The 56,233-nt window shown below is 72.9% G+C and carries 53 protein-coding genes (1 of these 53 cut by a window edge); 16 read left to right on the forward strand and 37 right to left on the reverse strand.

Features of this window, described 5'->3' with window-relative positions:
• Positions 1-211 precede the first annotated feature (211 nt).
• The 3 genes from rplT to infC all read right to left on the reverse strand — a co-directional run bounded on the left by rplT (position 212) and on the right by infC (position 1,727).
• A complete protein-coding gene (gene rplT, locus ABTY40_RS23390; protein ID WP_345282361.1) occupies positions 212-598 on the reverse strand; it encodes a 50S ribosomal protein L20 in 387 nt (128 codons plus the stop codon).
• A 107-nt stretch (positions 599-705) separates the two neighbouring features.
• Positions 706-900, reverse strand: a complete 195-nt coding sequence (gene rpmI, locus ABTY40_RS23395) for a 50S ribosomal protein L35 (protein ID WP_041128339.1) — start codon at positions 898-900, stop codon at positions 706-708.
• Between the two features lie 125 nt (positions 901-1,025).
• Complete coding sequence (gene infC, locus ABTY40_RS23400; protein ID WP_309055133.1) at positions 1,026-1,727, reverse strand: translation initiation factor IF-3; 702 nt, start codon at positions 1,725-1,727, stop codon at positions 1,026-1,028.
• 328 nt (positions 1,728-2,055) lie between these two features.
• On the opposite strand from infC, the gene ABTY40_RS23405 reads away from it, so the two are divergent.
• A complete protein-coding gene (locus ABTY40_RS23405) occupies positions 2,056-2,469 on the forward strand; it encodes a DUF1844 domain-containing protein (protein WP_352061312.1) in 414 nt (137 codons plus the stop codon).
• Between the two features lie 89 nt (positions 2,470-2,558).
• On the opposite strand, the gene ABTY40_RS23410 is transcribed toward ABTY40_RS23405, so the two are convergent.
• The 3 genes from ABTY40_RS23410 to ABTY40_RS23420 form a co-directional block, all read right to left on the reverse strand.
• On the reverse strand, positions 2,559-3,293 hold the full coding sequence (locus tag ABTY40_RS23410) for an SseB family protein (protein ID WP_352061313.1): 735 nt from the start codon (positions 3,291-3,293) through the stop codon (positions 2,559-2,561).
• Between the two features lie 61 nt (positions 3,294-3,354).
• A complete protein-coding gene (mycP, locus tag ABTY40_RS23415) occupies positions 3,355-4,545 on the reverse strand; it encodes a type VII secretion-associated serine protease mycosin (protein ID WP_352061314.1) in 1,191 nt (396 codons plus the stop codon).
• Complete coding sequence (locus ABTY40_RS23420; protein ID WP_352061315.1) at positions 4,542-5,447, reverse strand: hypothetical protein; 906 nt, start codon at positions 5,445-5,447, stop codon at positions 4,542-4,544. The genes mycP and ABTY40_RS23420 overlap by 4 nt, the downstream gene beginning before the upstream one ends.
• A 454-nt stretch (positions 5,448-5,901) precedes the next feature.
• On the opposite strand from ABTY40_RS23420, the gene ABTY40_RS23425 reads away from it, so the two are divergent.
• On the forward strand, positions 5,902-7,104 hold the full coding sequence (locus tag ABTY40_RS23425; protein WP_345282373.1) for an amino acid deaminase/aldolase: 1,203 nt from the start codon (positions 5,902-5,904) through the stop codon (positions 7,102-7,104).
• Positions 7,105-7,197: 93 nt separating this feature from the next.
• On the opposite strand, the gene ABTY40_RS23430 is transcribed toward ABTY40_RS23425, so the two are convergent.
• The 3 genes from ABTY40_RS23430 to ABTY40_RS23440 form a co-directional block, all read right to left on the reverse strand.
• Positions 7,198-7,992: a 3-oxoacyl-ACP reductase gene (locus tag ABTY40_RS23430; protein ID WP_352061316.1), complete on the reverse strand. Its 795-nt coding sequence runs from the start codon at positions 7,990-7,992 to the stop codon at positions 7,198-7,200.
• A gap of 4 nt (positions 7,993-7,996) precedes the next feature.
• Positions 7,997-9,352: an aldehyde dehydrogenase family protein gene (locus ABTY40_RS23435; RefSeq protein ID WP_502990650.1), complete on the reverse strand. Its 1,356-nt coding sequence runs from the start codon at positions 9,350-9,352 to the stop codon at positions 7,997-7,999.
• A 147-nt stretch (positions 9,353-9,499) separates the two neighbouring features.
• Positions 9,500-10,864, reverse strand: a complete 1,365-nt coding sequence (locus tag ABTY40_RS23440; RefSeq protein ID WP_352061318.1) for a glutamine synthetase family protein — start codon at positions 10,862-10,864, stop codon at positions 9,500-9,502.
• An 89-nt stretch (positions 10,865-10,953) separates the two neighbouring features.
• Here ABTY40_RS23440 and ABTY40_RS23445 point away from each other — a divergent pair, with 89 nt between their 5' ends.
• The 3 genes from ABTY40_RS23445 (at position 10,954) to ABTY40_RS23455 (ending at position 14,209) form a co-directional block, all read left to right on the forward strand.
• A complete protein-coding gene (locus tag ABTY40_RS23445) occupies positions 10,954-11,682 on the forward strand; it encodes a FadR/GntR family transcriptional regulator (protein WP_352061319.1) in 729 nt (242 codons plus the stop codon).
• Between the two features lie 103 nt (positions 11,683-11,785).
• Complete coding sequence (gene eat / locus ABTY40_RS23450) at positions 11,786-13,330, forward strand: ethanolamine permease (protein WP_502990651.1); 1,545 nt, start codon at positions 11,786-11,788, stop codon at positions 13,328-13,330.
• 60 nt (positions 13,331-13,390) lie between these two features.
• Positions 13,391-14,209 (forward strand): gamma-glutamyl-gamma-aminobutyrate hydrolase family protein, encoded by an 819-nt coding sequence (locus tag ABTY40_RS23455; RefSeq protein WP_502990652.1) that lies wholly within the window; start codon positions 13,391-13,393, stop codon positions 14,207-14,209.
• A gap of 64 nt (positions 14,210-14,273) precedes the next feature.
• Here ABTY40_RS23455 and ABTY40_RS23460 read toward each other — a convergent pair whose 3' ends face one another.
• Positions 14,274-15,716, reverse strand: a complete 1,443-nt coding sequence (locus ABTY40_RS23460) for a purine-cytosine permease family protein (RefSeq protein ID WP_352061321.1) — start codon at positions 15,714-15,716, stop codon at positions 14,274-14,276.
• A gap of 68 nt (positions 15,717-15,784) precedes the next feature.
• On the opposite strand from ABTY40_RS23460, the gene ABTY40_RS23465 reads away from it, so the two are divergent.
• Complete coding sequence (locus ABTY40_RS23465; RefSeq protein WP_352061322.1) at positions 15,785-16,465, forward strand: TetR/AcrR family transcriptional regulator; 681 nt, start codon at positions 15,785-15,787, stop codon at positions 16,463-16,465.
• A gap of 46 nt (positions 16,466-16,511) precedes the next feature.
• Positions 16,512-18,143, forward strand: coding sequence for an amidohydrolase (locus ABTY40_RS23470; protein ID WP_352061323.1), 1,632 nt, complete (start codon positions 16,512-16,514; stop codon positions 18,141-18,143).
• 52 nt (positions 18,144-18,195) lie between these two features.
• Here the strand turns inward: ABTY40_RS23470 and ABTY40_RS23475 are convergent, their stop codons facing one another.
• Entirely contained in the window at positions 18,196-19,134 is a 939-nt protein-coding gene (locus ABTY40_RS23475) for a LysR family transcriptional regulator (protein WP_352061324.1), read from the reverse strand.
• A 71-nt stretch (positions 19,135-19,205) separates the two neighbouring features.
• Between ABTY40_RS23475 and ABTY40_RS23480 the strand changes: the two genes are divergently transcribed.
• Entirely contained in the window at positions 19,206-20,435 is a 1,230-nt protein-coding gene (locus ABTY40_RS23480; RefSeq protein WP_352061325.1) for a TDT family transporter, read from the forward strand.
• Here ABTY40_RS23480 and ABTY40_RS23485 read toward each other — a convergent pair.
• The 4 genes from ABTY40_RS23485 to ABTY40_RS23500 all read right to left on the reverse strand — a co-directional run bounded on the left by ABTY40_RS23485 (position 20,362) and on the right by ABTY40_RS23500 (position 24,750).
• On the reverse strand, positions 20,362-21,078 hold the full coding sequence (locus ABTY40_RS23485) for a helical backbone metal receptor (protein ID WP_352061326.1): 717 nt from the start codon (positions 21,076-21,078) through the stop codon (positions 20,362-20,364). The two genes, ABTY40_RS23480 and ABTY40_RS23485, sit on opposite strands and share 74 nt — an antisense overlap.
• Before the next feature lie 88 nt (positions 21,079-21,166).
• Positions 21,167-21,718: a helix-turn-helix domain-containing protein gene (locus tag ABTY40_RS23490; RefSeq protein WP_352061327.1), complete on the reverse strand. Its 552-nt coding sequence runs from the start codon at positions 21,716-21,718 to the stop codon at positions 21,167-21,169.
• A gap of 169 nt (positions 21,719-21,887) precedes the next feature.
• Positions 21,888-23,696 carry an ABC transporter permease/substrate binding protein gene (locus tag ABTY40_RS23495; protein WP_352061328.1) on the reverse strand — a complete coding sequence of 603 codons (1,809 nt, stop codon included), beginning with the start codon at positions 23,694-23,696 and terminating at the stop codon, positions 21,888-21,890.
• Complete coding sequence (locus tag ABTY40_RS23500; protein WP_352061329.1) at positions 23,689-24,750, reverse strand: quaternary amine ABC transporter ATP-binding protein; 1,062 nt, start codon at positions 24,748-24,750, stop codon at positions 23,689-23,691. The genes ABTY40_RS23495 and ABTY40_RS23500 overlap by 8 nt, the downstream gene beginning before the upstream one ends.
• Positions 24,751-25,142: 392 nt before the next feature.
• On the opposite strand from ABTY40_RS23500, the gene ABTY40_RS23505 reads away from it, so the two are divergent.
• On the forward strand, positions 25,143-26,051 hold the full coding sequence (locus tag ABTY40_RS23505; RefSeq protein ID WP_352061398.1) for a 5'-3' exonuclease: 909 nt from the start codon (positions 25,143-25,145) through the stop codon (positions 26,049-26,051).
• Between the two features lie 75 nt (positions 26,052-26,126).
• Entirely contained in the window at positions 26,127-26,963 is an 837-nt protein-coding gene (locus ABTY40_RS23510; RefSeq protein WP_352061330.1) for a siderophore-interacting protein, read from the forward strand.
• 172 nt (positions 26,964-27,135) lie between these two features.
• Here the strand turns inward: ABTY40_RS23510 and ABTY40_RS23515 are convergent, their stop codons facing one another.
• On the reverse strand, positions 27,136-27,840 hold the full coding sequence (locus tag ABTY40_RS23515) for a MerR family transcriptional regulator (RefSeq protein WP_352061331.1): 705 nt from the start codon (positions 27,838-27,840) through the stop codon (positions 27,136-27,138).
• Between the two features lie 178 nt (positions 27,841-28,018).
• Here ABTY40_RS23515 and ABTY40_RS23520 point away from each other — a divergent pair, with 178 nt between their 5' ends.
• Positions 28,019-28,945, forward strand: coding sequence for a hypothetical protein (locus ABTY40_RS23520; RefSeq protein WP_352061332.1), 927 nt, complete (start codon positions 28,019-28,021; stop codon positions 28,943-28,945).
• Positions 28,942-29,889, forward strand: a complete 948-nt coding sequence (locus ABTY40_RS23525; RefSeq protein ID WP_352061333.1) for an ADP-ribosylglycohydrolase family protein — start codon at positions 28,942-28,944, stop codon at positions 29,887-29,889. The genes ABTY40_RS23520 and ABTY40_RS23525 overlap by 4 nt, the downstream gene beginning before the upstream one ends.
• A 7-nt stretch (positions 29,890-29,896) precedes the next feature.
• On the opposite strand, the gene ABTY40_RS23530 is transcribed toward ABTY40_RS23525, so the two are convergent.
• The 12 genes from ABTY40_RS23530 to ABTY40_RS23585 form a co-directional block, all read right to left on the reverse strand.
• Complete coding sequence (locus tag ABTY40_RS23530; protein WP_352061334.1) at positions 29,897-31,282, reverse strand: cytochrome P450; 1,386 nt, start codon at positions 31,280-31,282, stop codon at positions 29,897-29,899.
• Between the two features lie 239 nt (positions 31,283-31,521).
• Positions 31,522-34,350: a DEAD/DEAH box helicase gene (locus ABTY40_RS23535; RefSeq protein ID WP_309056270.1), complete on the reverse strand. Its 2,829-nt coding sequence runs from the start codon at positions 34,348-34,350 to the stop codon at positions 31,522-31,524.
• Positions 34,351-34,518: 168 nt separating this feature from the next.
• Positions 34,519-35,466 (reverse strand): twin-arginine translocase subunit TatC, encoded by a 948-nt coding sequence (gene tatC / locus ABTY40_RS23540; RefSeq protein WP_502990653.1) that lies wholly within the window; start codon positions 35,464-35,466, stop codon positions 34,519-34,521.
• Positions 35,467-35,526: 60 nt separating this feature from the next.
• Positions 35,527-35,814 (reverse strand): Sec-independent protein translocase subunit TatA, encoded by a 288-nt coding sequence (gene tatA, locus ABTY40_RS23545; RefSeq protein ID WP_352061335.1) that lies wholly within the window; start codon positions 35,812-35,814, stop codon positions 35,527-35,529.
• Positions 35,815-36,000: 186 nt separating this feature from the next.
• Positions 36,001-36,198 carry a hypothetical protein gene (locus ABTY40_RS23550; RefSeq protein WP_352061336.1) on the reverse strand — a complete coding sequence of 66 codons (198 nt, stop codon included), beginning with the start codon at positions 36,196-36,198 and terminating at the stop codon, positions 36,001-36,003.
• A gap of 30 nt (positions 36,199-36,228) precedes the next feature.
• A complete protein-coding gene (locus ABTY40_RS23555) occupies positions 36,229-36,495 on the reverse strand; it encodes a CpXC domain-containing protein (protein WP_345282417.1) in 267 nt (88 codons plus the stop codon).
• Positions 36,496-36,729: 234 nt separating this feature from the next.
• The gene (locus ABTY40_RS23560; protein ID WP_345282419.1) at positions 36,730-37,683 is read right to left on the reverse strand and encodes a helix-turn-helix transcriptional regulator; all 954 of its coding nucleotides are present in this window, start codon (positions 37,681-37,683) and stop codon (positions 36,730-36,732) included.
• A 16-nt stretch (positions 37,684-37,699) separates the two neighbouring features.
• On the reverse strand, positions 37,700-38,656 hold the full coding sequence (locus tag ABTY40_RS23565; RefSeq protein WP_352061337.1) for a helix-turn-helix transcriptional regulator: 957 nt from the start codon (positions 38,654-38,656) through the stop codon (positions 37,700-37,702).
• Between the two features lie 143 nt (positions 38,657-38,799).
• Entirely contained in the window at positions 38,800-39,180 is a 381-nt protein-coding gene (locus ABTY40_RS23570; RefSeq protein ID WP_352061338.1) for an FKBP-type peptidyl-prolyl cis-trans isomerase, read from the reverse strand.
• Between the two features lie 93 nt (positions 39,181-39,273).
• Complete coding sequence (locus ABTY40_RS23575; RefSeq protein WP_352061339.1) at positions 39,274-40,212, reverse strand: FKBP-type peptidyl-prolyl cis-trans isomerase; 939 nt, start codon at positions 40,210-40,212, stop codon at positions 39,274-39,276.
• Positions 40,213-40,384: 172 nt separating this feature from the next.
• A complete protein-coding gene (gene pafA, locus ABTY40_RS23580) occupies positions 40,385-41,746 on the reverse strand; it encodes a Pup--protein ligase (RefSeq protein WP_345282427.1) in 1,362 nt (453 codons plus the stop codon).
• 68 nt (positions 41,747-41,814) lie between these two features.
• Positions 41,815-43,122 carry an MFS transporter gene (locus tag ABTY40_RS23585; protein WP_352061340.1) on the reverse strand — a complete coding sequence of 436 codons (1,308 nt, stop codon included), beginning with the start codon at positions 43,120-43,122 and terminating at the stop codon, positions 41,815-41,817.
• 132 nt (positions 43,123-43,254) lie between these two features.
• On the opposite strand from ABTY40_RS23585, the gene ABTY40_RS23590 reads away from it, so the two are divergent.
• Positions 43,255-44,274: a LacI family DNA-binding transcriptional regulator gene (locus tag ABTY40_RS23590; RefSeq protein ID WP_352061341.1), complete on the forward strand. Its 1,020-nt coding sequence runs from the start codon at positions 43,255-43,257 to the stop codon at positions 44,272-44,274.
• Positions 44,275-44,340: 66 nt separating this feature from the next.
• Here the strand turns inward: ABTY40_RS23590 and prcA are convergent, their stop codons facing one another.
• The 5 genes from prcA to arc form a co-directional block, all read right to left on the reverse strand.
• Positions 44,341-45,093: a proteasome subunit alpha gene (gene prcA, locus ABTY40_RS23595; protein ID WP_345282433.1), complete on the reverse strand. Its 753-nt coding sequence runs from the start codon at positions 45,091-45,093 to the stop codon at positions 44,341-44,343.
• A 52-nt stretch (positions 45,094-45,145) separates the two neighbouring features.
• Entirely contained in the window at positions 45,146-45,985 is an 840-nt protein-coding gene (prcB, locus tag ABTY40_RS23600) for a proteasome subunit beta (protein ID WP_352061342.1), read from the reverse strand.
• A gap of 157 nt (positions 45,986-46,142) precedes the next feature.
• Positions 46,143-46,355: a ubiquitin-like protein Pup gene (locus ABTY40_RS23605; RefSeq protein ID WP_309049600.1), complete on the reverse strand. Its 213-nt coding sequence runs from the start codon at positions 46,353-46,355 to the stop codon at positions 46,143-46,145.
• 182 nt (positions 46,356-46,537) lie between these two features.
• Positions 46,538-48,049, reverse strand: a complete 1,512-nt coding sequence (dop, locus tag ABTY40_RS23610; protein ID WP_309049599.1) for a depupylase/deamidase Dop — start codon at positions 48,047-48,049, stop codon at positions 46,538-46,540.
• A gap of 184 nt (positions 48,050-48,233) precedes the next feature.
• Complete coding sequence (arc, locus tag ABTY40_RS23615; RefSeq protein WP_352061343.1) at positions 48,234-50,000, reverse strand: proteasome ATPase; 1,767 nt, start codon at positions 49,998-50,000, stop codon at positions 48,234-48,236.
• A 241-nt stretch (positions 50,001-50,241) separates the two neighbouring features.
• Between arc and ABTY40_RS23620 the strand changes: the two genes are divergently transcribed.
• Positions 50,242-50,553: a ferredoxin gene (locus ABTY40_RS23620; protein ID WP_345282442.1), complete on the forward strand. Its 312-nt coding sequence runs from the start codon at positions 50,242-50,244 to the stop codon at positions 50,551-50,553.
• Between the two features lie 4 nt (positions 50,554-50,557).
• Here the strand turns inward: ABTY40_RS23620 and ABTY40_RS23625 are convergent, their stop codons facing one another.
• The 3 genes from ABTY40_RS23625 to ABTY40_RS23635 form a co-directional block, all read right to left on the reverse strand.
• The gene (locus ABTY40_RS23625; RefSeq protein WP_352061344.1) at positions 50,558-51,142 is read right to left on the reverse strand and encodes a hypothetical protein; all 585 of its coding nucleotides are present in this window, start codon (positions 51,140-51,142) and stop codon (positions 50,558-50,560) included.
• Between the two features lie 171 nt (positions 51,143-51,313).
• Positions 51,314-52,201, reverse strand: coding sequence for a tRNA (adenine-N1)-methyltransferase (locus ABTY40_RS23630; RefSeq protein WP_019884997.1), 888 nt, complete (start codon positions 52,199-52,201; stop codon positions 51,314-51,316).
• Positions 52,202-52,219: 18 nt separating this feature from the next.
• Entirely contained in the window at positions 52,220-53,494 is a 1,275-nt protein-coding gene (locus tag ABTY40_RS23635) for a site-2 protease family protein (RefSeq protein WP_502990656.1), read from the reverse strand.
• Here ABTY40_RS23635 and ABTY40_RS23640 point away from each other — a divergent pair.
• Both ABTY40_RS23640 and ABTY40_RS23645 read left to right on the forward strand, forming a co-directional pair.
• Positions 53,488-54,594, forward strand: a complete 1,107-nt coding sequence (locus tag ABTY40_RS23640) for a RecB family exonuclease (protein ID WP_502990654.1) — start codon at positions 53,488-53,490, stop codon at positions 54,592-54,594. The two genes, ABTY40_RS23635 and ABTY40_RS23640, sit on opposite strands and share 7 nt — an antisense overlap.
• 45 nt (positions 54,595-54,639) lie before the next feature.
• Positions 54,640-55,314 (forward strand): response regulator, encoded by a 675-nt coding sequence (locus tag ABTY40_RS23645; RefSeq protein ID WP_345282449.1) that lies wholly within the window; start codon positions 54,640-54,642, stop codon positions 55,312-55,314.
• Positions 55,315-55,390: 76 nt separating this feature from the next.
• Here ABTY40_RS23645 and ABTY40_RS23650 read toward each other — a convergent pair whose 3' ends face one another.
• Positions 55,391-56,233 carry the 3' portion of an ABC transporter substrate-binding protein gene (locus ABTY40_RS23650; RefSeq protein WP_352061347.1) on the reverse strand. The gene runs 741 nt beyond the window's last position, so the window shows 843 of its 1,584 coding nt (coding positions 742-1,584); its start codon lies beyond the right edge, outside the window — the gene reads right to left on this strand; its stop codon occupies positions 55,391-55,393.

The raw sequence follows: 56,233 nt of genomic DNA on the forward strand, positions 1-56,233 counted from the left end.
GGGGCGGTGGCTGCCGGCTCGTGCGGGCCGCGGGGCCGTCGGCCGGCCGGGCGTGGCCCGCGAGCGCGGGGAGCCGTCGGCCCGTCGGCTGGGGCTGCGGCCGGGGCGCGGGGGTTCCGCCGGCCACGAGCGGTGGCCGGGGCGCCGACGCACCCGGACCCGCAGGCGCGTGCGCTTGCGGGTCCGGGCAGAGGTACTGCGGCCTGGAAGATCAGGCGGCGGCCTTCGGGGCGTTGACGTCGGCCGGCAGAGCCTTCTGCGCGACCTCGACCAGCGCGGCGAACGCGCCCGCGTCGTTGACGGCCAGCTCGGCGAGGATCTTGCGGTCCACCTCGATGTTGGCGGCCTTCAGACCCTGGATGAGGCGGTTGTACGTCATGCCGTTCAGGCGGGCAGCGGCGTTGATGCGCTGGATCCACAGCTGACGGAAGTCGCCCTTGCGCTTCTTGCGGTCGTTGTAGTTGTAGACCAGCGAGTGGGTGACCTGCTCCTTGGCCTTGCGGTACAGGCGCGAGCGCTGACCACGGTAGCCGGAGGCCTGCTCGAGGATCGCCCGGCGCTTCTTGTGGGCGTTGACTGCCCGCTTGACGCGTGCCACTTCTTAACTCCTTGTAGCGGGGTCGTGGTGGTGCTCACACGACCCGGAAATCGGATGGGTCCCGGTCTCGACCGGATGCCCTCGTCGCCGAGGGCGGGAGATCAGGGTCAGATGCCCAGCATCTTCTTGATCTTGGCGGAGTCACCCGGGGCCATCTCGGCGTTGCCCGTGAGGCGACGCGTCAGCTTGGACGACTTGTGCTCGAGCAGGTGGCGCTTGCCGGCGCGCTCCCGCAGGATCTTGCCGGAGCCGGTGACCTTGAAGCGCTTCTTGGCACCGGAGTGCGTCTTGTTCTTCGGCATAGCGCCGTTATCTCCTCGTCAGTGGCGCTCCCCCGGTGCGGGCACCGGACAACCGGGAGCGTCAATTCTTCGATTGGGTGGACCGGGCGGGACCCGGGGGCTGCCCGCGGGGCAGCCCCTTGGGATCACGCCTCGGTGTTCTCGGCCGAAGGCTCGGCCGAAGCCTCCTCGGCGTCGGCCTCGGGAGCCGCCTCGGGCGACCCGCCCTGGCGCTCCGCCTTGCGCGCGGCCTGGGCCTCGCGCGCCTCGGCCATGGCCTCGGTCTTCTTCTTGTGCGGACCCAGAACCATGATCATGTTCCGGCCGTCCTGCTTCGGGTTCGACTCGATGAAGCCCAGGTCCTGGACGTCCTCCGCCAGGCGCTGCAGCAGTCGGTAACCGAGCTCCGGCCGGGACTGCTCACGACCACGGAACATGATCGTGATCTTGACCTTGTCGCCCTGCTTGAGGAACCGTACGACGTGACCCTTCTTGGTGTCGTAGTCGTGCGGGTCGATCTTCGGCCGGAGCTTCATCTCCTTGATGACCGTGTGCGCCTGGTTCTTGCGCGCCTCACGGGCCTTCATGGCCGACTCGTACTTGAACTTCCCGTAGTCCATGAGCTTGCACACGGGCGGGCGGGCGTTCGCCGCGACCTCGACCAGGTCGAGGTCGTACTCCTGAGCGAGCTCCAGGGCCTTGGCAAGCGGGACGATGCCCACCTGCTCGCCGCTGGGGCCGACAAGACGCACCTCGGGAACGCGAATCCGCTCGTTGATGCGGGGCTCGGCGCTGATGGATCCTCCTCGGTTGCACCACGCGACCGCCTTGGCGGACGGACACGTCACGTGTTCAGTCAGTGAGACCAACCGCGCCGGTACATCAAAAATGCCCCGGACGGGACACAGGCGGGGCTCCATGGAAAACCGGAGCACCACCACGGTCCGCCGCGGGGCGCGCTTCGGGCGGTTCCATCGTCCGTACGGAACGATGGGGACCGCCTGACCGGTGACCCGCCGCCCGTGAGGGCGGTCAGGTGGGAGTACGGAGCCTCCACTTGTGGGCCGGGCACGTAGGTGTCCGGCCGGTCGTTACACAAGGCTACCAGGCGTCCTTCCGGTCCGCGAACAGGGACGGCGGTCGGGGGGCGGGGCGGGGCGGCATATCGTGTGGGGCATGAGCGAGACGCCCCAGAACGAGTCCACGGACTCCGCAGTTTCCCCGGACTCCCCGGCCTCCCCCGCCGCCGGCGACACCCCCGACTTCGACGCCATGACCCGCGACATCGCGGAGGTGCCGGCCGTCGAGGTGATCGTGACCGTCGCGGTCAACCTGATGAGCGCCGCCGCGGTGAAGCTCGGTCTCACCGAGGAGGGCGAGGTCCACAAGGACCTCGACGAGGCGCGCAAGCTGATCCACGCGCTGGCCGGTCTGATGGACGCCGGCGCGACGGAGATCTCCTCCTTCCACGCGGCGCCGCTGCGGGACGGCCTGAAGTCCCTCCAGCTCGCGTTCCGCGAGGCCTCGCTCGTCCCGGACGAGCCGGGCCAGGGCCCGGGCGAGAAGTACACGGGGCCGGTGTACGGCTAGGGCCTGTCTTTCGGATCTTGCCGGGCTCGCGGCCTGATCCGAAAGCAGGACCCGGTCGGAAGCGGGCCGCGCCGAGGCGCGGGGGCCCGTCAGTTCCGTACGTAGAAGGGCTCGCCCGGAGGCGTGGCCGAGGCCGGCAGGAGTGCCAGGTCGAGGCCCCGCACCAGGCGGGCCCTCAGTGTTTCGTCGGCGGCCAGGGCGCGGGCCACGCGCTGGGCGGCCTCGGCCGGGGGCGCCGCCCCGTCGAGGACCAGGGCGAGGGTGCCGTCGGCCTGCCCCGGGCCGAGGTGGGCGCGGAGCACCGCGGGCTCGGCGGCGACGGCCGCGCGGACCGCCTCCCGTACGGCGGGGTCGTCGAGCGGGTCGGTGCTGGTACGGCCCTCGGCGAGGGCGACCAGGGCGGGACCGGTCACCTGGTACGGCACCGGGCCCGCCAGGTCCAGGACGAGGGTGTCGGCCTTCTCGTGGACGAGCGCCGCGAGTGCCTGGTGCAGGGGGACGGCGACCGGGCGGGCGGCCGGGTCCCACAGGGCGAGCGAGGCGATCGAGGTGAAGGCGGGCAGGGCCCTGCGGTCACCGGCGGTCAGCGTCGGCACGGCCATGTCGCTGGTCTTCTCCTGGCGGAGTCCGGTCCCGGGGTCCACCTCGACCTCGCCGAGGACGGCGACGACCGGAACGAGCAGCCGGGCGTCCCTGAGCGCCTCCAGGACCGGGCCGTGGGCGGTCCGGTCCTCCGCCCAGGCCGCCAGGGCCGCGGCGAGCCGCCGGTCGGCGGTGCCGTCGTCGTCGGAGAAACCGGGGTCCGGGATGTTCTTGAGCGCCACGCACCGAGCCTAACCGCCGCCGTCCGGCGTCCCGGCCGCCGGGTCCCGGTGCCACCGCGGGTCAGCGCGGGCGGTGCGCGCGGTGGAGGGCGAAGGCGACGAGCAGGAGCAGCGCGCCGAGTCCGCCGGCGGCCGGGGCGAGCAGACCGAAGGACCGGCTCTCCTCGGCGGGCGGCCGCGGGCCGGGGCCGAAGTACTGCCCCCGGAAGCCGGCCGAGGCGTTCTTCGGGTCGCCGCCCGTGATCCGGGCTCCCTCGCGGATCGCGGCGGCCGGGTCGACCGTCCCGTACCCCTTGGCGTCGCTGCGGCCGCCGCGCGGGCGGCTGCGGGCGGTGTCGATGAGGAGCTGCTTGATCTGGGCGGGGGTGAGGTCCGGGTGGGCGGACCGGACGAGGGCGACGGCGCCGGAGACGAACGCGGCGGCGGCGCTGGTGCCCCAGCCCTCGTAGTAGCGGCGGTCGGGATCGGCGATGACGACGTCGACGCCGGGCGCGCTGACGGTGGCGTACCAGCGGCGGGTGGAGAAGGAGGCGTGGACGCCGTGCCGGTCGACGGCGGTGACGGCGATGACGCCGGGGTAGGCCGCGGGATAGGAGATGTGGTCGCCCTTCTCGCCGCCGTTGCCGGCGGAGGCGACGACGGAGACGCCCTTGGCGAGGGCGTACTGGACGGCGGCGTCCTCGCCCGCGTCGGCGTGGGCGGACTCGGAGTCGTCGCCGAGGGAGAGGTTGATGACGTCGGCGCCGTGGTCGGCGGCCCAGCGGATGCCCTCGGCGAGGGCGGTGCCCTTCGTCCTGCGGGCTTTCTCGCGGGCCTTGTCGCCGCCTTCGAGGATCACCCGGACGGGGAGGATCTTGACGCCGGGGGCGACGCCGAGGACGCCTTCCTCGCCGCCCGGGCCGTGGCCGTGCCCGGCGATGATGCCGGCCATGGCCGTGCCGTGGCGGGCCCAGGAGCGGTCGCCGCGGGCGGCCCCGAAACCGATGAGGTCGCGGCCGGGCAGGACGGATCCGGCGAGGTCCGGGTGCCGGTCGTCGACGCCGGTGTCGAGGACGGCGACGGTGACGCCCTCGCCCTTGGTGGTGCGCCATGCCTCGGCCGTACGCAGGGCCTGGAGGCCCCACTGCCGGTCACGGACGGGGTCGGCGTGGGCGGCGGGGGCGGTGGCGACGGGCAGGACGGTGAGGGCGGCGGCGAGGAGCGCGGCGGCGGTGGTCGTGGCCCGGGCCGGGTTCGTACGGGCGCGGGTCACCGGTCCTCCCCCTCCTTCTTCTGCGTGGCGGCGGCGACGGCGGAGCGCAGGAGCGCCGTGAAGCGTTCGGTGATGGCCTTCGCCTCGTGGCCGAGGCCGGCCTGGGCGACGGCGTCGGTACGGCCCCGGCGCATGGCGGTGTCCGCGCGCTGCGGGCGGTCGACGGCGCGCCCGTCGGCGAAGCCGGACACGGCGGTGACGACCACCGGCAGATCGGCGGGGGTGGTGAGCCACCAGCCGGCGCGCTGCGTGGCGCCGAAGTCGGCGGCGACGGTGCCGGGGCCGGGCAGAGCGGGCGGCACGTCCTGGCCGAGGCGGGTGGCGAGGCCGCGGGCGGCGAGGGTGCCCTGGGTGGGGGCGTCGGCCCCCGTGAAGACGAGACCGACGGTGATCACGCTGCTGGCGGTGGCGTCGGTGTAGGTCGCCCGCAGCACGCGCTCGCAGCCGAGCGGGCGGAGCGTGGCCAGGAGGTTCGGCGCGAGGACCGCGGGGGTGCAGGGCGTGTCCGGGGCGACGACGATCCGGGTCCAGGTGCGGGCGGCGGTGCCGGGCCCGGCGCCGGGACCGGCGACGGTACGGGGGAAGAGGGTGTCGACGGGCGCGTTGTGCCAGAGGCTCCTGGCCTCGCCGTAACCGGCCGGTTCGGCGGGCTTCCCCGGCTCGGCGGCGGCCAGCCAGACCCCGGCGAGCGCTCCGCCGATGAGTCCGACCCCGAGCACGACACAGCTCGCGACCGCGACCGCCCGCGCGGTCCGCTTCCGCCGCACGGGCCGCAGCCGGGTGGTGCTCTCCGCGCCGGGATACCCGTACGGGTTCCCTTCGTAGGCCGTCCCGGGGACCGGTGCGGCGGACGGGCTCGGCCACGTCTCCCGCACGGGCCGCAACCGGGTGGTCGTCTCCACGCCCGGCTCCGGCGGCGCGGGGACGGCTCGCCCGGGGGCGGCTGCGGGCAGGGGTCCGGGGCCGGGAGCGGCGGCAGCGGCCGGGGGGACGGCGGGACGCCGGCCGGGCGCGGGGACCGCCGTGGGCGGGGGCGCTTGCGGGGCCCGGCCCGCCGGGGGCGGCGCCGGGGCGGACGGCGCCGGAGCCGGGGAGGAGGCCTGTCCCGCCCCGGAGGCCGTACGGCGGGAGTCCGGTGCCGGCGCGGCGGGCGGAGGAGCCAGGGGTGGCATGGGGCCCGGGAGGTGCGGGGGGTGGAGGAGGGTTTCGGTGATGCGCGAGGACGGGCGCGGATGGTTGTCGGTCATCCCCGTCCCCCTGCTCGTGTCGACAATGCCCGTCACTCTACGGGCTGTTCCCCGCCGCGCGGGAACTCAGGGGCTACCCACCCGTAAACCCGTCTGGCAAGCTCGGGCCATGACTCCCCGCGCCGCCGACCGTTCCCGGTACGACCGGGCCACCGCCCATCTCGACGCGCCCGTGGCGATCGTCGATCTGGAGGCGTTCGACGCCAACGCGGACGACCTCGTACGGCGGGCCGGGGGCAAGCCGGTGCGGGTGGCGAGCAAGTCCGTGCGGTGCCGGGCGCTCCTGGAGCGGGTGCTGGCGCGGCCGGGATTCGCGGGCGTGATGTCGTTCACGCTCGCCGAGTCGCTGTGGCTGGCGCGCGCCGGGTTCGCGGACGTGCTGCTCGCCTATCCGTCGGCCGACCGCGCCGGGTTCGCGGAACTGGCCCGGGACCCGAAGCTGGCGGCGGCGGTGACCGTCATGGTCGACGACGTGGCGCAGCTCGATCTGATCGACGCCTCCCGGTCCGGCGGGGAGGAGGAGGTCCGGGTCTGTCTGGAGCTGGACACCGCGCTGCGTCTCCTGGGGGGACGGATACGGATCGGAGCGCGCCGCTCGCCGCTGCGCACCCCGGCGGAGCTGGCCGAGCTGGCCCGCTCGGTCGGGCGCCGGCCGGGTTTCCGGCTGGTCGGGCTCATGGCGTACGAGGGGCATGTGGCCGGTGTCGGGGACGCGGTGGCGGGCCGGCCGCTGCGGTCGCGGGCGGTCCGGCTGATGCAGGCGGCCGCGCGCCGGGAGCTGGCGGAGCGCCGGGCGGCCGTGGTGCGCGCGGTGCGGGCGGTGGCGCCGGACCTGGAGTTCGTGAACGGCGGCGGCACCGGCAGCGTGCAGCACACGGCGGCCGAGGAGGCGGTGACGGAGATCGCCGCCGGTTCGGGCCTGTTCGTGCCGCGCCTTTTCGACCACTACTCCTCCTTCAGCGGCCGTCCGGCGGCGCTGTTCGCGCAGCCGGTGGTGCGCCGGCCCGGGGTGGGTGTGGTGACCGTCCTCGGCGGCGGCTATCCGGCGTCGGGGGTGGCGGGCGAGGACCGGCTGCCCGTGCCGTACCTGCCGGAGGGACTGCGGTACGACCCGCAGGAGGGCCCGGGAGAGGTCCAGACACCGCTGCTGGGCTCGCCGGCCGACGACCTGCGGATCGGCGACAAGGTGTGGTTCCGGCACGCGAAGGCCGGCGAGCTGTGCGAGCGGTTCGACAGCCTGCGGTTGGTCGAGGGCGACCGGGTGACGGACACCGTGCCCACCTACCGGGGCGAGGGCAAGACCTTCCTCTGACCTCGCTCCGGCCCTGCTTCGCGCGGCAGCCGGGCGCCTCGAGGCGCCCGGCTGCCGGGTGGGGGGTGCGGGGGGTGTGGGGGGTCGGAGTGGCTAGAGGGGCGTCACGTACGCGCCGGAGATGCCGCCGTCCACGAGGAAGTCACTGGCGTTGACGAAGGAGGAGTCGTCGCTGGCGAGGAAGGCGACGGCGGCGGCGATCTCCTCGGCCTCGGCGAAGCGGCCCACGGGGATGTGGACCAGGCGGCGGGCGGCCCGCTCGGGGTCCTTGGCGAACAGCTCCTGGAGGAGCGGGGTGTTGACCGGTCCCGGGCAGAGGGCGTTGACGCGGATGCCCTCGCGGGCGAACTGGACGCCCAGCTCGCGGGACATGGCGAGGACGCCGCCCTTGGAGGCGGTGTAGGAGATCTGGCTGGTGGCCGCTCCCATCACGGCGACGAAGGACGCGGTGTTGATGATGGAGCCCTTGCCCTGGCGGCGCATGTACGGCAGGGCGGCCTTGCAGCACAGGTAGACGGAGGTCAGGTTGACGTCCTGGACGCGCTTCCAGGCCTCCAGCCCGGTCTCCAGGATGGAGTCGTCGTCGGGGGGCGAGATGCCGGCGTTGTTGAAGGCGATGTCGACGGAGCCGTAGGTCTCGAAGGCGGTGCGGTACAGGGCCTCGACCTCCTCCGGATCGGTGACGTCGACCTTGACGAAGGTGCCGCCGACCTCCTCGGCGGCGGCCTTGCCCGCGGTCTCGTCGATGTCGCCGCAGACGACGTGGGCGCCTTCGGAGGCGAGCCGCCGGGCGGTGGCGAGGCCGATGCCGCTGCCGGCTCCGGTGATGACGGCGGTACGGCCGACGAGGCGGCGGCAGACGGTTCCTTCGGTCGCTTCGGTGCTCATGCGGTCAGGCCTCCGTGCTGATGAAGACGTTCTTGGTTTCGGTGAAGGCGGTCAGGGCGTCGGGCCCGAGCTCCCGGCCGAGGCCGGACTGGCGGTAGCCGCCGAACGGGGTCCAGTAGCGCACGCTGGAGTGGGAGTTGACGGAGAGGTTGCCGGCGCGGACGGCGCGCGAGGCGCGCAGGGCGCGGCCGACGTCCCGGGTCCAGATGGAGCCGGACAGGCCGTACTCGGTGGCGTTGGCGAGGCGGATCGCGTCGGCCTCGTCCTCGAAGGGAAGGACGACGGCGACGGGTCCGAAGATCTCCTCGACGGCGCAGGGGGCGTCCTCGGGCACGCCGGTGAGGACGGTGGGCGGGAACCAGAAGCCGGGGCCTTCGGGGGCCTTGCCCCGGATGGCGTCGAGGTCGTCGGTGACGTAGGAGCGGACGCGGTCGAGCTGGGCCCGGGAGATAAGCGGCCCCATCTGGGTGCGGGCGTCGAGCGGGTCGCCGACGACGATCTCCTCGATGGCGGGGGTGAGCAGCTCCAGGAAGCGGTCGTACACCTCGCGCTGGACGAGGACGCGGGTGCGGGCACAGCAGTCCTGGCCGCTGTTGTCGAGGAAGGCCATCGGCGCCGCGGCGGCCGCCGCCTCGAGGTCCGCGTCGGCGAAGACGATGTTCGGGCTCTTGCCGCCGAGTTCGAGGGTGACCCGCTTCACCTGGCCGGCGCACTTCGCCATGATCGACTTTCCGACGCGGGTGGAGCCGGTGAAGACGATCTTGGCGATGCCCGGGTGGGTGACGAGGGCGTCGCCGGCGACGGGGCCGGTGCCGGGGAGGACCTGGAAGAGGCCTTCGGGGAGTCCGGCGGTGAGGGCGAGTTCGGCGAGGCGGAGGGCCGTGAGGGGGGTGGTCTCGGCCGGCTTGAGGACGACGGCGTTGCCGGCGGCGAGGGCGGGCGCGGTGGCCCAGGCGGCGATCGGCATGGGGAAGTTCCAGGGGGCGATGACGCCGACGACCCCGAGGGGTTCGAGGATCGTGACGTCGAGTCCGCCGGGGACGGGGATCTGGCGTCCGTTCAGACGCTCCACTCCCCCGGCGGCGTAGTCGAGGAGGTCGCGGACGTTGCCGGCCTCCCAGCGGGCGTTGCCGAGGGTGTGTCCGGCCTCGCGGACCTCCAGGAGGGCGAGTTCCTCGACGTGCTCGTCCACGGTGGACGCGAAGCGGCGGAGCAGCCGGGCGCGGTCGGCGGGCGCGGCCGACGCCCAGTCCCGCTGGGCGGCGGCGGCCCGGAGGACGGCGGCGTCGACGTCGGCGGGGGTGGCGGCGGGGACGGTGGCGACGATGTCCTCGGTCGCCGGGTTCAGTACCTGGAGCAACTCTTCCACTCCCTGGTCCTCATTCCTTTCGCGCAGGGGCTGCGGGCGGGGGCTGCTGGGCGGGGTTCGCGGTGGGGGGCCGTGGCGGGAGCCGTGGTGGAGATTCGCGGAGGGGGCCGCGGTGGGGGATCGGGATGGGGCCGTCGCTCAGAGGCGTTCGAAGGAGCGGCGCAGTTCCCAGTCAGTGACGGCGGCGTCGAAGGCGTCCAGTTCGACGCGCGCCATGGTGCGGTAGTGGGCGACGACCTCGGCGCCGAAGGCCTCCTTGGCGATCTCGCTGGTCTCCCAGAGTTCGGCGGCCTCGCGCAGGGTCGTGGGAACGTGCGCGTAGTCACCGGTGTAGGCGTTGCCGGTGCAGGCCGGAGGCAGTTCGAGACGCTGCTCGATGCCGTGGAGGCCGGCCGCGATCATGCCGGCGACGGCGAGGTAGGGGTTGACGTCGCCGCCGGGGAGCCGGTTCTCGAAGCGGGTGGAGCGGCCGTGGCCGACGACCCGGAGGGCGCAGGTGCGGTTGTCGTGGCCCCAGGCGACGGCGGTGGGGGCGAAGGATCCGGGCTGGAACCGCTTGTAGGAGTTGATGTTCGGCGCGTAGAGGAGGGAGAAGTCGCGGAGGGCGGCGAGCTGTCCGGCGAGGAAGTGGCGCATGGTCGCGGACATTCCGTGCGGGTCGTCCCCGGCCATGACGTTGTGGCCCTCCGCGTCCTGGAGGGAGAGGTGGATGTGGCAGGAGTTGCCCTCGCGCTCGTTGTACTTCGCCATGAAGGTGAGGGAGACGCCTTCCTGGGCGGCGATCTCCTTCGCGCCGGTCTTGTAGACGGCGTGCCGGTCGCAGGTGACGAGGGCCTCGGCGTACTTGAAGGCGATCTCGTGCTGGCCCGGGTTGCACTCGCCCTTGGCGGACTCGACGGTGAGGCCGGCGCCGGTCATCTCGTTGCGGATGCGGCGCAGCAGCGGCTCGACCCGGCCGGTTCCGAGGACGGAGTAGTCGATGTTGTACTGGTTCACCGGGGTGAGGCCGCGGTAGTGGGCGTCCCACGCCTGCTCGTAGGTGTCCTTGAAGACGATGAACTCGAGCTCGGTGCCGACGTGGGCGGTGAGGCCGTGGGCGGCGAGCCGGTCGAGCTGGTGGCGGAGGATCTGGCGGGGTGCGGCGACCACGGGGGTGCCGTCGCCCCAGGCGAGGTCGGCGGTCACCATGGCGGTGGCCTCGTTCCAGGGGACCCGGCGGAGGGTGGTGAGGTCGGGGTGCATGGCGAAGTCGCCGTAGCCGCGTTCCCAGGAGGACATCTCGTAGCCGTCGACCGTGTTCATCTCGGTGTCGACGGCGAGCAGGTAGTTGCAGCCTTCCGTGCCGTGGTCGAGGACCTCGTCGAGGAAGAACGGTGCGGCGAACCGCTTGCCCTGGAGCCGCCCCTGCATGTCGGGGAAGGCCAGGACGACGGTGTCGATCTCGCCGCTCGCGACGAGGGCACGCAGTTCCTCGACGGTGAGCGGGGCTGTGCGGTCTGCCACGGGATGACTCCTCCTTCGGCCTGCCGGGAGCCATAAGGTATGCACGAAGACCATTGCTTGTGAAGTGCCCGGGAAGGGGAAACGAGAACGTGGCCCGTACGAGTGACGTGCCGGACCGGTTGACGCCCGTACTGCGGCCGGTGCGCGCGGGGAACGGTTTCGAGGAGGCCTTGGAGCAGATCCTCCAGGTCGTACGGCTCGGTCTCGTGCCCGGCGGCGAACGGCTGCCCGCCGAACGGGAGCTCGCCGACCGGATGGGAATCAGCCGGGTCACCCTGCGCGAGGTCCTCAAGGTCCTCCAGGAGCAGGGCCTCGTGGAGAGCCGGCGCGGCCGGTACGGGGGGACGTTCGTCCTGCCCCGGACGCGGACGGCCGACGAGGAGGAACTGCGCCGCCGGATCGCCGCCGTCGACATGGAGGACACCCTGCGCTTCCGCGAGGTCCTGGAGGTCGGGGCGGCCGGCCTGTGCGCGGCGCACGGCCTCGACGCGGCGGCGACCGAACGGCTGCGGGCCGCGCTGGCCGCCACGCACGACGCCCCGCTGGACGACTACCGGCGCCAGGACACCCTCTTCCACCTGGTCCTCGCGGAGCTCTCCGGCTCGCCGACGCTGACGGCGCAGTACGCGGCCGTCCGGGCGACCGTCAACGACCTCCTGGACTGCATCCCGCTGCTCGTCCGCAACCTGGAGCACTCCCAGCACCAGCACACGGCCCTGGTGGAGGCGGTGCTCGACGGCGACGCGGACGCGGCGCGGGAGGTGATGCGGGAGCACTGCGCGGGCACGGCGGCGCTGCTGCGGGGCTTCCTCACGTAATCCGGAAGTTACGCGCGGGGGCTTGCGCTCGCCACTCCGCCGACGCAAAGGTATGGGATCGATCCATTGGACACCAGGCCCGTTGCGGGGAGCTGACGCTGCCATGACGCTCGACGAAACGACCGGGGGCGCGACCGGAGGTCCGGCCGGCGGCGGAACCGGAAACCCCTCCGGAAGTACCCCGGGACGCACCGGTGAAACAGCCCCGGTGACCGGGCCCGCGGGGGTCACGTCCCCCGGGGACGACGACTACCTGGCCCGCCGCTCGCTGCGCCGCGGCAGCGCCGGGTGGCTGCTGCTCACCGGACTCGGCGTCGCCTACGTCGTCTCCGGTGACTTCTCCGGCTGGAACATCGGCCTGTCGAAGGGCGGTTTCGGCGGACTGGCCGTCGCCACCGTCCTCATGGGCGTCATGTACGCCTGCCTGGTCTTCGCGCTCGCCGAGCTCTCCGCGATCCTGCCCACGGCGGGCGGCGGTTACGGTTTCGCGCGCCGGGCGCTCGGCACCTGGGGCGGCTTCCTGACCGGCACCGCGATCCTCGTCGAGTACGTCCTCGCCCCCGCCGCGATCTCCCTCTTCATCGGCGACTACGTGGAATCCCTCGGCCTGTTCGGACTGGAGTCGGGCTGGCCGGTGTACCTGGTCTGTTTCGCCCTCTTCATCGGCATCCACCTGTGGGGCGTCGGTGAGGCCCTGCGCTTCAGCCTGATCGTGACGGCCGTCGCCGTCGCCGCGCTGCTGGTCTTCGCTTTCGGCGCCTTCACCGACTTCCGGGTCGACCGCCTGAACGACATCCCGGTGGACGCCGGGGCCTTCGGGGCGAACTCCTGGCTGCCGTTCGGGCTCCTCGGGATCTGGGCCGCGTTCCCCTTCGGCATGTGGTTCTTCCTGGGCGTCGAAGGGGTGCCGCTCGCCGCCGAGGAGGCCAAGGACCCGGTGCGGTCGCTGCCGAAGGCGCTCGCCCTCTCGCTCGGCGTGCTGGTGCTCCTCGCCGTCGTGACCTTCCTCGCGACGACCGGGGCACGTGGCTCCGCCGCCGTCCAGGAGGCCGGCAATCCGCTGGTGGTGGCGCTCCAGGGCGACGGCGAGCCGACCGCGCTGAGCCGGTTCGTGAACTACGCGGGCCTCGCCGGGCTCGTCGCCTCCTTCTTCTCCCTCATCTACGCCGGGTCGCGGCAGCTGTTCGCCCTCTCCCGGGCGGGCTACCTGCCCCGTTTCCTCTCCCTCACCAGCCGCCGCAAGTCCCCCTACCTGGGCCTGATCATCCCCGGCGCGATCGGCTTCGCGCTCGCCGCCGGCTCCGGGGACGGGGCCCGGATGCTCAACATCGCCGTCTTCGGCGCGACCATCTCCTACGCCCTCATGGCGCTCTCCCACATCGTGCTGCGGCGGCGCGAGCCGGGGCTGCACCGGCCGTACCGGACGCCCGGCGGGACGGTGACCTCGTCCGTCGCCCTGGTCCTGGCGCTCTCCGCGCTCGTCGCCACCTTCCTGGTGGACCGGACGGCGGCGTTCCTGGCCCTCGGGGTGTACGTGATCGCCCTCGCCTACTTCGCGCTCTACAGTCGGCACCGCCTGGTCGCGCGGGCGCCCGAGGAGGAGTTCGCGGCGCTCGCCGCCGCCGAGGCCGAGCTCGAACGCGACTGACCGGCCGCGCCCGCCCCCGCTCCCCCGCCCCCGCTCGCTCCGCCCCTTGGAGGAATCCTCGTGACCAAGCCGCTCATCGGCGTGACCACCTATCTGGACCAGGCGCGGTGGGGGGTGTGGGACATGCCGGCGACGCTGCTCCCCGCCGCGTACCCCCGCCACGTCCGGGAGAGCGGCGGTCTCGCGGTGCTGCTGCCGCCCGACGAGCCGGCCGCCGCGGCGGCGGTCGTGGCCCGGCTCGACGGTCTGGTCGTCGCGGGCGGCGCGGACGTGGAGCCCGTACGGTACGGGGCCGAGCCCGACCCCCGTACCGGCCCGCCGGCCCGGGAAAGGGACTCCTGGGAGCTGGCCCTGATCGACGCGGCCCTCGCCTCGGGCACGCCGCTGCTCGGCATCTGCCGGGGCATGCAGCTGCTGAACGTGGCGCTCGGCGGCACGCTGGCGCAGCACGTCGACGGGCACGTGGAGGCGGTCGGGGTGATCGGCCGCCACGCGGTCGCGCCGGTACCGGGCACCCGTTACGCCGCGCTCGTACCGGATCCTGCCCAGGTACCGACGTACCACCACCAGGCCGTGGACCGGCTGGGCGCGGGGCTCCGCGTCTCGGCCCACGCCGAGGACGGCACGGTCGAGGCGGTGGAGCTGGCGGAGCCCGCCTGGGCGCTGGGCGTGCAGTGGCACCCGGAGATGGGCGAGGACCCGCGGGTGATGCGGGGGCTGGTCGTGGCGGCGGCGGCACGGGCGGCCGGGACGGCGAGGGCCCGTGCCGGGACCGACGGGCCGGCCGCCCCCGGGGCCGGGGTCCGGTCCCGGACCGGGGAGGAGACGGTGGGGGCCGGGGAGGTCGGCGCGGCGGCCGTCGCCACGGTGGGAGCGTGACGGGTACGCCCTCCGGGCCGGCGGGGCGCGGGGCGGGCGGGGTGGGCTCCGGCCGCCCCGCCCTTCAGCGGGCCGTGGCGGCCACCGCGCGGCGGCCGAGGGACACGTAGAGGACCGCGGAGACGGCCATGCCGGCCGGGAGGGAGAGGTCCATGCCGCCGAGGGCCCCGGCCACCGGGCCGGTGTAAAGGGTGTTCACGCAGAGCGCCGCGGCGGCCACACCGCCCAGCAGGGCCGTGGCACCGGGCACGTTGACCCCGCCGGTGAACCAGAACGGGCTGCCCGGGGTCTCGTCCGTGAGGGCGACGCCGTCGTACCGGTTGCGGCGCAGCAGGATGTCGGTGGCGTAGACGGTCATCAGCGGGCCGATGAGGACCACGATCACCTGGAGCGCGTTGCTGACGGTGTCCAGGAAGTGGGAGACGAGCAGGCCGTAGAGGGTGAGGGCGACGGCGGCGGCGCCGTCGAGGAGGACGCTCACCGTCCGGCGGACGCGGAAGCCGACGGCCTGGAGGGCGAGGCCGGCGCTGTACGCGGTGAGCGCGTTGAGGGACACCGTGCCGAGGACCAGGGCGATCAGGAAGACCGGGACGAACCAGCCCGGCAGGATCTCCTGGAGCGCGTTCTGGGGGTCGGTCATGTCGACCGCCGTCGCCGCGAGCGCCCCCAGCGAGCAGACGACGACGCTGGGCACGAAGGCGCCGAGCGCGGTCCAGCCGGCGATCGCCTTCGCCGGGGCCGTACGCGGCAGGTAGCGGGAGAAGTCGGCGCTGGTCGTGTAGGAGAGCGGCCCCGAGGCGATCAGCGTCGTCCCCGCGATCAGCACCGTCCACAGGTCCGTGCCGGTCAGTGGCTCGGCGGGGGCGTACGAGAAGTCGGCGTGGCGGAGGACGGCGAGCGCGACGACGGCGAAGGCGCCGGCGAGGGCGAGCGTGAGCGGAAGGTAGAGCTTGATGATCAGTCCGTGGCCGTAGACGCTGATGGCCAGGGTGAGAGCGGCGATCGCGACGATGACGACCACCTTGACGGGGGTGGTGGCGGTGAGGCCGGTCCGCTCGACGAGCGCGAAGGCGGCGGTCGCCGCGGCGGCCAGGTTCAGGGCGAAGTAGCAGACGGAGACGAGCCAGCCGCCGATCGCGTTGTTGACGCGGTTGCCGAGCACGCCGTACAGCGCGCGGGTGATCACCTCGCTCGGCGCGCCGGCGGCCGGTCCCGAGGTGGCGAGGAGGCCGGTCAGCAGCCAGAAGAGGTTGCCGACGACGATCACGGCCAGCGCCTGCCCGAGCGTCAGGCCCATGAGGATCAGGGCTCCGCCGATGACGAGGCTGAGGTAGTTCACGTTCGCCGCGGCCCAGACGGAGAAGAGTTCGCGGGGGTGCCCGTGGCGCTCGGTGTCGGGGATGTGGTCGATGCCGTGGGCCTCGACGCCGCCGGGCCGGTCGGTGACCGGCGGGGTGGCCCGGTCGCTCTCGGGGCGCGGGAGCGGGTCGGGGATCGTGGAAGCCATGCGGCCCTCCGGTGCGTGTCGTGCCCACCTGGTTGCTTATTGGTCGCACACTCAATAGCATCACCGGTATGCCGTCAAGCGTTGAGCGCAAGCGAGTTCGGAAATCTCCGGAGGCCCGCCGGGCAGAGATCGTGCGGACCGCCGCCCGGGTCGCCCTCACCGAGGGCCTGGAGTGCGTCACCCTCCGGCGAATCGCCGAGGAACTGGCCGTCCGGCCCGGACTGATCAGCCACTACTTCCCCTCGGCGGAGGACCTCGTGGCCGAGGCCTTCGCCGTGGCCGCGCTCGGTGAACTCGACTCCCTGCTGCCGGCCGAGCGGCCCCACGGGACGCCGACCCAGTACCTCGCGCGGTACTTCGCCCTCTCCGCCGGTGAGGCGTACGACGACATCAGCCGCCTGTGGATCAACGCCCGGCACCTCAGCCGCTACCGGCCCGTGCTGCGCGACCGGGTCACGGAGATGGAGCTCGCCTCCGACGACCGGCTCGAAGCGCTCATCCGGGAGGGCGTCGAACGCGGCGAGTTCCGCACGGACGACCCGCGCACGACGGCGATCCAGATCCTCGTCGTCCTCGACGGCCTCGGCGCCCACGCCAACTCCGACCGCACCGACCGCCCGGAGGCGGTGACCCGCATGGCCGTCACGACGGCGGAACGCGAACTGGGGCTCGCCGCCGGGGCACTGACGGACGCCGCGCTCCCGGGTGCGGAGGGGACCGCCCCGCCGGCGCCACCCCGTACCTCCTGAACCCCGGTCTCCCCTCCCCTCCCCCTTCTCCTCGTCTGGAGTCCCTGTGCGCACCACCCCGCTCGTCCTCCACTCGGCCCGGCTGCTCGACCCGGGCACGGGCGCGTTCCTGCCGGAGACCGCGCTCGCCGTGTCCGCCGCCGGCCGGATCTCCGCGCTGGGCGACGACCGCGAGATCCGGGCGCTCGCGGACCCCGGCACCACCGTCGTCGACCTGAAGGGCGGCGTCGTGACGCCCGGCTTCGTGGACGGCCACATCCACCCGGTCAGCGGGGCCGAACTGACGGGCGGGCTCGACCTGTCCGAGTGCGCCGACCTCGCCGACGTGCGGGCGGCGCTGTCCCTGGGGGCGCGGCGGCTGCGGCGCGGGGAGTGGCTGTTCGGCTGGGGACTCGACCCGAACGTGTTCGGTGACGTGCCGGTCGGGATCGCGCCCTTCGACTCCGTCCTCCACAACATCCCCGCCTTCCTCCTCCTGTTCGACGCGCACTCCGCCCTCGCCAGCCGGCGGGCCCTCGAACTCGCCGGGGTCGACGGGCCGCGCACCTTCGATCAGGCCTCCGCCGAGGTCGTGTGCGACGCCGACGGCCGTCCGACCGGTCTCCTGCAGGAGGACGCCGCCTGCGCGCTGGTGGAGCGGGTGGCCCCGCAGCCGACCGCCGAGGAGCGCCGGGAAGGGCTCGCCGCGGCACTGCGGTCCATGGCCGCGGCCGGTCTGACCGGCGGCCACGCCATGGACGCCAACGGGGCGAGCCTGGAGCTGTACGCCGACCTCGACGCGGCCGGCGAGCTGCCTCTGCGCCTGCGGGTGGCGCCCTGGTGCCAGCCCGGCGCGGACGCCGATGCCGTACGCGCGCTCATCGAGCAGCAGGGCACGGGCGGGGCCCTGTGGCGGGTCGCCGGCGTGAAGCTGTTCATGGACGGCACGATCGACAACGGCACGGCGTGGCTGGAGCGGCCCGACTGCCACGGCCAGTCCACGCACGCGTTCTGGCCGGACCCCGAGGCGTACACCCGGGTCGTCGGTGAACTGCACCGGGCCGGGGTGCCCACGGCGACGCACGCCATCGGGGACGCGGCGGTACGGCACGTCCTCGACTCCGTCGAGAAGGCACAGGCCTCCGGCGGGGGCCCGGTGCGGCACCGGGTGGAGCACATCGAGACGGTGCCGGACGACACGCTGCACCGGTTCGCGGAGCTGGGGGTCCTCGCGTCCATGCAGCCCACCCACTGCTGCGACTTCACGCGTGCGGACCACACCGACAACTGGTCGCGCCGTCTCGGGGAGGAGCGGGCCTCGCGCGCCTGGCGCTGCCGGGACCTCCGGGACTCCGGGGCGACGGTGGTGCTGGGGTCGGACTGGCCGATCGCGCCGTTCCCGCCGCTCGGCGTGATGGCCGGGGCCCGGCACCGCCGCCCCAGCCGCGACCTCAGCCTGCCGCCGCACGGACCCGAGCAGGCCCTGACGGCGCTGGAGGCGCTGCGGGGCATGACCACGGCCCCCGCCTACGCGGCGGGCGAGGAGCACGAGGCGGGCCGCCTGGCCCTCGGCCACCGCGCCGACCTCACGGTCCTCTCGGACGACCCGCTGACGGTCCCGGCGACCGAACTGCCGGACGTCCCGGTGCTCCTGACGGTCCTGAACGGCCGGATCACGCACCGGGCCGCCACGGTCTGAGCCGCCGGGGGCCGGAGCCGAGGGCGGCCGGCGCTGCCCTGCCCTCCCCTTCTCAGCCGCGCGGGCGGGCCCTCGTCAGGGACAGGAGGTCGCGGGCCGGGCCGGTGGGACGGTGGCCGGTGGGCCAGACGGCGCGGAGGTCGCGGCGGAGGAGGACGTCGTGGACCGGGACGGCGACGAGACGGCGGGAGGAGAGTTCCTCCGCGACGGCGAGTTCGCTGAGCACGGCGGGGCCGGCGCCGCTCACGGCGGCGGCCTTGACCGCGGTCGTGGAGGCGAGTTCGAGGAGGGGCTCCGCGAGGCCGCCGTGGGCGGCGAGGGCCGCGTCCAGGACCTGGCGGGTGCCCGAGCCGCGTTCCCGGAGCACCAGCGGGGTCGCCGCCAGTTCGGCCGGGTCCAGCGGCCCGCGGCGGCGGGCCCAGGGGTGGCCGGGCGCGGCGACCACGGCGAGCCGGTCGTGGGCGATCACGGCCCCGTCGAGGCCGTCCGGCACCGCGAGGCCCTCCACGAAGCCGAGGTCCGCCTCGCCGGCGAGGAGCCGTTCGGCGACCGCGGCCGAGTTCCCGGCCTGGAGCGAGACGGCCGTGCCGGGCCGCTCGGCGCGCAGGGCGATCAGCCAGCCCGGCATCAGGTATTCGGCGATCGTCATGGAGGCGACGACCCGCAGCCGCGAGTCGCGGCGGGTCCGCAGGGCCTGCGCGCCCGCGTCGAAGGCCTCCGCGGCCTCCACGATCCGGCGGGCCCAGTCCGTGACGAGGGCCCCCGCGTCGGTGAGGCGCGACCCGCGCGGCGAACGGTCGACCAGCGCCACGCCCAGCTGCCGTTCCATCGAGCGGATGCGGCTGCTGGCGGCGGGCTGGGTGATGCCGACCTCCCGGGCGGCGGCCCCGAGGCTGCCGTGCCGGGCGACCGCCAGGAGGAGTTCGAGCGCGCCGAGGTCGGGGACCCGGTGGGACAGGGGGTGCGGCGTCTCGCCCGGCTCACTGCTCATAAAGTCAGCTTATGGCCTCATAGGCGGGACCTCCCTGGTGGGGGCGGCACCGGCGGGAGAAGGTCAGGACCATGGCAAGCCACGCACCTTTCCGCCCGGAGACCCGCACGCCCGTGCCCGACGCCGACCGGCGCCCGGACCTCGGAGCCGGCCGCACCGAGCCCGTCCCACCCGCGGTACCGGTCCCCTCCCTCCGTACCGTCCGGTCCGTGCGGCACCTCGGCCCCCAGTGGTACGCCTCCGTCATGGGCACCGCCGTCGTCGCCACCGCGGGCGCCGCGCTCCCCCTCCCGACACCCGGGCTCCGTACCGCCGCCGGCCTCGTCTGGGCCCTGTCCCTGCTGATGCTGACCGTCCTGGTCGCCGCCCGGGCCGTCCACCACGTCCGCCACCGGGACCAGGCACGCGCCCACCTCCTGGACCCGGCGACGGCCCCGTTCCACGGCTGTGCGGCGATGGCGCTGCTGTCGGTCGGCGGCGGGGCCCTGAGCGTCGGGCGGGACTGGATCGGGCTGCCGGCCGCCGTCGCCCTCGACGCGGTCCTGTTCTCCGCCGGCACGCTGCTCGGACTGGTGACGGCGGTGGCCGTGCCGTACCTGATGGTGGTGCACCACCGGATCGAGGGCGCCTCCCCGGCGTGGCTCCTGCCGGTGGTCCCGCCGATGGTCTCGGCGGCGCAGGGACCGCTCCTCCTCCCCCACCTGCCGGCGGGGCAGGCCCGGGAGACCCTCCTGCTCGGCTGCTACGCGCTGTTCGGCGTGAGCCTGTACGCCACGCTCCTGGTCCTGCCGCTCGTCTTCGGCCGGCTCGTGACGGGTGGCCCGCCGCCGTCGCCGCTCACGCCGTCCCTGTTCCTGGTGCTCGGCCCACTGGGCCAGTCGGTCACCGCCGCCGGCCACTTCGCGGACACCGCCGGGGGCGTGCTGCCCGCCGCGTACGCGCACGGCTTCACCGCGTTCGCCGTGCTCTACGGCGTGCCGGTCATGGGCTTCGCCCTGCTGTGGCTGGCGCTCGCGGGCGCGCTGGTGGTGCGGGCCCGGCGGCGGGGCATGGGGTTCGCGCTGTCCTGGTGGGCGTTCACCTTCCCCGTCGGGACCTGTGTGACCGGCGCCGAGGCGCTGGCCCGCCACACCGGGCTCGCAGGGGTCCGGTGGGTGGCGGCCGGCCTGTACGCGCTCCTCGTCGCGGCCTGGCTGGTGGCGGCGGTCCGTACGGCCGGGGGCCTGGTCAGCGGAGTGCTGCTCGCAGGGCCCGGGACAGCGCCCGGGGCGCTTCGGCCAGGGACGGCCCGTACCAGGTGAGCATCCGGCCGTCGACCAGCGCGGCGGCCGTACCGGGGAACGCCTCGGGGCCGTCGTCGCGGGTGAAGCGGTACGGCTCGTCGGGCAGGACGATCAGGTCGGGCGCGGCGGCGCGGAGCTCGTCGAGCGGGACGCGCGGGTAGCGCTCGGGGTGGTCCCCGTACAGGTTGCGGACGCCGAGGCGGGCCAGCAGGTCCCCGGCGAAGGTGTCGCTGCCCAGGACCATCCAGGGGCGGCGCCAGATGGGGACGACGGCGGTGTACGGGCCGTCCGGCGTCACGGCCCGCCAGGCGGCCTCCGCCTCGTCCAGCCAGCGGGGCCTGGTCCGGGTGCCGCAGGCCGCCAGGACCCGGTCCAGTTCGCGCAGCCCCTGGTCGAGGGTGCGGATCTCGGTGACGAGGACGGTCAGGCCCGCGGCCCGCAGGGCGTCCAGGTCCGGGGCGCGGTTCTCCTCCTCGTTGGCGAGGACCAGATCGGGGGCGAGGGCGGTGACCGCCGCGACATCGGGGTTCTTGGTGCCGCCGATCCGTACGACGTCGAGGCCCGCGGGCCGGTCGCACCAGTCCGTCGCGCCGACGAGGACGCCGGGAGCGGAGACCGCCACGGCCTCGGTGAGCGACGGGACGAGGGAGACCACCCTCATGTCCCGCGCCCAGGGGCCGCCGGAGGCACGTCCTCGGTCGCCGCGCTCACACCTCTGGCCCGGCCACGTACGCCCGTGCCCCGGTCGTTCACGTCTCCTCCGCCTCCACGTGGTCGGCGACCGCCACGACCAGGAGACGGGTGCCGGGTTCCGTGGCGCGCCAGCGGTGGCGCACCCCGCCGGAGAGGTAGAGGGTGTCCCCCCGGCCGAGCCGGTGGGCGCGCCCCTCGGCCTCGATCTCGACGGCGCCGTCCGCCACGTACAGCAACTCGTCGTTGCGGTGCTGGAATTCGCGGCCGGCGTCCTGCTCGCCGGTGAACTCCATGGCGTGCAGCTGGTGACGTCCCCGGACGAGCGGCCGGACGCCCTCGGGGTGCCCGGGGGCGTGCTCGCCGGCGCGGACGACGTCGACGGTGCGGGTGGCCTCGGCGGCGGCGATGAGTTCGCCGGCCGTGGTCTCCAGGGCCTCGGCGAGAAGGTCGAGGGAGCGGCGGCTCGGCCGGGCGCGCTCGTTCTCGACCTGGCTGAGGAAGGGGACGGAGAGGCCGCTGCGGGAGGCGACGACGGCCAGGGTGAGCTGGAGCGTGCGGCGGCGCCTCTTGACGGCCGCGCCCACGCGGGTCGGCTCCTTCTCGTCCATGACGGCTCCCTCCCTCGTCCTCGTGTGTACCGGCCGGTTACCTGCACCTTACGCAGCTTTGGGGCGGGGTTTCGCGTCGTGGCGAAAAGGGGCGGTCGCCGAACACGTTCGGCGACCGCCCCTTTTCGGACAGGAGTCGTACGGCGGCCGGGAGGGGCCGCCGGGCGGGTCACTGCGGGGCGAGCTTCTCCGCCAGGCCCTTGTTGCGGTCGAGCCAGGTGCGGACCGCTTCCTGCTCCTTGCCCTTGCCGGTCTCCTGGATGACGGCTTCGAGGTCGGTGAGCTGCTTCTCGCTCAGTTCGAAGTTCTTCAGCCAGGCGCCGACCTCGGGGTTCTCCTGGGCGAAGCCCTTGCGGGCGAGGGTGTGGACGCCGTCGCCCTTGCCCCAGGAGCCCTTGGGGTCGGCGAGCTTGGTCAGCTCGTGGGTGGAGTAGGCCCAGTGCGGGGACCAGAGGGTGACGACGACCGGTTCCTTGCGGTCGTACGCGCGCTTCAGCTCGGCGAGCATGCCGGGGGTGGAACCGTCGACGACCCGGTACTCGCCCTCCAGGCCGTAGTCCTTGAGGACCTTGTCCTTGAGGATGCCCATCATTCCGGCGCTCGGCTCGATGCCGACGATCCGGCCCTTGAAGGTGTCCGCCTTGCCCTTGAGGTCGGCGAGCGACTTCACGTCCTTCACGTAGGACGGGACGGCGAGTTCGAGGGAGGTGGGGCCGTACCAGGAGCCGAGGTCCTCCAGCTTGTTGCGGTACTTCTCCCAGTACTGGGCGTGGGTCACCGGCAGCCAGGCGTCGGTCTGGAAGTCGAGCTGCCCGCCGGCGAGGCCCGTGTAGAGGGCGCCGGCCTCCAGCTGCCTGGTCTCGACCTCGTAGCCGCGGCGCTCCAGGAGTTCCTTCCAGAGGAAGGTGGAGGCGATGCCCTCGTCCCAGGGGATGTAGCCGATGCTGATCTTCTTGCCGTGGCCGCCGCCGGGGCCGGAGGCGGTGGTGGAGGTGGCGCCCTTGCCGCCCCAGAGGCCGGCGCCGCTCGCGGCGAGCGCGAGGACGACCACGCCGATGAGGGCGGTGACGGGCTGCGGGCGATGGGCCCACAGCTTGGCACCGCGGCGGCCGGCGGTCAGTGCGCGGGCCTTGGCCAGGGCGCGGCGGCCGAGCGGGGAGACCTGGCGGCCGAGCGCCCCGGTGATCCGGTCGAGGTACATGGCGAGGACGACGATGGAGACGCCGGCCTCGAAGCCGAGGCCGATGTCGACGTTGCCGATGGCGCGGTAGACGGCGCCGCCGAGTCCGCCGCCGCCGACCATGCCGGCGATGACGACCATGGACAGGCCGAGCATGATGACCTGGTTGACGCCGGCCATGATCGTCGGCAGGGCCAGCGGGAGCTGGACGCGGACCAGGGTGTCGCGCGGGGTGGTGCCGAAGGCCTCGGCCGCCTCGACGAGTTCGCCGTCGACCTGGCGGATGCCGAGTTCGGTCATGCGGACGCCCGGGGGCAGCGCGAAGACGATGGTGGCGATGATGCCGGGGACGACACCGACGCCGAAGAAGATGATGCCGGGGATGAGGTAGACCATCGCCGGCATGGTCTGCATGAAGTCGAGGACCGGCCGCAGGACGGCGCTGACGGTCTTGGACCGGGCCGCCCAGATGCCGAGCGGTACCGCGATCACCAGCGTGACCAGGGTCGCGACGAGGACGAGGGAGAGGGTCGCCATGGCTTCCTCCCACAGCTCGACGGAGTCGACGAGCGCGAAGCCCGCGAAGGCGAGGACTCCGGCGGCCAGGCCCCGCAGCCACCAGGCGACGACGGCGAGGATGCCGGCGAAGAGGAGGGGCTCGGGGGCGGACAGGGCGGCGTCGATGCCGTCGTAGAGACCGGTGACGCCGGTGCTGATGGCGTCGAACAGCCACGCGAGCTGGGCCTGGAGCCAGTCGACGGCACTGTCGACCCACTGGCCGAGGGGAAGCCTAGGCACGGGCCACCTCCTCGGTGGTGAGTCCGCCCATGACGCCGAGGAGCCGGTCCGCCGGTACGACGCCGAGGACGGAGCCGTCGGTGTCCCGGACGGTCACGGGGTGCGGGGCGAGCGCGGAGACGGCGCACAGGTCCGCGACGAGGGTGTCGGGGCCGACGGGCCGGCAGGGGCAGTCGGCGGCGCAGTCCGCGGGGGCCTCGTCGTCCGTCATGACGGCGGCGGCGGTGAGGACGCGCGACCGGTCGACGTCCTGGATGAAGGAGGCGACGTAGTCGTCGGCGGGGCGGACGAGGATGTCCTCGGCGGTGCCCAGCTGAACGATCCGGCCGCCCCGCATGACGGCGATGCGGTCGCCGATGCGCATGGCCTCGTTGAGGTCGTGGGTGATGAACACGATGGTCTTCTTCAGCCGCTTCTGGAGGACCAGGAGCTGGTCCTGCATGTCGCGGCGGATGAGCGGGTCCAGGGCGCTGAACGACTCGTCCATGAGGAGCAGGTCGGCGTCGGTGGCGAGCGCGCGGGCCAGGCCCACGCGCTGCTGCATGCCGCCGGACAGCTCGTCGGGCCAGGACTTCTCCCAGCCGGCGAGGCCGCACAGTTCGAGGGCCTCGACGGCGCGGGTCTCCCGTTCGGCGCGCGGGACGCCCTGCACCTCCAGGCCGTAGGCGGCGTTCTCCAGGACCGTGCGGTGCGGGAACAGCGCGAAGTGCTGGAAGACCATGCTGATCTTGGTGGCACGGACGGCGCGGAGTTCGCGGGGGGAGAGCGCGGTGAGATCGCGGCCGTCGAAGAGGACCCGGCCCGCGGTGGGTTCCAGCAGCCCGTTGAGCATCCGCAGGAGCGTGGACTTCCCGGAGCCGGACAGGCCCATCACGACGAAGATCTGACCGGGGTCGACGGCGAAGGACGCGTCGACGACGGCGGCCGTCGTCCCCTCCGCGCGCAGCTCGTCGCGGTCGGCGTCGCCGGCGGCGAGCCTGCGGACGGCTTCGGACTGGTCGGTGGGGCGTCTGCCGAACACCTTGTACAGGTGGTCGGCCTGGAGCCTGGACACATACACCTCACGGGTAGCAATGAAGAACGGCCCTGCCACCCCCGCGCGGCCGGGCCGTGGAGCGGGGCGGGATCGGCCCGCGGCGCCCGTCGCGTACGAGTTCTTGGTTGAAACTCGTACCGGGTCCGCTCCGCGCGAGCCCCTGCCCGGGGCCCCGGAGGGCAAACGCAAAGGTGACAGGCGTCACGGCGCCGCCTCGGCGACCGGTGTCGGCGGGGGGACGCGAGTTCGCCCGGGCGGGGCGGGGGTCCGGGTGGGGCGGCGGGTGCGGGCTCGGGCGGGGTGGGGGTCTGGGCGCGGCGGGGGTCTGGGCGCGGCGGCGGGTGCGGGCTCGCGCGGGGCGCGGCGAGGGCGGGGCGAGCCTAAGATCGGGCGCTGTGACGCGACGCCTGATGCTCCTCGACACCGCCAGCCTCTACTTCCGCGCCTACTTCGGTGTGCCCGACTCCGTCCGGGCCCCGGACGGCACCCCGGTCAACGCCGTGCGCGGGCTGCTCGACTTCATCGCCCGGCTCGTGCAGGACCACCGGCCCGACGACCTGGTGGCGTGCTGGGACGACGACTGGCGGCCGCAGTGGCGGGTGGACCTGATCCCCTCGTACAAGGCGCACCGGGTGGCGGTGGAGACGGAGACCGGCCCCGACGAGGAGGAGATCCCGGACACCCTGTCGCCGCAGGTGCCGGTCATCGAGGCGGTGCTGGCGGCGCTCGGGATCGCGCGGGTCGGGGCGGCGGGGTACGAGGCGGACGACGTCATCGGCACGCTCACCGCGCGCGCCACGGGGCCGGTGGACATCGTGACCGGCGACCGCGACCTCTTCCAGCTGGTGGACGACGCCCGGGAGGTGCGGGTCCTCTACCCGCGCAAGGGCGTCGGCGACTGCGACCTGGTCGACGGGAAGCTGATCGCGGCGAAGTACGGGGTGCGGCCCGACCAGTACGCGGACTTCGCCGCCCTGCGGGGCGACGCCAGCGACGGGCTGCCCGGGGTGAAGGGCATCGGCGAGAAGACGGCCGCGCAGCTGATCACCGAGTACGGGGACCTGGCGGGGGTCCGGGCCGCGGCGGTGGACCGGACGTCGAAGCTCACGCCGGCCAAGCGGCGCGGGATCGTGGAGGCCGCCGCCTACCTGGACGTGGCGCCGACGGTGGTGCGGGTCGCCTCCGACGCGCCCCTGCCGGAGTTCGATCCGGCGCTGCCGGGCGCGCCCCGGGACCCGGCGGCCCTGGAGGCGCTCGTGGCGCGCTGGGGGCTGGGCGGGGCGGTGGGTCGGCTGCTTCCGGTGCTCGCCGGCCGCTGACGCGGTGTTGGATCGTCCGCGACCGGGAGTGCTAGCTTAGGTTAACCTAAGTACGCAGAGTCAGGAGAGCCCGTCGTGGCAGAGCAGCCCGCACGCAAGGCACCGAAGGCCACCGAAGCCCGTGTGGTGCGCACCGAGCGGATCACTCCGCACATGGTGCGGGTCGTCCTCGGCGGTCCCGGTCTCGCCGGCTTCGACGCCGGGGAGTACACCGACCACTACGTCAAGCTGCTGTTCGCCCCGGAGGGGGTGGACTACCCGGAGCCCTTCGACATGGAGCGGATCCGGGCCGAGTTCCCCAGGGAGCAGTGGCCGACCACGCGGACGTACACCGTGCGGGCCTGGGATCCGGTCGACCGCGAGCTGACCGTGGACTTCGTCGTCCACGGCGACGAGGGCCTGGCCGGGCCGTGGGCCGCGCGGGCCCGGGCCGGCGAGACCGTGCGCTTCCTGGGGCCGGGCGGCGGGTACGCCCCGGACCCGGCGGCGGACTGGCACCTGCTCGCGGGCGACGAGAGCGCGCTGCCGGCCATCGCGGTGGCGCTGGAGCGGCTTCCGGAGGGGGCGCGGGTGCACGCCTTCCTGGAGATCGCGGACGCGGCGGAGGAGCAGAAGTTCGCCACGGCGGCGGGGGTGGACGTGACCTGGCTGCACCGGGGGGACCGCCCCGTGGGCGAGGCCTTGGTGGAGGCCGTGCGGGGCCTGGACTTCCCGCCGGGCGACGTTCACGCCTTCGTCCACGGCGAGGCCGGCTTCGTGAAGGAACTCCGCCGTCACCTGCGCCTCGACCGGGGCGTCCCGCGCGAACGGCTCTCCATCTCGGGCTACTGGCGCCAGGGCAAGACCGACGAGGCCTGGCGCGCGATCAAGCGCGAGTGGAACGAGCAGGTCGAACGCGAACAGGAACGCTGACCGCCCTCCCCCACACACCCCTGGGCCCCCGTCCGCCGCCTCCCCGGCAGCGCACGGGGGCCCTTGCGCGTGAGGACCGCACGGGCGGCGCGGGGCCCACCGCGCGGGAGCGGCGGTCTCCTCGAAACGGGCGTGCTCGACTGCGCCGCACGGGTGGGCCCGTCCGCGCCCCTCAGTCGCCGTCGGGTGACACCGGCCCGGGGGCCTCGCCCGGCGCCCCCTCGCGGCCGAAGAGACGGTCCGAGGCGTCGACGTGGGCCAGGCGGCGCAGCGACTCGAAGACGGCGTCGCCCAGGACAGTACCGACGACGACGCTTTCCACCAGGTCCTCGCGGGCCACATTGCGTGCCACGTACTCCAGGTCCGCGCGCGCCACCCTTTCCGCGGCCTCGGCGTAGACGTCCAGGACCTCCGCGAACCGGCCGTGGCCGACCTCTTCGAGGGCCTGGAGCGCCGCGACGAGGGCCTCCCCCGCCGGGTTGCCCTGGTACGCCCGCCACCCCCGCGCCGCGATGATCCCCTCCACCCGCGCGCGGGCCACGGCGGCGCTCCCCTCCGCGGCGCCTCCGTCCCCGGCACGCCCGTCCGAGGCGCGCTCGTACCGCGGGACCAGGCGGGCGGCGGCCTCGCCGAGCATCTTGTGCACGGGCTGTTCCGGGTCGTCGATGGCCGCGATCACCTCACGGATCGCCGCCACGGAGAGGCCGCCGACATCGAGGAGCGCCCTGATCAGCCGGAGCCGCCGCACGTGGTCCTCCTCGTACGAGGCCTGGTTCGGGCTCGTCAGCCGACCCGCGGGCAGCAGGCCCTCCCGGACGTAGAACTTGATCGTGGGCACCGAGACCCCGGTCCTGCGGCTCAACTCTCCGATGCGCACGGCGCGTTCACCTTTCCCGTTCCTCCCGGGCCTTGCCGGCCCACACTCCATCATAGATAGTGGGGCTATCAGATAGCAGCTAGTGCCACTATCTATTACTTGGGGGATCCGTATGTCCTCGTACCTGCCCGTGGCCGATCGCCGTCTCCATCGGCCCCTCCTGTGGTTCGCCGGAACGATGGCCGTGTTCGCCCTCGTCTGCGTCGGCGGGCTCGTCCTCGACGACCGGACACTCGTGGGCGCGCCGATCTGGTCCAAACCGCTGAAATTCGCGGTCTCGTTCATCGCCTACGCCCTCTCCCTCGCCTGGATGCTGTCGCTGCTGCCGCCCACCGCCCGGCGGGCAGGCCGGTGGGCGGGCACCGTCATCACCGTGGCCGGTGCGGTGGAGATGGTCCTCATCACCCTCCAGGTGGTACGGGGCACCCAAAGCCACTTCAATCAGGCGACGCCCTTCGACGCCGCCGTCTTCCGGATCATGGGCCTGACGGTCGTCGTGCTCTGGGTGGCCGCCCTGGTCGTCGCCGTGCTGCTGCTGCGCGCCCGGATGCTCGACCGCGCCACCGCATGGGCCGTCCGCCTCTCCTCCTTCCTCGCCCTCGCGGGCGCCGCCATCGGCTTCCTGATGGTGCGGCCGACCCCGGAGCAGCGGGCGGCCGAGAACCCGCCCGTCGTCGGCGCCCACAGCGTCGGCGTCCCGGACGGCGGCCCCTCCATGCCGGTGACCGGGTGGGCGACGACCGGCGGCGACCTGCGCGTCGCCCACTTCTTCGGGATGCACGCGCTTCAGCTGCTCCCCCTCCTGCTGCTCGTCCTCACCGTGCTCGCCCCCCGCTTCGGCCGGCTCGCCGACGAACGGATCCGGCTGCGGCTGGTCGTGACCGCAGCCGGGGCGTACACGGCGGTCTTCGCCCTGTTGACCTGGCAGGCACTGCGCGGTCAGCCCCTGCTGGAACCGGACGGCCTCACCCTCGCCACCGCCGGGGTGATCCTCCTGGCCGCCGTGGCCGGTTCCGTCCTCTCCCTCCGCTCTCCCGCGCGGTCCCTGCCCGCACCGCCCGCCCCCGACCCGGGCCCGGCGGGGTCTGCCAGGATGCGTTCATGACCTTCCTCGACCGGGCCGTCGGCGCCGTTCTCGGTGCGGCCGTCGGTGACGCTCTGGGCGCCCCCTTCGAGTTCGGGCCCCCGGGGGCGTACCGTGCCCGCTTTCCCGACGGCATCGGAGAGCCGTGCGGTGGCGGCGGCTGGGATCCGGGGGAGGCGACGGACGACACACAGATGGCCGTTCTGGTCGGTGAGTCCCTTCTCGAACGTGCCGGACTGGATCCGCCGGACCTGTTCGGCCGGTTCCGGCGGTGGGCTGCGGCCGACCCCAAGGACATCGGCCTGCAGACCGAGCGGGTGCTCCTCGGCCACGAGCCGTGGGACCGGGCCGCGGCGCTCGACTTCCAGGTGGAGGGGTGGGCGGCAGGCAACGGCTCGCTGATGCGGGCCTCGACCTCCGCCGTGTACTTCGCTCCGGAGGGCCGGGCGGCGACCATGGACGCGGCCCGGCGGATCGCCGCCCTCACCCACGGCGACCCGGCGACCTGGGAGGGCACGGCGCTCCTGCACGAACTGGTACGCGTGGCACTCCTCGGCGGTGACCCCCTCGGCGCCCTGCCCCACGCGCTCGCCGAGGTCGCCCCCGCCCAGCGCGAACGCTGGGCGGCCGTCCTCGCGCCCGACTGGTCACCGGCGGACGCCACCGAGTTCAACGGAGCCGTCTGGCCCTGCCTCGGCTCCGCCGTGTGGGCGCTGCGCACCACCCACGGCTTCGTGGAGGCCCTGACGGCCGCCGTCGACCTGGGCGGGGACACCGACACCGTGGCCGCCGTCACGGGCACCCTGGCGGGCGCGGTGTACGGGGCAGGGGCGATCCCGTCCTCCTGGACCGACCCCCTTCACGTCCCGCTGCCCGGCTTCGGCGGACGCGTGCTCCGCGTGGACGGGTTGCGCGCCCTTGCCACGGCGCTCGCCTCCGCCCACCCGGCGGCCCCTGCCCCTTGAGGTCCGGTCAGGTCCTCGTCCGCACCGTGGCGATCACCTCGCGGTCCGGCTGGAGGGTCAGGCTCGGGACCGGGCGTATCTCGTCGGCGGCCACGTCCACCTGGTGACGGCGGGCCAGGACCGCCAGGACGAGGACTGCTTCGACCAGGGCGAAGCGCGTGCCGAGGCAGACCCGGGGGCCGCCACCGAACGGGAACCAGGCGTACTCGGGGATCCGTTCGGCGGGCTCGCCGTCCTCGTCGGTGAGCCAGCGCTCGGGACGGAACGCTTCCGCGTCGCCGTACCAGCGGGGGTCGCGGTGGGTGGCCCACTGGCTGGACCAGACGCGGGTTCCGGCCGGGACGGGGGTGCCGCCGAGGGTGGCGCCCTCCTTGGCGATGCCGGTGATCAGCCAGACCGTCGGGTAGAGCCGGAGCGTCTCCTTCACCACCGCCTGCGTGTACGGCAGGGAGGCGTAGTCGTCGTGTCCGGGCTCGTGGTCCGCGAGGACCCGGTCCAGCTCCTCGGTGAGGGCGGCGCGGACCCGGGGGTTGCGGGAGAGGAGGTACCAGGCCCAGACGAGGGTGGAGCTGGTGGTCTCGTGTCCGCCGATGTACAGGGTGACGGTCTCGTCGCGGATCTCCCGGTCGGAGAGGGGGGCGCCGGTCTCGTCCCGGGCGGCGAGGAGCCGGCTGAGCAGGTCGGGCCGGTCGGTGTCACCGGCCCGGTGGCGGGCGACCACCCGGGACACCTCGGCGTCGATGACGGCGGTGGCCCGCTTGACGCGGGCGCGCCCGGGGGTGGGCACCCAGTCGGGCAGCAGGGCGCCGATGCCGCTGAATTCGGCGCCGATCTCCTTCTGGGCGATGTCCATGGCCCGGCCGATGGCCTCGGTGTCGGCGGCCGTGTCCACGCCGAAGATGGTGCGGACGGCGATGAGCTGGGTGAGTGCCGCCATCTCCTTCTTGATGTCGACGCGCTGCCCGTCCGTCCACCGGTCGGCGAGGGCGACGGCGCATTCGCTCATCGTCGCCGCGTACGAACGGACCTGCTTGGGGCGGACGGAGGGCTGGACGAGGGAGCGTCTGCGCCGCCAGTCGGCGCCCTTGGCGACGACCACGCCGTTGCCGAGGAGGGTGCGGAAGGCGATGCCGAGGTCGGGCTGGTCGAAGGTCCGCTCGACCTCCGTGAGGAGTTCCCCGATGGTGTCCGGGTCGGCGACGAAGAGGGCGGGCCGGCGCCCGAAGCGCCAGCGGACCATGTCTCCGCGGGCCCGGAGCTGTTCGAAGAAGGCGAGGGGGTTCTTGCCGAAGGCGGGCAGGTTCCCGAGGAGCGGCACGCCGCGCGGACCCTCGGTGATGGTCGCGGTCGGCTGCGCGCGTGTCCCGGTGCCGGGACCTGTCTGCGTGGTCACGTACGTCCCCTCCCCAACTGACGGTGCCCTGTGCGTGTGTGCGAGTCCATGCAAGCCGACCGCCCGCCCCCGCGCCAGCCCTGTGGACAACCGCCTGTGGACGAACGACCGGCGCCAACACTCCGCCCGCGCGGTCCCGTTAACGGCGAAGGGCCCCGGCGCGACAACGCGCCGGGGCCCTTCCCCTCGACCGGGCCGGTACCGTCCCGGTCCCTGTCCCACCCGTGTCGGACAGCCCGTCAGCTCACCGAGCTGTAGGCGACGACCCCGCGCAGCAGCCCCTCGACGGCCTTCCGCGCGTTCTTGGAGACGGTGCTGTTCTCCGCCGGCGCGGCCGCCGCGATCTGGCCGAGGACGTCGATGACCTGCTTGCACCAGCGGACGAAGTCACCGGCCGGCATCCCGGCCTCCCGCAGCACCTCGTCGAGGCTCTTGTCGGAGGCCCACTGGTAGGCCGCCCAGGCGAAGCCGAGATCGGGCTCACGCTGTCCGACGCCCTCCGCCTGGTTGATCCTGAACTCCTCCTCCAGGGCGTCGAGACGGCCCCAGATGCGGACCATCTCGCCGAGGGCGGCCTTCGCGTTCCCGGTGGGCAGCTTGGGTGCGACGGCGTCGTCGGCCTGGCGCGACTCGTACACCAGGGCCGAGACGCAGGCGGCGAGTTCGGCCGGCTTGAGGCCCTCCCAGACCCGTTCGCGCAGGCATTCGCTCGCCAGCAGGTCCAGTTCGCCGTAGAGGCGGGCGAGCCGCTTGCCGTGCTCGGTCACCTCGTCGCCGCGCAGGTAGTCGAGTTCGGTGAGGAGCGCGACGATCCGGTCGAAGGTGCGGGCGATGGTGTTCGTCCGGCCCTCGATGCGCCGCTCCAGCTGCCGGGTGTCGCGCTGCAGCCGGTGGAAGCGCTCGGCCCAGCGGGCGTGGTCCTCGCGCTCGTCGCAGCCGTGGCAGGGGTGGGCGCGGATCTCGGTGCGCAGCCGGGCGATCTCGCGATCGTCCGCGGCCGCGGCGCGCTGTCTGCGGTGCCGCTCGGGGTTGAGGTGTGCGGCCTTGGTGCGCAGGGCCGAGGCGAGGTCGCGGCGGGACTGCGGTGAGCGCGGGTTGAAGGACTTGGGGATCCGCATGCGCTCCAGGGCTTCCACCGGGACGGGGAAGTCGATGGAGGCGAGCCTCTTGACCTGCCGCTCGGCGGTGAGGACCAGCGGGCGCGGCCCGTCGTGGTACTCGAGGCCCCGGTGGCCGTTGGTGCGCCCGGCGGGGATGCCCGGGTCGAGGACCAGCGCGAGGCCCGCGAACTTGCCGGTGGGGACGTGGATGACGTCTCCGGGCTTGAGCTTCTCCAGCGAGGCGGCGGCCTGGGCCCGGCGCTGGGCGGCGCCCTGCTTGGCCAGTTCGGTCTCGCGGTCCTTCAGCTCGCGGCGGAGCCGCGCGTACTCCTCGAAATCACCGAGGTGGCACGTCATGCCCTCCCGGTAGCCGGCGAGCCCCTCCTCGTTCTTCTGGACCTGGCGGGAGATGCCCACCACGGAGCGGTCCGCCTGGAACTGGGCGAAGGAGGTCTCCAGGAGCTCGCGCGAGCGGTGCCGGCCGAACTGGTCGACCAGGTTGACCGCCATGTTGTACGAGGGCTTGAAGCTGGAGCGCAGGGGGTAGGTGCGCGTGCCGGCGAGGCCGGCGAGGTGGCCCGGGTCGAGGCCGCGCTGCCAGAGCACGACCGCGTGACCCTCGACGTCGATGCCGCGGCGGCCGGCGCGTCCGGTGAGCTGGGTGTACTCGCCGGGGGTGATGTCGGCGTGCTGCTCGCCGTTCCACTTGACGAGCTTCTCCAGGACGACGGAGCGGGCGGGCATGTTGATGCCGAGGGCGAGGGTCTCGGTGGCGAAGACGGCCTTGACGAGACCGCGTACGAAGAGTTCCTCGACGATCTCCTTGAAGGTCGGGAGCATGCCGGCGTGGTGGGCGGCGATGCCCCGCTCCAGGCCTTCGAGCCATTCGTAGTAGCCGAGGACGTGGAGGTCCTCGGTGGGGATCGACGCGGTCCGCTCCTCGACGATCTCGCGGACGCGGCGGCGGGCCTCGTCGTCGTTGAGGCGCAGTCCGGCGTAGAGGCACTGCTGGACGGCGGCCTCGCAGCCGGCGCGGCTGAAGATGAAGGTGATGGCGGGCAGCAGGCCCTCGGCGTCGAGGCGCTCGATGACCTCGGGGCGGCCGGGGGTCCAGATGCGGGAGCGCTGGCGGCGCTCGCGCTCGCGGTCGGCCTCCCGGACCATCTTGCCGCGGCGCCGGTCGCGCGGGTTGTACGTGCGCGTGTTCTCGGTGCGGGCGAGGCGGAGGAGGTCGGGGTTGACCTCGCGGCGGGCGGCGCCGCGGCCGCCGTGGTCGGTCTCCTCCTCGAAGAGGTCGTACATCCGGCGGCCGGCCAGGACGTGCTGCCACAGGGGTACGGGGCGGCTCTCGGAGACGATGACCTCGGTGTCGCCCCGGACCGTGTCCAGCCAGTCGCCGAACTCCTCCGCGTTGGAGACGGTCGCCGAGAGGGAGACGAGGGTCACCGACTCGGGGAGGTGGATGATCACTTCCTCCCAGACGGCTCCCCGGAACCGGTCGGAGAGGTAGTGGACCTCGTCCATCACCACGTAACCGAGGCCGGAGAGGGCCTGGGACCCCGCGTACAGCATGTTGCGGAGGACTTCGGTGGTCATGACGACGATGGGGGCGTCGCCGTTGACGCTGTTGTCACCGGTCAGCAGGCCGACCTTCGCGTTGCCGTACCGCTTGACGAGATCGGCGTACTTCTGGTTCGACAGCGCCTTGATGGGGGTCGTGTAGAAGCACTTGCGGCCCTGGGTCAGGGCGAGGTGGACGGCGAACTCGCCGACGATGGTCTTGCCGGAGCCCGTGGGGGCGGCGACGAGCACGCCCTTGCCCGCCTCGAGCGCCTGGCAGGCCTCGATCTGGAAGGGGTCCAGACCGAACTCGTACATCTCGCGGAAGGGGGCCAGCGCCGTGGCCTGCTCGGCGTTGCGGGCGCGAGCGGCCGCGTACGCCTCGGCTGGTGTGAGGTCCTCTGTCATCTTGTTCTCGAGCCTACCCGCCCCCTCCGACACTGACGCGATCTTTATCCCGGGGGATGCGGCCCGTGAGCGAGCGGGCACGGTGGGTGCGACGGCCGGGGGCGGGGATGTCGCCGCTCATGGAAAGGTCCCCCCGGACGGAGTCCGGGGGGACCTTGCGAGCGCGGCTCAGGTGATGTCGTCGTATCCGCCGGGGCGCTGGGCTCCGCGCGCCTCGGGCTCGGAGGCCGCCTGCTCCGGCAGGGCGGGGACCGTGGTGACGGGTTCGACGGCGCCGACCGCCTCGGGGGTGAGGTCGAGCACCGAGGCCTGGTCGTCGTCCAGTTCCGCGTCGGGGTTGTTGCGCCGGCGCCGCCGGTCGTTCAGGAGCGAGAAGGCGACGGCCCCGAAATAGAGGACGGTGATGGGCCCGGCGAGGGCGATCATGCCGACGGGGTCGGTGGTGGGGGTGATGACGGCGCCGAAGACGAAGACGCCCATGATCACGCCGCGCCACCAGCCGGCCATGCGGCGGCCGGTGAGGACACCGGTCAGGTTGAGCATCACCAGGATGAGCGGGAGCTCGAAGGCGAGGCCGAAGACGAGCACCATGCGCAGGGTGAAGTCGAGGACGTCACCGAGCGAGAGGATGTTCGCGGAGCCGCTGGGCGTGAGGCTGATGAGGACCTTCACGCTGATGGGGAGGATGAGGTACGCGAGGTAGGCGCCCGCGCTGAACAGCGGGACGGCGGCGCCGACGAAGGCGTACGTGTACTTCTTCTCGTTCCTGTGCAGTCCGGGCGCGACGAAGGCCCACAGCTGGTACAGCCAGATGGGACTGGCCACGACGAGGCCCACCGTCAGGGACAGCTGGATCGTCGTGCTGAAGGGGGCCATCAGCGTGTTGAAGGAGACGATCGCGCAGTTGCCGCCGTCACTGGTGACGCCCGGTGCGCAGGTGGGCACCGATTTCGTCAGGAACTGCATCAGCTCCTCGCTGTACACGAGGGCAACGACCGTCACCGCCGCGACGGCCAGGAGGCCTTTCGCCAGGCGGTTGCGGAGTTCACGCAGGTGTTCCACGAGGGGCATGCGGCCCTCGGGATCCCTCTCCTGCTTGCGGGCAGACTTGAGCAACCCACGTCCTCATCTCGTGCGGCAGGCCGCCGCCCGGTGCGGCGGCCGCGGCGGACCGGGTCAGCGCTTGGTGGTGTCCGAGGGCTCCGTCACGGGACGCGAGCTGGTCACGTCACCAGGAGCGGCCTGGATGGTACGCGGCGCGGGCTGCGGGTCCTGGGCTCCGGGGTGCGGCGGGTCGGCGGGCGCGCTCTGCTGTTCCTCGGACTTCATCGCCTTGGCCTCGCTCTTGAGGATGCGGGCCGACTTGCCCAGGGAGCGGGCCATGTCCGGGAGCTTCTTGGCGCCGAACAGCAGGATGATGACGACGAGGATGAGGATGATCTCGGTGGGGCCGAGCCTACCCATAGCTGTTTACCTTCTTCACCGAGGCGACATGGACGTGCGGTGCCCGGCGGGTCGGACGGGGTCCGGCCACCGCGCTGTCTGCGATCGTAACCCGCACGAGTAAACGCGGGGCAATGCCCGTGCATACGCGCGATTGCGTCCGCCGTGGAGCGCCGGCGGGGTCTTCCCGCAGCGTACGGCTCCGACTCAGCGCAGGGCCTCGCCTGTTCGGGCCAGGTCGGTGGCGGCGTCCTCGAGTTCCTCGGCGGCCTGCTGGATGCGCTGTGTGGTGCGGGCCACTTGACGGCCGAGGCGCTGGACCTCCACGAAGACCTTGATCCCGAGGATGCCGAGGACGGCGAGGCCGAGGAAACCGAGGGCGATGGCGAGCATGGGCCAGAACATGTGCTGAGCCTAGACCGTCGTCGGCCGCGTTCAGGCGGTGGTGCGGGGCGTGGTGTGGAGGCGGAGGGTGCGGACGCCCCCGCCGGTGAGCAGTTCCACGATCCGTTCGCCGGCGGGCTTGCGGACGGCGCTGCCGCAGGCGGGGCAGGTGAAGGAGTAGAAGGTGGTGCGGCGGCTGGCGCCGATGGCGAGGCGCAGGGCGGAGGGGGAGAGTTCGAAGCGGGAGCGGCAGTCGGGGCAGGCCGCCTTGAAGAGGACGGGGGCCGTCGGCGCCATCAGGCCGGACATCACGGACATTCAGCTCATCTCCCTCGGCTGCCGCATCTCTCTGGGCCGACGCGTCCCGCTCGGCCCGTCTCCTCGCGGGCGAAGCGTCGCGTCCGGCCCCCATGTCCCTGGTGGCCGGCGGCCGTGTTCCTCGCGTCCGGCGCGCTCGCCCGGGGACACGCGCTCCGGCGCGTCCCTGACGGCACGTCGGTGCCGGCGCCGCCGGGGCCCGCGGTGTCACCCGACCAGGGCCCCGGCGGGGCCTCAGATCCCGTCGTACGCTGCGAGCGCCGCCGCGGCCGCCTCCCGGGCGCTGTCGGCGAGCGCCGCCGGGGCGACGATCCGCCCGTCACTGCCCAGGCGCAGGCCGAGCCGGCGCAGCGAGGCCGGGTCGGGCGTGCGCAGGGTGATCCGCAGCCCGCCGTCGGGCAGCTCCTCGGCCTTGTCGTGCGGGTAGTACTCGGCGACCCAGCGGCCGCCGGGACCGACCTCGACCACGACCTCCGGGTCGTCCGCCGACGGCTGGACCAGTCCCTCCGAGAGGTCCCGCAGCTCCAGCTCGGGCGGCGCGGCGTGCTCGTCGAGGATCCGGATCTCCGCGACCCGGTCCAGGCGGAACGTCCGGCGCGCCTCGGAGAGGCGGCACCAGGCCTCCATGTAGGTGTGCCCGACGGCGAACAGCCGGATCGGGTCCACCTCCCGCTCGGTGAGTTCGTCGCGAGCGGGCGAGTAGTACCGGAGCCAGAGCCGCTTGCGCTCGGAGATGGCCCGGTCGACCTCGGCGAAGACACCGCCCTCGGACTCGAAGGTGACGGAGAGCCGGGAGCTGGCGCCCGCCGCCTCGCCGGCCGCCGCCTCCAGCTTGGCGGTGGCGCGCAGCAGTGCCTCCCGGTCGCTCTCGCGCAGCCCGGGGAGGGTGGCCACGGCCCGGGCCGCGACGAGCAGCGCGGTGGCCTCGTCGGCGGCGAGCCGCAGCGGGGCGGCCACGTCGTCCGGGTTGTGCCACCAGATGCGGTCGCCGTCGGTGTCGATGTCGAGCAGGTCACCGCCGCGGAAGCTGGTGCCGCACATGGGCAGCACGTCCAGGTCCGAGATCAGCTCGTCCTCGGTGATCCCGAAGGCCCGCGCCACGTCGGCGACGTGCGCCCCCGGGCGCTCGCGGAGGTAGGTGACGAGGGACAGCATCCGCCTCGTCTGGTCGATCGCGTTGGCCGCCATGCGGTACGCCTCCCCTTCAGCCCTTGGCCACGGCGCGCAGCCGGTCCACCACATCGGCCCGCAGATCGGCGGGTTCCAGTACGACGACGTCCGGGCCGAACTCGACGAGCCAGGCGTCGAGGCCGTGCCCGTACGGGATCTCCAGCTCGTCCCAGCCGTCCGCGCCCTCGCGCACGGACTGGGCGCGGGCCCGCAGCGGGTAGCCGCAGCCGGCCCGGAGCCGGATGCGCGCGGAGCGGGTGGCGGTCTCCCCCGCCCAGCTCTCCACGGTCTCCCGGACCGTGACGACGTCGGGGACGGGCGCGGTGAAGGCGCCGGCGCGGGAGCGGACCTTGCCGGTGATCCGGGACAGACGGAAGACGCGCTCGGCCCCGCGGTCCCGGTCCCACCCGGCCAGGTACCAGTGTCCGCGCCAGCATTCGAGGGTCCAGGGCTCGACCTGGCGGGTCTCGGGGCGGGCGGAGTTGGCCTTGCGGTAGTCGAAGACGACGGGCCGGCGGTCGCGGCAGGCGAGCATGAGGGGTTCGAAGGCCGCCTCGTGGACGGGGATGCGCGGTTCGAGGGCGCTGGGCTGCGCCTCGTACGTGTCGTCGGCCTCGGGCATGCCGGCGGCCCGGAGTTTCTGGAGGGCCCCGCTGGCGGCGCCCGCGAGACGGGCCTGCTGCCACACCTTGGCGGCGAGGCCGAGCGCGGCGGCCTCCTCGGCGTCCAGGGTGATGGGCGGCAGGCGGTTGGAGTCGCGGCGGGCCAGGTAGCCGGTCTCGCCGTCGAGGTTCTCGACCGTCTCGATCACCAGGCCGAGCTCGCGCAGGTCGTCCTTGTCCCGCTCGAACATGCGGTTGAAGGCCTCGTCGCCGGCGGCTTCCAGGTAGGCCTCGATGGAGCCCCGGAGCTCACGCTTGCTCAGCGGGCGGCGCGTCCCGAGCAGGCACAGCGCCAGATTCATCAGCCGCTCGGCCTTGGCAATCGCCATCGACGCCCTGCACCCACTTCCCCGGTCTTCCGTTCTCGGACGTCCGACCGTACCGCCCCGGGGTGTCCGGGCAAAAGCCGAGGGCCCCCGCCTCGGGAAGCGGGGGCCCTCGGGCGACCGGAACCGGTCACGCGGTGCGCGGGTCAGCGCTTGGTGACGGCCACGAGGTCGCAGACGAAGATCAGCGTCTCGCCGGGGCCGATCTTGCCGCCGGCGCCGCGGTCGCCGTACGCGAGGTGCGCGGGGATGACGAGCTGGCGGCGGCCGCCGACCTTCATGCCCTGCACGCCCTGGTCCCAGCCCTGGATGACCTGGCCGACGCCGAGCTGGAACTCGAGCGGGGTGCCACGGTTCCAGGAGGCGTCGAACTCCTCGCCGGAGTCGAAGGACACACCCACGTAGTGGACCTTGACCAGGTCGCGGGCCTCGGCGACCTCGCCGTCGCCCTCCCAGATGTCCTTGATCTCCAGATCGGCCGGCGGCTCGCCGCCCGGGAAGTCGACCTCGGGCTTCTCGATGCTCACTGCAGTGTGCTCCTCAACTGATGGATCGCGCGCACGGTGACCCGCGCGACCCGGACAACCTACCCTGCGGGTGCCCCGCTGGCGGGGACCCCGCTACTGCTTGGCCAGGATGTCCACGGTGAAGACCAGGGTCGACTTCGCGGGGATCGGACCCTGCGCCTGGTCGCCGTAGCCGTCGGCGGGCGGGACGACGAGCAGCACGCGGCTGCCGACCTTCTTGCCCTCCAGGCCCTTGCTCCAGCCCGGGATCACGCCGGCCAGCTGGAAGGTGGCCGGAACGCCGCCACGGGCGTAGGAGCTGTCGAACTCCTTGCCGTCCTTCCACAGGACGCCCTTGTACTGGACGGTCAGGGTGTCGGTGGACTTGACCGCCTCGCCCTTGCCCTCGATCACGTAGTTCGAGACGAGCTTGGCGGGCTCGTCCGTCTTGGGAACGGTCAGCGAGGGAGCCTTGCCGTCCGTGTTCGTGCCGACCTTGGGCAGGTCCTTGTTCTCCTGGGCGACCTCGGTGCCGGAGGCGGCCTTGGGGATCGTGGTCGCCTTGAGGATGTCCACGACGAAGACGAGGGTGGCGTTGGGCTTGATGTCACCCTGGCCCTGGGCGCCGTAGCCGAGCTCCGGCGGGATGCCGATCTCGACGCGGCTGCCGACCTTCTGGCCCTCCAGGCCCTGGTCCCAGCCCTTGATGACCTGGCCGGCGCCGAGCGTGAGGTCGAAGGGGCGGCCGCGGTCGAAGCTGTTGTCGAAGGGGGTGGTGGAGTCCCAGGCCTGGCCCAGGTAGTTCACCTGGAGCGCGTCGCCCTTCTTCGTGACCGCGCCCTTGCCCTCGCTGACGACGTTGACCTTGAGTTCCTTCGGCGGGTCACCCTCGCCCTTGGCGAGGGTCGGCTTCTCCCCGAACTTCGCGCCCGCGGTGATCGCGGGCAGTCCGTTGGTCATCGCGGCGGTTTCGGAGCCCTTTTCCTCCGTGCCGCAGGCGGCTGTCGAGAGCAGCAGCAGCGGGACGGCGAGAAGGCCGGCAAGTCGGCGCACGTGTTCCTCAGATCTCAGACGGCACTGTAGTTGTCCCGACACTCTAGGGGACCTCGCTGTGACGTCGAAGGGCCCCGCACACCAGAGGTGCGGGGCCCTCGCGCTGTCGTACGACCGCCGTGGCCGCGTACGACTCCACGCGGCCGGCGGCGGCCTCGTACGGCCGGCGGTCCTACATTCCGGCGATCAGCTTCTCGACCCGGTCGTCGACGGAGCGGAACGGGTCCTTGCACAGGACCGTCCGCTGCGCCTGGTCGTTCAGCTTGAGGTGCACCCAGTCGACGGTGAAGTCCCGCCGCTGCTCCTGGGCCCGCCGGATGAAGTCGCCGCGGAGCCGGGCGCGGGTGGTCTGCGGGGGCACCGACTTGCCCTCGAAGATCTTCAGGTCGTTGCAGATCCGGGCCGCCTGGCCGTTCTTCTGCAGCAGGTAGTACAGGCCGCGGCGGCGGTGGATGTCGTGGTAGGCGAGGTCTATCTGCGCGACCCTCGGGTTCGACATGGTCATGTTGTGCTTGGCCCGGTACCGCTCGATGAGCTTGTACTTCATGACCCAGTCGATCTCGGTCTCGATGCGGTCCAGCCGCTCGGACTCGATCGCGTCGAGGGCCCGGCCCCACAGCTCCAGGACCTGGGCGATCGTGCCGGAGCGGATGCCGCGCCGGTCGACGAAGTCGGAGGCCTTGTCGAAGTACTCCCGCTGGACCTCCAGGGCGGAGGCCTCGCGGCCGCTGGCCAGCCGGACCTTGCGCTGGCCGGTGATGTCGTGGCTGACCTCGCGGATGGCCCGGATGGGGTTCTCCAGGGTCAGGTCGCGCATCACGGTGCCGGCCTCGATCATGCGGAGCACGAGGTCGGTGGCGCCGACCTTGAGCAGCATGGTCGTCTCGGACATGTTGGAGTCGCCGACGATCACGTGGAGGCGGCGGTAGCGCTCGGCGTCGGCGTGCGGCTCGTCGCGGGTGTTGATGATGGGCCGCGAGCGGGTGGTCGCGGAGCTGACGCCCTCCCAGATGTGCTCGGCGCGCTGGGAGACGCAGTAGACGGCGCCGCGCGGGGTCTGGAGGACCTTGCCCGCGCCGCAGATGAGCTGGCGCGTGACGAGGAAGGGAATGAGGATGTCCGCGAGCCGGGAGAACTCTCCGTGCCGGGCGACGAGATAGTTCTCGTGGCAGCCGTAGGAGTTTCCAGCCGAATCGGTGTTGTTCTTGAAGAGATAGACGTCGCCCGCGATTCCCTCCTCGTGCAGGCGGCGTTCGGCGTCGACGAGCAGGCCCTCGAGAATGCGCTCGCCGGCCTTGTCGTGGGTGACCAGTTCGGTCACGTTGTCGCATTCCGGTGTGGCGTATTCCGGATGCGAACCCACGTCGAGGTACAGGCGGGCGCCGTTCCGCAGGAAGACATTGCTGCTGCGGCCCCATGACACGACACGGCGGAAGAGGTAGCGCGCCACTTCGTCAGGTGACAGTCGGCGCTGTCCCCTGAACGTGCACGTGACGCCGTACTCGTTCTCCAGCCCGAAAATGCGGCGGTCCATGTCTGAACATTACGCCTGAGGGCGTGCGCTGAAACCGGGTTGGACGTTCCCGTTCTGATCGTTTTCCTTCAGCGGGCGTTCTTTTCGGTGTGCACGGCCTCCGGGGCGCCCCCCGGGTCGGCGTGTCGCGCGGCGTCGCCAGGGCCCGCGGGGGCGGCCGGGACGGTTCCGGTGCCCGGGTCGAGGGGGACCCGCAGGGCGCGGCCGGTGGCCAGGAGCACCAGGAAGGCGACCAGGCCGCCTGCCGCGGCCACCGCGAACCCGGTGACCGTTCCGGCCAGTTCGACGGCCGGGCCGGCGACGGCGGAGCCGAGGGCGGCGCCGACGCCGAAGGTGGTCACGAGCCAGGAGAAGGCCTCGGTCACGGTGCCGCGCGGGGCGTGCCGGTCGACGACGACGAAGGCGCAGGCGAGGGCGGGCGCGAGGAAGACGCCGGACAGCACGGAGAGGCCGGTCATGGCCGCCGGGCCCGGGGTGAGCAGCAGGGGCAGGTAGCAGACGGCGAGGAGCAGGACGAGGCCGCGCAGCCGCCGCTCGGGGGCTCCGGACCACTGCCGGGCGCCGTAGAGGACGCCGCCGGCGAGCGCGCCGAGGCCGAGCGCGGCCATCAGCCAGCCGTAGACGCCGGGGGCGCCCCGGTCGTCGGCGTAGGCGACGGCGGAGACGGTGATGGAGCCGAGGGCGAGCCCGACGAAGAAGAAGGAGCCCAGCAGGGCGAGGAGGCCGGGTGACCGCAGGGCGCCGAGCCAGTGGGCCTCGCGGGGCGCGGAGCGCCAGGCGCGGGACGGCTCGGAGAGGACGACGGCGAGGGCGCCGAGGACGCCGAGGGCGTTGATCACGAGCAGGGCGGCGGCGGGTGAGCGCAGGGCCACGAGAAGCGTCACCAGGAGCGGGCCGACGGTGAACATGACCTCCTGGGCGACCGCGTCGAGGGCGTACGCGCGGTGGACCCGGTCCTCGCGGCCGAGGACGCTCGGCCAGAGGGCGCGCAGACCGCCCTCCAGCGGCGGGGTGAACAGGCCGGCGAGGACGACGGCGGCGTAGGCCAGGGGCAGGTGGCCGATGCCGGTGAGGGCGAAGAGGGCCATGCCGAGGGCGGAGAGGACCGCGGCGGGCAGCTGGACGCGGGGCTGGCCCTTGAGGTCGACGGCACGTCCGAGGAGCGGCTGCCCGACGGCGTTGGCGACGCCGTACGCGGCGATGAGGCCGCCCGCGAGGGTGTAGCTGCCGCCCTGGTCGCGGACGAAGAGGGTCATCGCGACGGGCCCGGTGCCGTTGGGCAGCCGGCCGACGAGGGTGCCCGTCAGCAGGCGGGCCGCGTGCGGGGCCCTGAGGATGTCCAGATAGCCGCCGTGTGCCGGGGCCTCGGTGGCCATGTCGGTCTCCCCTCCCCCGGAACGCGCCGAGGTTTTACGTATAACTTCGCAGTCATACGTACCATGTCGGCGGTACGACGGTCCACCCGCGGCGCCCCGCGGACCCCCTCACCCACCGCCCCGGAGGCCCCCGTGCAGACCCCCGAACCGACCGGCGGCGCCCGCCCCACCAGCCGGGACGTGGCCCGCGCCGCCGGGGTCTCGCAGGCCACCGTCTCCCTGGTGCTCGGCGACAAGTGGCGCGGGCGGGTCTCCGAGCGCACCGCGGGGTCCGTGCGCGAGGCCGCCGCCGCGCTCGGCTACCGGCCCAACCTCGCCGCCCGCAACCTCCGTCTCGGCCGGACGCGCACCGCCCTGCTCGTCGTGCCGGCGCTCACCAACGAGTTCTTCGCGCGCGTCTACACCGGCGCCGCCGCCGTCGCCGCCCGGCACGGCTTCGGCGTGGTCCTCTACCCCTCCCCCGAGGGCATCGGTCCGGCCAGGGACCCCTTCGCCTCGGCCCGTGCCGCCCTGGACGGGATCATCGCCTCCTCGATGGCGGCGGACGCCCTGGAGGCCTTCCGGGACACCGATCTGCCGCTGGTCATGCTGGACAGCGACCCCTCGGACGGCGGAGCAGCCGCCCACGTCAACCTGGACGTCGCCGACGGCATGCGCCAGGTGGCGCGGCACCTCCGGGAGCTGGGGCACACCCGGTTCGCGCACCTGGCCTCCGCCGTGCCCTCCTGGACCTTCGACGTCCGGGCCGCCGCGCTCGCCGAGGCCCTCGCCGGGCTCTCCGTACGCACCGTCCGCGCCCCCCTGGACGTGCACGGCGCCATGGCCGCCACCGAGCGGGCGCTCGCGGAACCCGGCCCCCGTCCGACCGCGCTCGTCTGCGACGACGACATCCTCGCCGCCGGCGCCTGCAAGGCCCTGCGCCGCCTGGGCCTGCGGGTCCCCGAGGACGTCTCCGTCACGGGCTTCGACGACCTCGCCCTGGCGACCGCCGTGGAACCCGAGCTGACCACCGTCTCCCTGCCCGCCGAGCGCATCGGCGAGCGGGGCATGGAGGCGCTCCTCGCCGTCCTCGCGGGCGAACCGGCGCGGCCCGGGCTGCTGCCGGTCAGCCTGGCCGCCCGTGGCTCCTCCGGCCCCGCGCCGACTCTGTGAGGGCACGGGCCCGGCACGCCGAAGGGCCCCGGTCCGGGGACCGGGGCCCTTCGGTACGGACGGGGCCTACTCCTCCGGGGCCTCGTCGGAGGGCTCGTCCGTCTTCGTCACCGCCGCGTTGTCCGCCTGCAGGAGGCGGGAGAGCTGCCGGCCGACGATCCGCTTGAACTTGCGCTGCTGGGGGCGCGTACGGTCCAGGACGGCCACCTCCAGGCGCTCGGCGGGGATCTCCCGCTCCGTGCCGTTGGTGTCGCGCGAGAGGGCCTGCACGGCCAGCTTCAGCGCCTCCGCGAGCGACATGCCGTCGCGGTGCCGCTGGTCGAGGAAACCGCTGATCTGCTCCGCGTTGCCGCCGACCGCGACCGAGCCGTGCTCGTCCACGATCGAGCCGTCGTGCGGCAGCCGGTAGATCTGGTCGCCCTCGGGATCGGTCCCGACCTCGGCGACGACCAGCTCCACCTCGTACGGCTTCTCGCCCGCGCTGGAGAAGATGGTGCCCAGGGTCTGCGCGTAGACGTTGGCCAGGCCGCGTGCCGTGACGTCGTCGCGATCGTAGGTGTAACCGCGCAGGTCGGCGTAGCGCACGCCGCCGATGCGGAGGTTCTCGTACTCGTTGTACTTGCCGGCGGCGGCGAACCCGATCCGGTCGTAGATCTCGCTGAACTTGTGGAGGGCCCGCGAGGGGTTCTCGCCGACGAAGACGATGCCGTCCGCGTACTGGAGGACGACGAGGCTGCGGCCGCGGGCGATGCCCTTGCGGGCGTACTCCGCCCGGTCGGCCATGGCCTGCTGGGGTGAGACATAGAACGGCGTTGACACCGGCTACCGTCCCTTTCTTCCGGTCTGAAGGGCTGCTACGGGCGACGACGGGTCAGAGCAGGGCCGCGCGCGGGCCGTCGGGCTGCTCCAGGCGCCGCTCGGTGACCGATCGGGCCAGCGCGGAGGACTCCTCCTCCGTGAGCCTGCGGAAGCCCTCCTCGGTGATGACGGTGACGATCGGGAAGATGCGCCGGGCCAGGTCGGGGCCGCCGGTCGCCGAGTCGTCGTCCGCCGCGTCGTACAGCGCCTGGACGACCAGGGTGGTGGCCTGCTCCTCGGTCAGGTCCTCGCGGTAGAGCTTCTTCATCGAGCCGCGCGCGAAGATGGAGCCCGAGCCGGTGGCGGCGAAGCCGTGCTCCTCGGAGCGGCCGCCGGTCACGTCGTAGGAGAAGATGCGGCCCTTCTCCCGGGCCTCGTCCCAGCCCGCGAAGAGCGGGACGACGGCGAGACCCTGCATGGCCATGCCGAGGTTGCTGCGGATCATGGTGGAGAGACGGTTCGCCTTGCCCTCCAGGGAGAGCGTGGCGCCCTCCACCTTCTCGAAGTGCTCCAGCTCCAGCTGGAACAGCTTCACCATCTCGACCGCGAGACCCGCGGTGCCGGCGATGCCGACCGCGGAGAACTCGTCGGCCGGGAAGACCTTCTCGATGTCGCGCTGGGCGATCATGTTGCCCATGGTGGCCCGCCGGTCACCCGCGAGCACGACGCCCCCCGGGAACGTCGCGGCCACGATGGTGGTGCCGTGGGGCGCCTCGACGATCCCCTCCGGCAGCTTCCGGTTGCCGGGGAGCAGGTCGGGCGAGTGGTTCGACAGGAAGTCCATGAACGAGGACGAGCCCGGCGTCAGGAAGGCCGCCGGCAGACGCCCGATGCTACGAGGGTTGGCTTCCACGCGATTCCTTCCGGGTGGGAGAGACCCGCCGTGGGACACGCGGGCCGATCTTGCTTGCTGTGCACGGACCTTACCCGTAGCACGGCGTGTCATCCGTCCCCGGGCCCACGGCTTCTTCCGGGGCTCCGGGGACGGAGGACGACGAGGGCGGGAGCGGCTACTCGCCGCCCTTCTGGACGAAGGAACGCACGAAGTCCTCGGCGTTCTCCTCGAGCACGTCGTCGATCTCGTCCAGGACGGAGTCCACGTCCTCGTTGAGCTTCTCCTGGCGTTCCTTGAGGTCGGAGCTCGCCTCCGTGGTGGTCTCCTCGACCTCCTCCGTGGAACGCGTCGCCTTCTGCTGTCCGCCGCCGGTGTCCTTGGTCGCCATATCCCTCACCCCGCTCGAAATCGGCCCGCTCGGTTGAGTCCGTACAAGATCAGACCCTACTAGCCGGGTCTGACATCGGCCCCTCGATTTCCGTTTTTCTCCCGCGGCTTCTTCCCGCGGCCGGGCACTGTTCCCATGATTCCCGGTGCCCGGCCATTTCAGGCGCGCATTCCGGTCACGAATCAGCCCCCGGAAAGCACGCGCACCAGTTCCTCGGCCGTGCGGCAGCGGTCGAGGAGCGCCTTCACGTGCTCCTTGGTGCCGCGCAGCGGTTCCAGGGTCGGCACGCGCTGGAGGGAGTCCCGGCCCGGCAGGTCGAAGATCACCGAGTCCCAGGAGGCCGCGGCGACGTCGTCGGCGTACTGCTCCAGGCAGCGGCCCCGGAAGTACGCCCGGGTGTCCTCCGGCGGGGCCGTCTCGGCCCGCTCGACCTCGGCCTCGTCCAGGAGCCGCTTCATGCGGCCGCGGGCCACCAGACGGTTGTAGAGGCCCTTGTCGGGGCGCACGTCCGCGTACTGGAGGTCCACCAGGTGAAGCCGGGCCGCGTCCCAGTCGAGGTCGTCGCGCCGCCGGTAGCCCTCCATGACCTCCCGCTTGGCGATCCAGTCGAGTTCGCCGGCCAGGCTCATGGGGTCGTTCTCGAGCCGGGTGAGGGTGTCCTCCCAGCGGCTGAGGACGTCCTTGGTCTGCTCGTCGGCGTCCGCGCCGTACCGTTCCTCCACGTACTTCCTGGCCAGCTCGAAGTACTCCATCTGCAACTGGACCGCGGTGAGTGTGCGGCCGCTGCGCAGCGTGACGAGGTACTGGAGCGAGGGGTCGTGGGAGACCTCGTGGAGGGTGCGGACCGGCTGGTCGACGGCGAGGTCGACGGTGATGAACCCGTCCTCGATCATGGACAGCACCAGCGAGGTCGTGCCCAGCTTGAGGTAGGTCGAGATCTCGGAGAGGTTGGCGTCGCCGATGATCACGTGCAGGCGCCGGTACTTCTCGGCGTCGGCGTGCGGCTCGTCCCGGGTGTTGATGATGGGGCGCTTGAGGGTGGTCTCCAGGCCGACCTCGACCTCGAAGTAGTCCGCGCGCTGGCTGATCTGGAAGCCGTGCTCGCGGCCGTCCTGGCCGATGCCGACCCGGCCGGCGCCGGTCACCACCTGGCGGGAGACGAAGAAGGGCGTCAGGTGGCGCACGATGTCCGAGAAGGGGGTCTCCCGCTTCATCAGGTAGTTCTCGTGCGTGCCGTAGGAGGCGCCCTTGTTGTCGGTGTTGTTCTTGTAGAGGTGGATCGGCTGGGCGCCGGGGAGCTGGGCGGCCCGCTCGGCGGCCTCGGCCATGATCCGCTCGCCGGCCTTGTCCCAGAGGACGGCGTCACGGGGATTGGTGACCTCGGGGGCGCTGTACTCGGGGTGGGCGTGGTCCACGTAGAGCCGGGCCCCGTTGGTGAGGATCACGTTGGCCAGGCCGATGTCCTCGTCGGTGAGCTGACTGGAGTCGGCGGCCTCGCGGGCGAGGTCGAAGCCGCGGGCGTCCCGCAGCGGGTTCTCCTCCTCGAAGTCCCAGCGGGCGCGGCGCGCCCGGTGCATCGCGGCCGCGTAGGCGTTGACGATCTGGGACGAGGTGAGCATGGCATTGGCGTTCGGGTGTCCGGGGACGGAGATCCCGTACTCCGTCTCGATGCCCATTACTCGCCGTACGGTCATGCGGCCCTCCTTGCCCGGCGGCGCTCACTGTGCGCGTCTCGGCGGTACCGATGAGCCTAGATCGGCTCCGCGCTGGTGGGGAGATCACTTGCGGTATTTCCCGGTGCTGCCGGGAGGAATTTCCGGGTGGAACGCGCCGGCTGCGGATGCCCGCTTTCCGGACATCCGCAGCCGGCGCGCGTTCCTACAGGTACTGACCGGTGTTGGCCACCGTGTCGATGGAGCGCCCGGTGTCCGCGCCCTGCTTTCCGGTGACGAGGGTGCGGATGAAGACGATCCGCTCGCCCTTCTTTCCGGAGATACGGGCCCAGTCGTCGGGGTTGGTCGTGTTGGGCAGGTCCTCGTTCTCCTTGAACTCGTCCACGCACGCCTGGAGGAGGTGGGAGACCCGGATGCCCTTCTGGTTGTGGTCGAGGAAGGCCTTGATGGCCATCTTCTTGGCCCGGTCCACGATGTTCTGGATCATGGCGCCGGAGTTGAAGTCCTTGAAGTACAGGACTTCCTTGTCGCCGTTGGCGTACGTGACTTCGAGGAACCGGTTCTCCTCGGATTCCGCGTACATCTGCTCGACGACGGACTGGATCATTCCGTGCGCCGCGGCCGCCTTGGAACCGCTGTGCTCGGAGACGTCGTCCGCGTGGAGCGGCAGATTCGGCGTGAGGTACTTCGCGAAGATGTCCTTGGCGGCCTCCGCGTCCGGACGCTCGATCTTGATCTTGACGTCGAGCCGGCCGGGCCGCAGGATCGCGGGGTCGATCATGTCCTCGCGGTTGGAGGCGCCGATGACGATGACGTTCTCCAGGCCCTCCACACCGTCGATCTCGGCGAGCAGCTGGGGGACGATGGTGTTCTCCACGTCCGAGCTGACACCGGAGCCGCGGGTGCGGAAGAGGGATTCCATCTCGTCGAAGAAGACGATCACGGGGGTGCCCTCGCTCGCCTTCTCCCGCGCACGCTGGAAGACGAGGCGGATGTGCCGCTCGGTCTCACCGACGTACTTGTTGAGGAGCTCGGGGCCCTTGATGTTGAGGAAGTACGACTTCCCCGCGGGCTGACCGGTCACCTCGGCGACCTTCTTGGCCAGGGAGTTGGCCACGGCCTTGGCGATCAGCGTCTTGCCGCAGCCGGGCGGACCGTAGAGCAGGATGCCCTTCGGCGGCCGCAGTTCGTGCTCCTTGAAGAGGTCCGGGTGGAGGTAGGGGAGCTCGACCGCGTCGCGGATCAGTTCGATCTGGTTGCCCAGGCCGCCGATCTTGTCGTAGTCGACGTCCGGGACCTCCTCCAGAACGAGCTCCTCGACCTCGCTCTTGGGGACCACCTCGTAGACGTAGCCGGACCTGGGGTCGAGCAGCAGGGCGTCGCCGGGGCGGATGGTGACGTCCAGCAGAGGCTCGGCGAGCCTCACCACCCGCTCCTCGTCGGTGTGCCCGATCACCAGGGCGCGCTCGCCGTCCTCGAGGATCTCCTTGAGGGTGACGATGTCCCCGGCGCGCTCGAACTCCATGGCCTCGACCACGTTGAGCGCCTCGTTGAGCATGACTTCCTGCCCCCGCTTGAGCTCGTCGAGCTCGACGCTGGGGCTCACGTTCACCCGGAGCTTGCGGCCCCCGGTGAAGATGTCGCACGTACCGTCCGCGTTCGCCTGCAGGAACACCCCGAAGCCGGCCGGCGGCTGGGCGAGCCGGTCGACCTCCTCCTTGAGGGCCACGATCTGGTCGCGGGCCTCACGGAGCGTACTGGCGAGCCGCTCGTTCTGCGCGGACACGCCGGCCAGGTTCGTCTGCAGCTCGACGATCCGCTCCTCGAGAATCCTCGTGTGACGCGGAGAGTCGGCGAGCTTGCGGCGCAGGACGGCGATTTCCTGCTCGAGATAGGCAACCTGGCCGGCGGGGTCTTCAGACCCCCGCCCCGGCCGGATGCCGCGGTTGATGTCGTCGTCGTGGGCTGCCACGGTCCTCACCTCCTCCAAGGGGAGCTGGACGCTTCCTGACCCTACCTGCGTGGGTGGTGATTGAAACCCCTAGATCAAAAAGACTCCGGGGTGTGTCCGATCTTCACCCTTGCGCTTCCCCTCTTGTCATGGGGAATACCCACCCTTCACCGTCTGAAAGCGGGCGGTTGTATGGTCGTGAGTGGTCAACACCCGTCAGAGGTGGCCCGACTTATCGCGTGAAGCAGAAACGGCAGGAGACATGACCGTGCAGAACGAGGCCCCGGCCGTGGGCGCCGGAGAGGCGCTGGAGGTCTGGATCGACCAGGACCTGTGCACGGGGGACGGCATCTGCGCGCAGTACGCTCCCGAGGTCTTCGAGCTCGACATCGACGGGCTCGCGTATGTGAAGAGCGCCGACGACGAGCTGCTGCAGGAGCCGGGGGCGACCACGCCGGTGCCGCTGCCCCTCCTCCAGGACGTGGTGGACTCGGCGAAGGAGTGCCCGGGCGACTGCATCCACGTCCGCCGGGTGGCGGACCGGGTGGAGGTGTACGGCCCCGACGCGGAGTGACGCGTCAGGCGCCCGCGCCGGCGGGGGCGGTACGGAGGAAGACGCCGCCCCGCCACTCCCAGCCGACCTGCTCCTTCTCGTCGGGGCAGCAGCGCGGGACGTCGGGGGACGAGTAGCCGAGCAGGGTGGCGCGGACCGCCCCGTCGCGGATCGCGAGCTCGGTGACGTGCCGGTGGAGGCGGGGCTCCAGGAGGGTCGCCACCACGCGGGCGGGCGCGCCGGGCTCCTTGCCGCGGGTCAGGACGTAGAGGCCGCCGGGCGGGGTCCCGATGCCGGATTCGCAGTGCGCGGTCGCGACGGTCTCCGGGTTTCCGTCCCCGTCGAGGTCGCCGACGGCCTGCCGGCCGACGACGGTACGGCCCGCCGGTCCGCACTCCAGGGGGAAGGTGGCGTCCGCGGCCGCGGGGGCGGGCGCGGGACGGGCGGAGACGGGCGCTCCGGCGGTGGCGGTGGCTCCCGCGGGGCCCGGCTGGAGGAGGCCCGCGAGGGCGACGACCGCGGCGGTGGCGGTGGCCGTGGCCAGCCAGTGCGCCGGCCGGGCGTGGGTGTGCGCGAGGTCCACGGGGTCCGGGGCGGCGGAGGGCTGCACGCGAGGGGTCTCCTGTGAGGTGGTGCCGAGGGAGTTGCGGGCATCGTGCCACACGTCACAGGGGGAGGGAACAGGCGGGGTCGGCGCACCGGGGCGAACAGCGGGACGCCGCCGCCCGGTTCCGCGCGCGGGGCGGGAACGGGGCGGCGGCGTGCCGGTGATGTCGGGACGTCAGCCCTTGTTGGGGCCTTCGTAGTCCTCGCCGTACGCGCCCTTGGCGGGGCGGCGGCGGCGCATCGGGGGCTCGACCCCGTCCGCGAGACGGCGGGCGGTGACGAGGAAGCCGGTGTGGCCGATCATGCGGTGATCGGGGCGGACGGCCAGGCCCTCGACGTGCCAGTTGCGGATCATGGACTCCCACGGCTGCGGCTCGGCGTAGCAGCCGAACTCGCGGATGGACTCCACGGTGCGGGCGAGCTGGGTGGTGGTCGCCACGTAGCAGCAGAGGATGCCGCCGGGGACGAGGGCCTTGGAGACGGCCTCCAGGCACTCCCAGGGGGCGAGCATGTCCAGGATGACGCGGTCGACGTCGGTGTCGGACAGGTTGTCCTGGAGGTCGCCGACGGTCAGCTGCCAGGCCGGGTGCGGGCCGCCGAAGTAGCGCTCGACGTTGCCCTTGGCGATCTCGGCGAAGTCCTCGCGGCGCTCGTAGGAGTGCAGCATGCCGCTGTCGCCGATGGCGCGGAGCAGGAAGCTGCTGAGCGATCCGGAGCCCACGCCGGCCTCGACGACGCGCGCGCCGGGGAAGATGTCGGCGAAGGCGAGGATCTGGCCCGCGTCCTTCGGGTAGACCACGGCGGCGCCGCGGGGCATGGACAGGACGTAGTCGGGGAGCAGGGGGCGCAGCGCGAGGTAGGCGACGTTTCCCGTGGTACGGACAACACTGCCCTCGGGAGCACCGATCAGCTCGTCGTGGGGGAAGGAACCCTTGTGGGTGTGGAAGTTCTTCCCGGCCTCGAGCGTGAACGTGTAGTGGCGTCCCTTGGGGTCGGTGAGCTGGACCTGGTCCCCGACCTTGAAGGGCCCGCGACGGCGGGCGGCACCGGTCGGTTCGGACATGTGAACAGAGTACCGGGCTTACGAGGACGGTCGTGCCATGGCCTTGACGAAGGCCCGCTCGACGTCGGTGGTGGACAGGACGCCGTAGATCTCGCCGGTCTCCTCGACGACCAGGTACTCGGTGGCCGGGCAGGCGCGGAGGTGGTCGAGGAGGGGCTGTCCGGTGAGTTCGGCGGGGACGCGCATGCCGTCGGTGAGGTCCTGGGCGAGGGTGCTGACGGCGACCCAGGGGCGCCGGTGCTGGGGCACGGCGGCGATGGCGGCCTCGCGGACGATGGCGGTGGGGGCGCCGGTGCCGTCGACGAGCACCAGCGCGCGGGCGCCGGCGTCGTTGGCGCGGCGCAGGGCCTCGGAGAGCGGGGTGGCGGGCTCGACGGGGATGGCGCGGCGGGTGAGGCTGCGGGCGGCGAGCTCGGGCAGGTGCTCCCGGAGGCGGGCCATGCGGAGGCTGTTGCCGGCGCCGGTCCAGATGATGGCGGCCAGGATGGCGGCGAGGAGGGCGTCGGTGACGGTGTCCAGGCCGCTGATGTCCTCGGTGGAGTTGCCGAGGAGGCCGGTGCGGGTGAGGAGGGGGACGCCGACGAGCACGCCGACGGCGAGGGCGCGGCCGACCCAGGCGGCGGCGACGGTGCCGCTCATGGGCTTGCCGGTGATCTTCCAGACGACGGCGCGGAGCATGCGGCCGCCGTCGAGGGGCAGGCCGGGGAGCAGGTTGAAGATCGCGACGATCAGGTTGGAGATCATGAGGCCGGCGAGGAGGACGCCGGGGACGGTGCCCGGCTCGACGGCGTACAGGGAGAGGTAGAACACACCGGCGAGGAGAAGGGAGAGCAGCGGGCCGACGAAGGCGAGGACGAATTCGCGGCCGGGGGTCTCGGTCTCCTTCTCGATCTCGGAGACGCCGCCGAAGAACTGGAGCCGGATGCGGCGCACGGGGAGCCGGAAGCGGAGCGCCGCGAGGGTGTGGGCGAGCTCGTGGACCAGGACCGAGGCGTAGAAGGCGACGGCGAAGAAGAGGGAGACCAGGTAGCGGGCCGCTCCGAGTTCGGGCAGGACGCGCTCGATCTGGTCGCCGAAGACCCAGGTGATGAGGGCGGCGACGAGGAACCAGCTGGGGGCGACGTAGACGGGCACGCCGAAGGGCCGGCCCATCAGGATCCCGCCTCCGGGCTCCTTGGTCCGCTGCGGCTTGGGCTCGTCCTGGTTCACGGGTTCCTTTCGTCGCGGGCCGTGACCGCGTCGCTGTGTCACGGGTCGATCATGCAGTGCGACGGGGTCCCAGGTCGATGGTATGCGGCTCGCTGTCGGTGGCGGGTCGTAGGGTCTTCGTCATGAGTACGAGCGAGCAGGAGCCGGCGGTGGCCGCCGGGACGGCGGAGCGGGGGGCCTTCCCCGTGCCGTCCGGTGCGCCGGTGCCGGGGGTGCCCGGGCCGTCGGTGCCGTCGGTGCCGTCGGTGAGTACGGGAGCGGCCGCGGAGGCGGCCGGGGCACCGGAGGCCGGGGCGGACGGGCGGGCGGGGGCCCGGGCGCCCGTGTCGCTGTCGCCCTCGCGGGCGAGCGACTTCATGCAGTGTCCGCTGCTGTACCGGTTCCGGGTGATCGACCGGCTGCCGGAGAAGCCCAGCGCCGCGGCGACGCGCGGCACGCTGGTGCACGCGGTCCTTGAGCGCCTGTTCGACGACCCGGCGGCGGAGCGGACGGTGCCGCGGGCCAAGGCGATGATCCCGGGCCAGTGGGACCGGCTGCTGTCCTCGCGCCCGGAGCTGGCCGAGCTGTTCGCGGAGGACCCCGAGGGCGAGCGGCTGGCGGGCTGGCTCGGCGAGGCCGAGCGGCTGGTCGAGCGGTGGTTCACGCTGGAGGACCCGACGCGGCTGGAGCCGGCCGAGCGGGAGCTGTTCGTGGAGACGGAGCTGGAGTCCGGGCTGCGGCTGCGCGGGGTGATCGACCGGGTGGACGTGGCGCCCTCGGGCGAGGTGCGGATCGTCGACTACAAGACGGGGAAGGCGCCCCGGCCCGAGTACAGCGAGGGCGCGCTGTTCCAGATGACCTTCTACGCGCTGGTGGTGTGGCGGCTGAAGGGCGTGGTGCCGCGCCGGCTCCAGCTGGTGTACCTGGGCAGCGGGGACGTCCTCACGTACGACCCGGTGGAGGCGGACCTGCTGCGGGTGGAGCGGAAGCTGCACGCGCTGTGGGACGCGATCCGTACGGCGACGGAGACGGGCGACTGGCGGCCGCGGCCGACGAAGCTGTGCGGCTGGTGCGACCACCGGGCCCTGTGCCCGGAGTTCGGGGGCACCCCCCCGGTGTATCCGCTGGAGATCGCCTCCGTGCGCCCGCCGGAGCCGGGCGGATCGGAGCAGGGCAGAATGGGCGGGGACCCGTCCGGGCCCTGAGCCCGGCCCGGCTGACAGCCGGTACCCGTCCGTGAAGGAGCCCTTGTGACGATCCGTGTCCTCCTGGTCGACGATCAGCCCCTGCTGCGTACCGGCTTCCGCATGATCCTGGAGGCGGAGCAGGACATCGCGGTCGTGGGTGAGGCCGGTGACGGCCTCCAGGCCCTGGACCAGGTGCGGGCGCTCCAGCCGGACGTGGTCCTGATGGACATCCGGATGCCGCGGATGGACGGGGTGGAGGCGACCCGTCAGATCACGGGGCCCGGCCGGGAGGGTCCGGCGAAGGTCCTGGTGCTGACCACCTTCGACCTGGACGAGTACGTGGTGGAGGCGCTGCGGGCCGGGGCGAGCGGTTTCCTGCTGAAGGACGCCCCGGCGAACGAGCTGGTGCAGGCGATCCGGGTGGTGGCGGCGGGCGAGGCGATGCTCGCTCCGTCGATCACGCGCCGGCTGCTCGACAAGTACTCGGCGCATCTGCCGACCGGCGAGGAGCAGGTGCCGGACGCGCTGGCCACCCTGACGGACCGTGAGGTGGAGGTGCTGAAGCTGGTGGCGCGGGGCCTTTCGAACGCGGAGATCGCGGCGGACCTGTTCGTGAGCGAGACGACGGTGAAGACCCATGTGGGGCACGTGCTGACGAAGCTGGGTCTGCGCGACCGGGTGCAGGCGGCGGTGTACGCGTACGAGAGCGGGCTGGTCCGGCCGGGCGGCGGCCAGTAGCCGCGTCCCGGGGACGGACGAGCGGGGGCCCGGCGCGCGGGGTGCGCGCCGGGCCCCTGCTGTCGTACGGGACGGGTCAGCCCTTGCGGATCTCCCAGAAGCGGAAGACGGTCGAGGCGTCGAGGGTCCACTCCAGGCCGGTGATCTGGCCCCGGGCGACGGCGTACTGCTTGCCCTGCCAGAGCGGGAGGAACGGGACCTCCTCGGCGACGAGGTCCTGGATCCGGCCGAACTCGGCGGCCGTGGCCGCGCGGTCGGCGACGGCGGAGGTCTTCGGGATGAGGCTGCCGGTGATGGCGGCGTTCTCGTAGTGGTTGCCGAGGACGTTGCCCTCGCCGAAGAAGGGGCCGGTGAAGTTGTCGGCGTCCGGGTAGTCCGGGACCCAGCCCTTGACGTAGACGCCGTACTTGCCGGCGGCGATGTCCTTCTCGTACTGCTCGAACGGGATGGACTTGACGTCGGCCTCGAAGAGGCCGCTGGCGTTGAGCTGGCCGGCGATGGCCTTGAGCTCCTGGTCGGTGGCCGGGCCGTAGCGGCTGGGGGTGGACCAGAGGGTGAGCTTGACCTTGCCGGTGACGCCGCCGTCGCGGAGCGCCTTGCGGGCCTTGGCGGCGTCGGGAGTGCCGTAGGTGTCGTAGAAGGCGGTGTTGTGGCCCGCGATGCCCGCCGGGACGATCGAGTAGAGCGGGGTGGCGGTCGACTTGTAGACGTCCTGGACGAGGGCCTCGCGGTCGACGAGGTGGGCGATGGCCTTGCGGACGGCGAGCTTGCCGGCGACCGGGTCCTTCATGTTGAAGACCAGGTGCTGGACCTCGGCGCTGCTGCCCTGGACGACCTCGACGCCCTGGTCGCCGGTGGAGGCGGACTCCTCCAGGGTGGCTATGTCGTCGGCGGCGAGGCCTCGGTAGGCGACGTCGAT

The organism is Streptomyces sp. NPDC126503 (assembly GCF_040302405.1).
Lineage (GTDB): Bacteria > Actinomycetota > Actinomycetes > Streptomycetales > Streptomycetaceae > Streptomyces > Streptomyces gulbargensis.

Excerpts from the sequence above, each read along its gene's own strand:
- rpmI (WP_041128339.1), bottom strand. The coding sequence starts at position 900 with ATGCCGAAGAACAAGACGCACTCCGGTGCCAAGAAGCGCTTCAAGGTC.
- ABTY40_RS23405 (WP_352061312.1), top strand. The coding sequence starts at position 2,056 with ATGAGCGAGACGCCCCAGAACGAGTCCACGGACTCCGCAGTTTCCCCG.
- ABTY40_RS23425 (WP_345282373.1), top strand. The coding sequence starts at position 5,902 with ATGACTCCCCGCGCCGCCGACCGTTCCCGGTACGACCGGGCCACCGCC.
- ABTY40_RS23430 (WP_352061316.1), bottom strand. The coding sequence starts at position 7,992 with ATGAGCACCGAAGCGACCGAAGGAACCGTCTGCCGCCGCCTCGTCGGC.
- eat (WP_502990651.1), top strand. The coding sequence starts at position 11,786 with ATGACGCTCGACGAAACGACCGGGGGCGCGACCGGAGGTCCGGCCGGC.
- ABTY40_RS23460 (WP_352061321.1), bottom strand. The coding sequence starts at position 15,716 with ATGGCTTCCACGATCCCCGACCCGCTCCCGCGCCCCGAGAGCGACCGG.
- ABTY40_RS23465 (WP_352061322.1), top strand. The coding sequence starts at position 15,785 with ATGCCGTCAAGCGTTGAGCGCAAGCGAGTTCGGAAATCTCCGGAGGCC.
- ABTY40_RS23475 (WP_352061324.1), bottom strand. The coding sequence starts at position 19,134 with ATGAGCAGTGAGCCGGGCGAGACGCCGCACCCCCTGTCCCACCGGGTC.
- ABTY40_RS23480 (WP_352061325.1), top strand. The coding sequence starts at position 19,206 with ATGGCAAGCCACGCACCTTTCCGCCCGGAGACCCGCACGCCCGTGCCC.
- ABTY40_RS23485 (WP_352061326.1), bottom strand. The coding sequence starts at position 21,078 with ATGAGGGTGGTCTCCCTCGTCCCGTCGCTCACCGAGGCCGTGGCGGTC.
- ABTY40_RS23490 (WP_352061327.1), bottom strand. The coding sequence starts at position 21,718 with ATGGACGAGAAGGAGCCGACCCGCGTGGGCGCGGCCGTCAAGAGGCGC.
- ABTY40_RS23505 (WP_352061398.1), top strand. The coding sequence starts at position 25,143 with ATGCTCCTCGACACCGCCAGCCTCTACTTCCGCGCCTACTTCGGTGTG.
- ABTY40_RS23520 (WP_352061332.1), top strand. The coding sequence starts at position 28,019 with ATGGCCGTGTTCGCCCTCGTCTGCGTCGGCGGGCTCGTCCTCGACGAC.
- ABTY40_RS23525 (WP_352061333.1), top strand. The coding sequence starts at position 28,942 with ATGACCTTCCTCGACCGGGCCGTCGGCGCCGTTCTCGGTGCGGCCGTC.
- ABTY40_RS23535 (WP_309056270.1), bottom strand. The coding sequence starts at position 34,350 with ATGACAGAGGACCTCACACCAGCCGAGGCGTACGCGGCCGCTCGCGCC.
- tatA (WP_352061335.1), bottom strand. The coding sequence starts at position 35,814 with ATGGGTAGGCTCGGCCCCACCGAGATCATCCTCATCCTCGTCGTCATC.
- ABTY40_RS23550 (WP_352061336.1), bottom strand. The coding sequence starts at position 36,198 with ATGTTCTGGCCCATGCTCGCCATCGCCCTCGGTTTCCTCGGCCTCGCC.
- ABTY40_RS23555 (WP_345282417.1), bottom strand. The coding sequence starts at position 36,495 with ATGTCCGTGATGTCCGGCCTGATGGCGCCGACGGCCCCCGTCCTCTTC.
- ABTY40_RS23560 (WP_345282419.1), bottom strand. The coding sequence starts at position 37,683 with ATGGCGGCCAACGCGATCGACCAGACGAGGCGGATGCTGTCCCTCGTC.
- ABTY40_RS23565 (WP_352061337.1), bottom strand. The coding sequence starts at position 38,656 with ATGGCGATTGCCAAGGCCGAGCGGCTGATGAATCTGGCGCTGTGCCTG.
- pafA (WP_345282427.1), bottom strand. The coding sequence starts at position 41,746 with ATGGACCGCCGCATTTTCGGGCTGGAGAACGAGTACGGCGTCACGTGC.
- ABTY40_RS23585 (WP_352061340.1), bottom strand. The coding sequence starts at position 43,122 with ATGGCCACCGAGGCCCCGGCACACGGCGGCTATCTGGACATCCTCAGG.
- ABTY40_RS23605 (WP_309049600.1), bottom strand. The coding sequence starts at position 46,355 with ATGGCGACCAAGGACACCGGCGGCGGACAGCAGAAGGCGACGCGTTCC.
- dop (WP_309049599.1), bottom strand. The coding sequence starts at position 48,049 with ATGACCGTACGGCGAGTAATGGGCATCGAGACGGAGTACGGGATCTCC.
- ABTY40_RS23620 (WP_345282442.1), top strand. The coding sequence starts at position 50,242 with ATGACCGTGCAGAACGAGGCCCCGGCCGTGGGCGCCGGAGAGGCGCTG.
- ABTY40_RS23630 (WP_019884997.1), bottom strand. The coding sequence starts at position 52,201 with ATGTCCGAACCGACCGGTGCCGCCCGCCGTCGCGGGCCCTTCAAGGTC.
- ABTY40_RS23640 (WP_502990654.1), top strand. The coding sequence starts at position 53,488 with ATGGTATGCGGCTCGCTGTCGGTGGCGGGTCGTAGGGTCTTCGTCATG.